Source organism: Hyphomicrobium sp. CS1BSMeth3, from assembly GCF_900117415.1.
In the GTDB taxonomy this organism is placed as follows: Bacteria; Pseudomonadota; Alphaproteobacteria; order Rhizobiales; family Hyphomicrobiaceae.
Map to the genome: position 1 here is coordinate 111,958 of NZ_FPEI01000004.1, position 57,671 is coordinate 169,628.

Genomic DNA, 57,671 nt, shown 5'->3' on the forward strand with positions numbered 1-57,671 from the left:
CGCCCTCGCGGATCGTGAAGGACACCCCGTCCACAGCATAGACGTGGCCGACCGTCTTCTGCAGCAGCCCCTTCTTGACGGCGAAGTGCTTCTTCAGATCCCGCACCTCGAGCGCAGGCGCCCGGTTGTGACGCGGGTTGCTGTCGCCGGCGCCGTTGGCCGTGCCCGGCACTACGCCGCTCTCCGCTCCGTCATGCATTGGCGCCTCCAAAAAGTTCTTCCGAGCGCCAGCAGGCAGCCCAGTGGCCGCTTCTCTTCTGCTCGTAGGGCGGATACTCCGCGCGGCAGCGATCGTCGGCGTGCGGGCAGCGCGGCGCGAAGGCGCAGCCCGGCGGCAGCGCGCTCAAGGCCGGCACGATGCCCGGGATCTCCTGCAGACGCTCCACGCTGTCCTTTTCCTCGCCGCGCATGAGGTCGAGCCGCGGGATCGAGGCCATGAGGCCGCGCGTATAGGGGTGCATGGGCCGCGCGAAGAGCTCGCCGACGTCCGCTTCCTCGACCTTGCGCCCGGCGTACATGACGATGACGCGCTGCGCGGTCTCCGCGACCACGCCGAGATCGTGCGTGATGAGCACCACCGCCGTCCCGAGCCGGTTCTGCAGCTCGACGATGAGATCGAGGATCTGCGCCTGGATGGTCACGTCGAGCGCCGTCGTCGGCTCGTCGGCAATCAGCACCTTCGGGTTGCAGGCGAGCGCGATCGCGATCATCGCGCGCTGGCGCATGCCGCCCGAGAGCTGGTGGGGGTACTCCTTCACGCGCTGCTCGGGCTCGGGGATCTTGACAAGCCTCAGCATCTCGACGGCGCGTGCGTAGGCCTCCCTCGTCGTCATGCCCTGGTGCAGCAGCAGCACTTCCGCGATCTGCCGCCCGATCGTCATGACCGGGTTGAGCGATGTCATCGGCTCCTGGAAGATCATCGAGACGTCGTTGCCGCGAATCCGGCGCATCTCCTCTTCGCTGAGCTTGATGAGGTCGACCCCATCGAGCTTGATCGAGCCGCTGATGATCCGTCCGGGCGGCACCGGAATGAGCCGCAACAGCGAGAGCGCCGTGATCGACTTTCCGCAGCCGGACTCGCCGACGATGGCGAGCGTCTCCCTCGGCTTCAGCGCGAAATCCACGCCGTCCACCGCCTTCACCACACCATGGCGCGTGAAGAAGTACGTGCGCAGGTCCGTGACTTCGAGAAGGTTCTCCGCCGCGGCCGCACGAGGCGGGGCGGTCTGCGGTGTTGAGGCTGTCGTCGTCATTGGACTCCCTGATTTCGTCGCCGCCTGTCGCGGTACCGGTTCCCTTGCCGCCCAGTCGTTCATGACGTCCGGTCCCCGGTCTGTGGTTGTGCCTTAGCTGCGCTCGCGCGGATCGAGAATGTCACGCACGGCGTCGCCGAGCAGGTTGGTTCCGAACACCGCGAGCGAGATCGCAATGCCCGGGAAGACGACGAGCCACGGCGCCGTCCTCACATATTCGGCGGCCGACTCCGACAGCATCCGCCCCCAGGAGGGGTGCGGCTCAGGAATGCCGAGACCGAGGAAGGAGAGCGAGGCCTCCGTCAGAATGGCCGAGCCGAGCTGCGCCGTCGCGAGCACGATCAGCGGCGCCACCGTATTCGGCAGCACGTGGCGTAGTGCGATCTTCCACTCGCTCATGCCGACGGCGCGGGCCGCCTCGACATAGGGCATTTCCCTCAACGCGAGCGTGTTCGAGCGTATGACGCGCGCCACGTTCGGGACGATGGGTATGGAGATCGCGACAATCGTGTTGGTGAGCGAGGGCCCGAGGGATGCCGCCATCAGCAGCGCCATGACCAGCAGCGGCAGCGCCTGAAGGATATCCATGAGGCGCTGTGTGAGGAGATCGAGCCAGCCGCCGTAATACCCGGACATGAGGCCGATGAGCACGCCGAAGAAGCAGCCGAGCACCGTCGAGCCGATGCCGACGGCAAGCGAGATGCGGGCGCCATAGACGATGCGGCTCCACATGTCGCGGCCCATGAAGTCGGCGCCGAGGATGTGGTCGGTCGTCGGCGGCGAGAGCGAGGATCGCGGATTGGTCGTGGTCGGGTCGTAGCTCGTGAGATAGCCGGCAAAGAGCGCTGTCAGCACGAATATGAGGACGATGACGGCCCCCGCCGCACCGAGCGGATAGCGGCGCGCGAGGTGGAGCGTCGTGCCCCAGAACCCGCTGACGCCGGCGCCGGCACGGGCGAGTTCGGCCTTGTGGTCGATGGTTGCCATGGTTTGCCTCAGCCCTCGTACTTGATGCGCGGATCGAGAACGACGTAGGCCATGTCGACAATGAAGTTCACGACGACCGTGACGACGGCGATCAGCATCACCAGGTTCTGGACGATCGGATAGTCGCGCCAGCGGATCGCCTCGACGAGGAAGCGGGCGACGCCCGGAATGTTGAACACGGTCTCGGTGACGATCAGGCCGCCGATCAGGAAGGCCGCTTCGATGCCGATGATGGTCACGACGGGCAACACCGCATTGCGCAGCGCGTGATCGTAGTTGACCGAGTTCGCCGAGGCGCCCTTGGCGCGCGCCGTGCGGATGTAGTCCTGGCGAAGCACTTCCAGCATGGACGAGCGCGTGAGGCGCATGATGAGCGCCGAGGCGCGGAAGCCCACCGCGGCCGCCGGGATACTGAGCAGGAAGAGCTCATGGAAGAACCCGCGCGGCGCGTCGGAATAAATGGGAATCCATCCCGCGTACTGCACGAAGGCCATGAGAATGAGCAGGCCGAGCCAGAACGAGGGCAGCGACAGGCCCGACAGGCTCACGACTCTCAGGAAATAATCGAGGCCCGTGTTCTGCCTGACGGCGCTGATGACGCCGAGCGGCACGCCGAAGAGAACGGAGAAGAAGAGCGCCAGCGCCGCGAGCTTCGCCGTGACCGGAATGCGCGGCAGGATCTCGTCGAGCGCCGGTTTCTCCGACACGTACGAGTAGCCGAGATCACCCTTCATCATGTTGGTGATCCACGTCACATACTGCTGCACGATCGGCTTGTCGAGACCGAGCTCCGCTTCGAGCCGCTTCTTGTCGGCGGGGTTCACCATGCCCGCGGAATCAAAAAGGATATCGACGATGTTCCCCGGCACCACGCGGAGCATGACGAATATCAGCACTGACATCCCGAACAACGTCAGGATCATCAGCAGAAATCGTCGGATCATATAGGCACCCACGCGGAGCCTCCTTCAAGCTCGTCTTGGACATCGTTGCGGTTCATCGAATGCGGCAATCAAGGCCGCCGCATCCGCTCTTGGCCCCGCCGAAGCGGGTAGACTCCGGCGCGGCAGAGAAGCGATGTCCTCTACCGCGCCGGGGCCTCAGGTCTCCGGCGTCACTTGTCGAGCCACACGTCCTCGAAGCGCCAGTTGTTGTAGATCGAGTTCTCGTGGCCGACGAAGCCCTTCACGTACGGCCACCAGCAGGTCGCGGCGCGATCGTGATAGATGACCGGGCGCGCGAGATCGTCGTTGAGGATCTGCTCGATCTTCCACACGACCTTCTTGCGCTCGGCGACGTCGACGATCTTCGACTGCGCCTCGATGAGCTTCTCCACCTCCGGGTTGCAGTAGCCGGTGTAGTTGCGCTCGGACTTGCAGGCGTAGTTCTCGACCATGTTGGCATCGGGGTCGTCCACGGCGACACCCGTCAGGTTCATGCCGACCTGGTAGTCCTTGCGGGCGACCTTAGCGTGCCAGAGCGGCGTGTCGACCACCTCGAGCTCGCCGTCCATGTAGATCTGCTTGAGCTGATCGATGAGGATCACGGCCGGATCGCGGTAGATGGCGATGTTGCGGGTCGAGATCTTCACCTTCAGCGGCTTCGCAGCGCTGTAGCCGAGGCTCTCCATGATCTTGCGGCCCTCGGCGCGGTTGGCAGCAACATCGCCGCCATAGCCCGCCATCTTGGCAAGCTCCTCGGGCGGCATGCCCCAGGCGCCTTCCGGCAGCGGCAGCATGGCGCCGCCGATGTCACCCTTGCCCTCGGTCAGGATGTCGACGAACGCCTTGCGGTCGATCGCCAGCGCCATGGCCTTCCGGATCTGCGGGTTGTCGAACGGCGCCGCTTCGCGGTTCACGATCAGGTTGCGGTGCACGTACTGAGGCTTGGTCTCGCAGATCGCTTTCGGCGCCTGCTTCTCCATGTCCTTCAGCAGCGGGATCGTGATGTCCTGCGAGAAGGTCATGTCGAACTCGCCGGCCTGGAAGGCCAGGATGCGGGTCGAGCGGTTGTCGATGATGCGCATTTCGATCATATCGACGTAGGGCTTGCCCTTCTTGAAGTAGTCCGGGTTCTTGGCAAGACGGATGATCTCGTTGCCGCGGAACTCGACGAACTTGAAGGGGCCCGTGCCGACCGGCTTCGTGCGCATGTCGGCAGCACTGACGTGGCACGGATAGATCGGCGTGTAGCCCGATGCGAGCAGCGTCAGGTACGCAGGCTGCGGCTCCTTGAGCACGATCGTCGCCTCGAGCGGACCATTGACGGTCACGTCCTCGACATTGCGGTGCCAGATCGCGCGCGGGTTCTTGCGCAGGCGCTGCTTGCCCTTGCCGAGCAACAGGTCGAACGTGCACTTGACGTCCGCCGACGTGAACGGCTTGCCGTCGTGCCACTTGACGCCGTCGTTCAGCTTGAACGTGAGCTTGGTCTTCGTCGCATCCCATTCCCAGCTCTTGGCGAGATCAGGAACGATGGTCTCCATCGTGTTCCGCTTGGCCTGCTGATCATAGACGACGAGGTTGTTGTAGATCGCCATGAACGGAAGCTGCGTCGAAACAGTCGCTTCCTCGTGCAGCGAAGCGCTTGCCGGCGTGTCGCGGTGATAAATGCGGAGCGTCCCGCCCGGCTTCTGGGCGAGGGCCGTAGCAACGTCACCGACGCCGACAGCAAGCCCTAGGGCCGCCGCCGCATACCAAATTGCTTTCATACGTCTCCTCCTTTGTTATTTCTGTCGGCGCCTCGCCGGACGCCAAACGCTTTACGTTTCCTCTGCGCCCCCGATTGTTGAGCCAATTCTTGCCTGTCGGGGCATCCTCTTGATCGTCAGGCTAGTCGTTCACCGACGCGTGATCAATCTTCGTCGTCATAAAGTTTGCTCGGCTCCTTAATCGCTCGAGCGCAGGAGGGCGCCGCCGTCAACCGGGAGGGCAACTCCCGTGATGAAGCTCGCCTCGTCCGAAGCGAGGAAAAGGGCCGCATTGGCCACATCCCAACCCGTTCCCATCGTCTTTCGCAGCGGCACACGGGCATTGCGCGACGCAACAACCTCGGCGCGCGGCTGGCCCCAGACGCGGGCGCGGGTATCCACCGCCATGGGCGTGTCCATGAGCCCCGGCAGGATGATGTTGGCGCGCACGCCGTACTCGGCATTGTGGCGCGCGATTTGCTCAGTGTAGGCGATCATGCCGGCCTTGGTCGTCTTGTAGGCGACGGTCGCGTAGCTCGCCGATAGAGCGGCTACGGACGAAATCGACAGGATCGAGCCCGAGCGCTGCTCGCGCATGATCGGCAGCGCGTGCTTGCAGGCCATGATGAAGCCGCGCAGGTTGATCGCATTGACCTTGTCGAAGGCTTCCTCGCTGATTTCCAGGGGCGGCTTGTCACCGCCGCCGAGCGAGACGCCGACATTGTAGTGCAGCGTGTCGAGGCGGCCCCAGCGCTTCACGGCCTCGTCGATGGCCGCCTTCATCTCGGCTTCCTTCGTCACGTCGGCCTTGAAGGCTGCCGCCGCGCCGCTGTGGTCCTTGTTGATGATCGCCGCCGTCTCTTCGGCCGACTCGAAGCGGTTGTCGACGCAGAGCACCTTGGCGCCTTCGCGCGCGAACACGATCGCCGTGGCGCGGCCGTTGCCCATGCCCTCGCCGGGGCTCTGGCCGGCGCCGATGATGACTGCAACCTTATCCTTCATCCGCATGGGGGCACTCCTTCAGGCCGGGGTCGCGGGAAACGGGTACTTGTTGAGGTACTTCTGATAGTCGGGCTCGACGTCGATCTCCAAGCTCGCGAGCACGCGCACGACGGCGTTGTAGAACGCGATGGTCATCACGAGATCGATCATGTGCTCGTTCGAGAGGTGCGTGCGCAGCGCATCGAACGTCGCGCGGCTGACGGCGCCATCATTCGTCGCCTCACGCGCAGCGAGCAGCACCAGCCGGTCGAGCGGCGCGAGCGATGTCGCCTTGCCGGCCGTATCGGCGATCAGTGCCTCGATGTCCGCGTCGGTCACGCCGAACTCGTAGCCGAGCTTGATGTGGTGCGACCACTCGTAGGGCGAGCGCGCGAGCCAGCCGACCTGGAGGATCGCGAGTTCGCGAAGGCGCGAATCGACCGTGCTCTTGTGGCGAATGAAGTAGCCGAGGCCCTGGAAGGCGCGCAGCGCATTCGGGCTGTTGACGAGCTGCTTGTAGAGCGTGATCTCGCGCTTCAGGAGATCCTGATGCTCGGGCGGAAGATCGGCTTTCTCGATGTAAGGAAGGCGGGCCATGGACAGTTTCCTCGGGTCGGCTTGTTATTCGCTCTCGCTCTCACGCTCGGGCGCCTGCAGCGTGGTGCCGCCATCGACGACGAGCGTGTGGCCAGTGATGTAGCGGGCATGATCCGACATCAGGAAGCGCACCGCGTTGCCGATGTCCCACCCCGTCCCCTCGATGGCGAGCGTCGAAGCGCGGCGGCGATTGTCGCGCGCCTGGTCGCTCATACCGCGTGCGTAGACCATCGGCGTGTAGACGGGCCCCGGGCAGATGCAGTTGACGCGGATGCCTTCCTTGCCGTGATCGACGGCCATGGCGCGCGTCAGGCCGATGATCGCGGCCTTGGTCGTCGTGTAGATCGTGAGGCCACGCGGGCGCAGCGCCGAGATCGAGGAGACGTTGACGATCGCGCCCCTGCCCGCGGTCTTGATCATGGCGGGAATGGCGTACTTCGAGGTGAGGAACATCGCCTCGACATTCACCTGCATCATGCGATGCCAGGTTTCCTGCGGCTCGGTGACGACCGTGCCGCGGCTCGAGATGCCAATGTTGTTGTCGAGGAAATCGAGCCGGCCGAAGCGGTCCACGGCCGCCTCGACCGTCGTCTTGCACTGCTTCTCGTCCGTGAGGTCGGCCGCATGTGCCGCTGCCGTACCGCCCTCGGCAGTGATCATGTCGACCGTGCGCTGTGCCAGCGCCAGCTCGCGATCGACGACGAGCACCTTCGTGCCCGAGGATGCCAGCAAAAGCGAAGCCGCGCGGCCGTTGCCGATGCCGTCGCCGGCGGCGCCGCCACCGGCGATGATCGCGACCTTGCCGGATAGACCCGGATCGTCATTGTAGCCCGCGGGCATGGTGTTCCTCCGTTGCTTGTCCATCCGGCTTCATTGAGCGAACCGGTTGTCACATCTCATGCGCCGTCCCGTACGTTACCGCCCCGTGAAGTTCGGCTTGCGGCGCTCGGCATAGGCCTTCACGCCTTCCTTGAAGTCTTCCGCAGCGCGCAGATTCTGCTGAAGGCTCAGCTCGTGGTCGGTCTGCTCCTTGACCTTGTCGGCGAGGCCGGCGCGGACTGTCGCGCGTGTCGCCTGCACGGCGAGCGGCGCGTTCTCGGCGATCTCGGCGGCGAACTCCTGCGCGCGCTTGCGCACGTCAGCGAGCGGCACGACCTCGTCGGCAAGACCAATGGCGAGCGCCTCCTCACCCGTGAGGCGGCGGCTCGTGTAGAACATCTTGGAGGCCTGCTGCACGCCGATCAGGCGCGGCAACGTGTAGGTCAGGCCAAAGCCGGGGTGGAAGCCGAGGCGGGTGAAGTTCGCCGAGAAGCGCGCCTCCGGCGCGGCAATGCGGAAGTCGCACGCGACGGCGAGCCCGAGACCGCCGCCGATGGCCGGCCCCTGCACGGCAGCCACGATCGGCTTTTTCGCGCGGAAAATGCGCACGGCCTCCTGATAGAGATGGCCAGAGCTGTTGAGCGTGCTCTCGCCGGGTCGGTTGCCCTGCTTGTCGAGGGCGCTACCATCGCCGAAGTTCGCACCCGCGCAGAAGGACTTGCCCTCGCTCGCCAGCACGATCGCACGGATGTCGATCTCGCTGTCGAAACCCTCGAGCGCCGTCGCGATCTGCTTGATCAGCGACATGTCGAAGAAGTTGTGCGGCGGGCGCTGGATGGCGATCGTCGCGACGTTCCCGCTGCGCTCGATGGTGATGTCGGTGAAGGTGCTCATAGGGCTCTCCGTCAGCAGGAAATCGTGTTGCGCGGGGGTTCAGCCGTGCCCGTGCTGGATGATGAGGGCATCCGCGATCGTCACACCCTGACCTTTAGGATGCACGAAGACGGGATTGAGGTCGATCTCGGCAATGGCCTCCGCATGATCGGCGGCAAAGCGCGACAGCTTCACCATCAGCTCGGCAAGGGCATCGACGTCCGCCGCGGGGGCACCGCGCTGCGCGTCGAGCAAGGCCCGGCCCTTGAGCTGGTCAATGAGCGCAAGTGCCGCCGGCTTCGAGAGCGGCACGGGGCCGAGCGCCACATCCTTCAGCACCTCGACATGGATGCCGCCGAGGCCGACCATGAGCATCGGCCCGAACAGCGGATCGGTGTTGATGCCGAGAATGACCTCGCGGCCCTTTTCGGCCATGGGCTGCACGAGCACGCCGTCGATCTTCGCATCCGGCGCATATTCCTGCGCGCGCTCGATGATCGTCGCGAAGGCCTCGCGCACGCGCGCCTCCGTGATGCCGAGCGCGACGCCGCCGGCCTCGGTCTTGTGCAGAATGTCGGGCGACTGGACTTTCATCGCCACGGGACCGCCGATGGCGGCCGCTGCTTCCGCTGCCTGCTCGACGGTCTTGGCGAGGTATTGGCCTGTCGTATGGCCAATACCGTAGGCCGCCAGCACGCGGCGCGCCTCGTATTCGGTGAGCGCACCGCGGCTCTTCGAGAGCATCTCGCTGGCGTGCTCGTGAACGGGTGCCGCGACGCGCGCGACCGCCGGGGCCGCGAGGAAGCGCTCGCGCCGCTCGCGATAGTCGGCCATGGCCGCCATGGTGCCGGTGGCATTGTGCATGTTCGTGAAGAGCGGATAGCCGGCCTCCGCCAGCGTCTCCAGCGTCAGCGACACGGGGAGCGTGTAGCTCCACATGAAGATCGGCTTCTTCGTCTCTTGGCGAAGCTTGATGAGCGCCTCGCGCTCGTGGGCGACATGCTCACCCGCGCGCCCGCTCATGACGACGATGATGCCATCCACCATGGGCGAAGGCGCGACGCGGCCCGCAAGGCCCGCATAGCCGGCGCTGCGAATGGCCTGGGCCGTGCCGTCGACGGGGTTCTGCGACGTGCCGTAGCTCGGGATGATCTTGTCGATCTCGCGGCGCGTCGCGGCATCGAGCTCGGGCACTTCGAGGCCGGCCGCCGCACAGGCGTCCGCAATCCATCCGCCGCCGCCACCCGAGGCCGTGCAGATGCCGACGCGGCGTCCGGCCGGCAGGTCGGGACCAGCAGCGAGGAAGCCCTGCGCCAGATCGACCATGTGCTCGAGATCGCGGCCCTCGACAATGCCGTAGTGGTGCGCCATGGCGCTGAAGCTCGCGTACGAGCCCGCGAGCGCCGCCGTGTGCGAGGCGGCTGCGCGCGCGCCTGCATCGGACTGGCCGATCTTGCTCAGGATAATGGGCTTGCCGGCGCGCAGGGCCTTCTCGGCAACCGTTGAGAACTTCGAACCCGTCTTGATGTCCTCGACGAGCATGAGCAGCACGTCGGTGCCGGGATCGTCGATCAGATGATCGGCGTAGTCGAGCACTTCGAGGCAGGCCTCGTTGCCCGTGGTGACGATGTGATTGAAGCCCAGCTCCTTCGGCCGGCCACGGTCATAGAAACCGAAGCCCATGCCGCCGCTCTGCGCGATCACCGACACGCGCCGGCCGCCGAGCGGCATCTTCGGCAACAGGGACAGATTTCCCGGCGCCACCGCCGGGCTGAAGGTCGGGCAGAGCGCCAGCGGCAGATTGGCGAAGCCCTCGGAGTTCGGGCCCATGATGGCCATGCCGTACTCGGCGGCAATGGCCTTGATCTCAGCCTGCTTCTTGGCGCCGGCCTCGCCCGGCTCCTCGGCAAAGCCAGAGCTCAGCACGATGATCGCGCCGACACCCGCCTCACCGCAGCGGCGCAGCTCGTCGACGACGAACTCGGCTGGAATGATGAGCACCGCGAGATCGACCGGCCCCGGCACGGCGCCGATGGTCGGGTACGCCTTCAGGCCCTGCACTTCACCATTGCTGCGGCTCACGGGATAGATCGAGCCGGCATAGGGGTGCGCGGTGAGGATTTCGAGGATGCGCCCGCGCAGGCCCTGCCCCTTGGGGGCAGCGCCAATAACAGCAACATTCCGCGGCGAGAGAAGCTTTGCGATATCGGCCATTGTTCGACTTACCTCAACGCAGGCCGAGACCGCGCGCGATGATGCCGCGCAGGACTTCCGTGGTGCCACCCTGAATGGTCAGCTTGGGCGCGATCGTCGTCGCGTAGGCAAGCTTCTTGTCGAAGGGGATCTGGTTGGTAGCCTCCGGCTCGCTGAACGCCGCCAGCTCGCGGGCGCGATGCGGCAAGCGCTGCTCCCAGATGGTGCCGACGTCCTTGACGATCGCGGCTTCGAGCACGGGCTCCTTGCCGGCGTGCAACATGCCCGCAACCGAGACGGACATGCGGCGCAGCGTGTGGAGCTGCGCGACCAGGCGGCCGAGCCCCTCGGCGCCGCGCACGTCGGGATCGGGACCGAGCACGCGCACGAGCTCCTCAAGCACATAGTACGTCTCAAGGAAGCGCTCAGGGCCGCTGCGCTCATAGGCAAGCTCGCTCGTCGCCTGCTTCCAGGCGCCATCGATCTCGCCAAGCACATGATCGTCCGGCACGAACGCGTCCTCGAACACGACCTCGTTGAAGTCGTGATGGCCGGTGATCTGGTAGACCGGGTTGCACGTAATGCCCTTTGTCTTCATGTCGACGAGGAACTGCGTGAGGCCGTGGCGACGGTTCTCCTTGGTCGGCGCGGACGTGCGGAAGAGGCCGATCATGTAGTCGGCCTGATGTGCGTTCGACGTCCAGATCTTCGTGCCGTTGATGAGCCAGCCGCCGTCCGTCTTAGTGGCCTTTGTCCGGGCGGCGAAGAGATCGGAACCCGAGTTCGGCTCGCTCATGCCGATGGCGAAGCAGCACTCGCCGCGGCAGATGGCCGGCAGCACCTTCATCTTGATGTGCTCGGGCGCATACTTCAGCAGGATCGGGCCGCTCTGGCGGTCGGCAACGAAGTGCAGGCGCGTCGGCGCATTGGCGACGCGCAGCTCCTCGGTGACGACGTAGCGCTCGAGGAACGTGCGCTCGTGGCCGCCGTACTTCTTCGGCCAGGTCATGCCGAGCCAGCCCTTGGCGCCGACCTTGCGGCTGAACTCGCGGCTGAAGCTGTCGCCCCCCGTGGCGCCGGTGGGCTTGATGCTGCCGCCCTCGGTCTCCTCGGCGATGAAAGCGCGAACCTCGTCACGCAGCTTCTCGCACTCGGGAGGGAGGCGGAGCTGATCGAACTGAATAGCGGCGGTCATGGGATTGCGTCCCTAAAAGCAGAGAGAATTGGGGCTCAGCGCGAAGCCCATCACCTTGAAGCCACGAGCGGCCAGAGCTCGTCCGCACCCTTGGCGGCAATCATGCGCCCGAGCCGCACGGCCCAGTCGCTCTCGTTGCCGAAGTCATCGCGCCAGGACCAAAGCCTCAGCGTGAATCGGTGCAGGATGTGCTCCTTGGTGAAGCCGATCGCACCATGGACCTGATGGCCGATCGAGGCACCTTCGGTCGCCGCTTCCGAGACGCGAACCTTGGCGCCGGCCGCTTCGAGGAAGAAGCGGTCGTCCAGGATGCCGTTGGCGAACGTGTCTGCCGCCGAGCCCGCAGCCGCAACAGCCGCAGCCGTCTCACCTGCGAGGCGCGCAAGGTTGTGCTGCACGGCCTGGAACTTCGAGATGGTCTTCTCGAAGGCGACGCGCTCGCCGGCATAGCGCGTGGTGATTGCGAGGACGGTTTCGAGGGCGCCGGCCATCTGGTTTGCGCGCACGGTCGCGCCGAGCAGCATGAAGCGCTGGCGATCGAGACCTGCGGGCGCCGCGGCGTGCGCGACGGCCTTGATCTTGTCGAAAGCGATCTCGACGCTCGAGTCACCTGCGAGATTGTGCCCGTCGCTCGGACGGACGTCCGAGAGCTTCACGAGTGCGACGACCGGACCAGACGGCCCATCAGCCAGCACGGCAATGTGCTCGGCGCTCTTGCCGAAGGGCACGTTGCGCGCCTTGCCCGTGAGCACGCCCGCGGCGTCGATCTTCAATTCATCGGACCAGCGCGAGGGCGCGACGGTCATGGCGCCTGTCGGCGAGGAGAGGCCCGCCTCGGAAAGCAGCCAGCCTGCGAGCAGCGTCTCGGCGAGCGGCACGGTCGCAGCAAAGCGGCCCGCCACCTTCACGACCTCGAAGCCGTCTGAGAGCGAGGCGCCGGCACCGCCGAGCGTGTCGGGCACCCACGCGAGCGTCAGCCCGCTTTCTTCGAGCGAAGACCAAAGCGGCGCCTGCCAGCTCTCGTCCTTGGCTTGGTTAACAGTCTGCGGATCTGCAAGATCCTCGAAAATACGTGCGGCCGTCTCCGCGACGATGGCGCTCGTCTCGCTCACTTTGGCTCCCCACGGGACAGCTTGGCGATCTCACCGTGCGCCTGTCCCCACGCCCGGTGACTTTGTCCGGACTTAGGGTTTGGCACCAAGAGGCCCGTGTTGGCAAGTGCGACGCGTAAAAATTGATCTGCCCGCTGCGCATAGCGGGCTGCGTCCGCTTGTCACCTCACCACTCGGGCGGCGTCCAGCTCACGTCCTCGTCGAGCGGATAGGAGGGTCGCGGAATGCGCTGCCACTGGCGGCGCTCCAGAACCGGTGATGTCAGCCCCTCCGTGTCGACCTCATAGACGTTCTGGGGCGGGAACCATGGGATGAAGCCCGAGCGGAAATGCCCGCGTGATTTGACCACCACCGTCGCCGCCTTGCCGATATCGAGACCGAACATCTCGAAAAACATCGGATCCGCCGTCTGCATCCGGTCGGAAATGACGATCGCCGTCACGCCGCCGATCCTAAGCGCCGCCGAAGGGCCGAGGTGCATGGTGCGCCCCTGCGCATAGCCGAGCCGCCCGACGATCGTGCCATGGTGGAGACCGACCACTTCCGCGTCGACCTCGAAAGGCGCGTCGCAGGGAAGGCCCGCATGGCTGTTGAAACACGCACGAATGCGCGCGCCGACGCCGGCCTCATGCGCCATTTTCGCGAGCGGTGGATCGAAGAAGCTGCCGATCAGCACATTCTCCGCACCGGCCCACACGAGTGCCGAAAGCAGCTCGGTCGTACGTCCCGTCCCGCCGCCGCCCGGGTTGTCGCCGGAGTCCGAATAGATGACCGGCGGCCGGTTGGACTTGAGCGCAAGCTGCACGGCGTCCGAGAGCGGTGTGAGCTTCTTCCTGAAGCGCGCGTGATTGTTCCAGCCGAGCTCGGCAATCTCGCGCGCGAGCATCTGCGCACGCGCAACGTCACGCCGTGCCGTCACGACAATGGCGACGCCGTTCTTCTCGCTGTCGGAGAACACGAAGCCGCCGAAGAGCGAGACATTGAGAATGTCGCCGGCAAGCTCGGCGCGGCGGCGCGTGCCATAGTCGATCATCTCGCCGTAAGGGCCGCTCGCGGTGAGCAGGTTCACGGAGGCCGGCGTCAGCGGCAGGCGGATGAAGGCGGACTTGGGATCGGCGAGGCCCGCAAGCATCAGACGGAGCGCGAGGGCTGCCTCCTCGCCGCGCTCCACGTAGTCCACGTGCGGGTTGGTGCGGTAGCCGACAATGAGATCGCACTGCTCGACCATGCGCTCGGAGATGTTCCCGTGCAGATCGAGCGTGACGACGACCCGCGCCTTGGGCCCTGCGATCTCGCGCGCGAGTGCGATCAGCTCGCCGTCGGGATCATCGCGGTCGGTTGCGATCATGGCGCCGTGGTTGGCGACATAAACGGCATCGAGCGGTCCTGCTTCGGCGAGCCCCTTGCGGCAGATCGCGAGGTACTTGTCCATGAGCGCGCCGTCGATCGGCCCGTGCGGATGGCAGCCCGCCAGCAGGATCGGTACGGGCTCCCATGGGCCGGTCGCGTCCATGGTTTTCACGAACGCTGCGGCCTCGCCCATGATCGAGGGATTAGCCTCGCGCGACCGCTCCAGGATCGCCGCGCCTTCGAGCTGGTAGAAGTCCTTGAAGTCCTGCTCGTAGGCGACGGGCGCCTGACGGTTGCTCTCGAGCCAGACACCGATGATGGCGACGCGGGGCGGGGCAATGTCGGTCATGATCGCGGGGCTCTCCTGTTTCTTGTTCTGCTGATCGCGCCGCTCGCCTTCAAAGCAAAGCTGCGATGGCATCCATGACGCGTGCGCGCTCGTCGGCGCCGAGGTGGAGCCCGGCCTTGGTTCGCCGCCAGAGGATGTCCTCGGCGCTCGCGGCCCACTCGTGCTCCTTGAGATAGACGACCTCACGCTCGGTGAGGCTCGGCCCGAGAAGAGCCCCCATATCGGCGAGACTGCGCGCATCGCCAATCACGGCCGGCACGCGGGCGCCATGACGGCGGGCAAGTCGCACGAGGTAGGGACGCTCGAAGCCCGGATACTGCTGCCCGAGGCGCACAACAAACTGCTGGAAGGCAGCGACCGGAGATGCGGCGAGGCGGCCGCTCTCGACAAGATCGCCGCCTGGGAGCGGCGCCCCGGCAGTCCAGGCCGGGCCCATGCCTGCAAGATGCGGGCGCAGGCGTTCGAGCGCCTCCTCGGCAAGGCGGCGGTACGTCGTCACCTTGCCGCCCATGACCGTCAGCAGCGGCGGCACGCCGGCGGATGCCGTGAGTTCGAGATGATAGTCGCGCGTGACGGCCGAGGGGTTGTCCGACTGGTCGTCGTAGAGTGGCCGGACGCCCGAATAAGCCCAGACGACCTCCTGGCGCTGAAGCGGCGTGCGGAAGAAGCGGCTCGCAAGGTCGAGCAGGTAGGCGATCTCGCTTTCGTCGATGGTGACTGACGCAGGATCGCCGTCATAGGCCACATCGGTCGTGCCGATGAGCGTGAAATGCTCCTCGTAGGGAAGCGCGAAAACGATCCGGCCGTCGGTATTCTGCATGAGGTAGGCATCGTCGGCGCCGGCAATACGCGGCACTATGACGTGGCTCCCCTTCACGAGGCGCAGGCGCGGAGCTGCGGCGCTGTCGATGAGGCCGCCGACCTTGTCCACCCAGGGGCCGGCAGCATTGACGAGCGCGCGCGCCCTGATCTCGCGTTCCTGTGCGCCATTGCGGATCATGATCCGCCAGAGCGCCCCTTCTGCCCGCACGGCCGTGACCTGATGGCGCGGCAGGATTTCCGCGCCGCGCTCCGCCGCCGCCTGCGCATTCAGAATGACAAGGCGGGCATCATCCACCCAGCAATCCCAGTAGGCGAAGCCGCGTGTGAGCTCGGGCTTGAGCGGGCGGCCACCAGGTTCGCGCGTGAGATCCAGCGCGGCGGATCCCGGCACGGCCTTACGCCGATAGAGGTGGTCGTAGAGAAAGAGGCCGGCCCGCAGCATCCAGGCCGGACGCTGGCCCGGCATGTGCGGGAGCACGAAGCGCAGCGGCCAGATGATGTGAGGTGCCTTGGCCAACAGCACCTCGCGCTCTCCGAGCGCTTCACGCACGAGGCGGAAAGCATAGTGCTCGAGGTAGCGCAGGCCGCCGTGGACGAGCTTGGAGCTTGCCGAGCTCGTCGCGCCGCCGAGGTCGCCCATGTCGGCGAGCAGGACCGTCAGTCCGCGACCGGCGGCATCTGCTGCGATTCCGCAACCGTTTATCCCGCCACCGATGATCGCGAGATCATATGCATCAGGAGGTCGCACGGGTCAGGGCCTGTCGCTCGGGCTCGTGCCGCCCTCCAGAAGCCCCGGTCGCGGTTCAACCGGGCCATCATGACGGGCGGCAGCTTCCATAGGGATGCCTGTAACCCAACCGCCCCCGCTAAGCTAGCCTCGACTGGGGGCTCAGGGTCCTGTTGGCTGCAATGCAACAGCCGTGCAGCACCGCGCCGCGAGATCAGGCGAAGTCTTCGACGATCGCGCTAGTTCAGCTTCATGACCTGGATGATTGCCGGGCCGAGAATGACGATGAACAGCACCGGCAGGAAGAAAACGATCATCGGAACGGTCAGCTTAGGGGGCAGCGCCGCGGCCTTGCGCTCGGCCTCCGACATGCGCATGTCGCGGTTCTCCTTGGCCATCACGCGCAGGGCCTGACCGACGGGCGTTCCGTAGCGCTCCGCCTGGATGAGCGCGGTGGCGACAGCCTTGATGCCGGCGATGCCCGTGCGCTTGCCGAGATTCTCGAAGGCAGCGCGCCGTTCCTGCAGATAGGAGAGCTCGGCCGTGGTCAGGCTGAACTCCTCCGCGAGCTCGAGCGACTGGCTGGAGACCTCCTTGGATACTTTGCCGAAGGCCGCCTCGATCGACATGCCCGCCTGCACGCAGATGAGCAGCATGTCGAGCGCGTCCGGAAATGCTTGCGAGATCGAGGCCTGCCGCTTCTGGACGAGGTTCTTGAGGAACACGTTCGGCAGGTAGAAGCCGCAGTAGCCCGCCGCGATCGCCATGCCGAATTTCGCAATCGGCGGATGCTGGAGGTTCAGGATGCCGAAGAGATAAATGAGTGCCACGATGGTGACGATGATCGGCATCACGAGGCGGAAGAACATGTAGGCCACAAGCGGCGCCTGGCCGCGCAGGCCCGCCATCTTCAGGAGGTCGCGCACCTCGTCGGTGTCAAATGCCTTGCGCAGATTGAGCCGGTTCACAATCTCCTGCATGAAGCCTTTCGGCGTCTGCCGCAGGCGACCAGCCTGACCTTCTCTCGAGAACTCCGCCATGCGGGCCGCGCGCATCTTGTCGCGCTCGGTTGCCATGGACTTCATGCGGAATGCCATGCGGTCGCGCGAAAGAAGCGGCATGGCGACCGTCAAGACCGTCGCGAAGGTTGCGGCAGCCGCGAGGAGCATCACCAGCAACTGCGGGCTCATGAAGGCTTCGATGAGATCGACCATGGTCCCCGGTCTCCTTTCGCTCGCCGCAGCACGCAGGCTGCACGGGCGGCTCAATACTTGAAGTTGATCATCTTCTTCATCACGAGGACACCGCAGGTCATCCAGATTGCCGCGCAAAGCAACAGGAACTGCCCCATCTTTGCCGTGAACAGGATCTTGATGTAGTTCGGCGTCGAGAAGTACACCATCAGCATCACGGCAAACGGCAGAGCCGCGAGCACGCCCGCCGAGGCCTTGGCTTCCGCCGACAGCGCCTTCACCTTTGCCTGCATGCGCTTTCTGTCGCGAAGCACGCCGGAAAGATTACCCAGAGCCTCGGAGAGGTTGCCGCCCGCCTGCTGCTGGATGGAAATGACGATCGCGAAGAAGTTCACTTCAGGGAGCGGCATCCGATCCATCATGCGCTCGAAGCATTCGGAGAGCGGCACGCCGACGCGCTGCTGCTCGACCAGCTCCTTGAACTCCTCCTTGATCGGCGACGGACTCTCGCGCGCAATGATGTTGAGGCACTCGTTCAGCGGCAAGCCCGACTTCACACCGCGCACGATGACATCGATCGAGTTGGCGAACTCGTCGAGGAACTTCGACTGACGCCGCTTGATCATGCGGTTGACGACCCAGCGCGGCAGTCCGAAGACGCCGACGAATGCGACGGCAAGTGAGATGAGCGGGGTCATGCCCGGCAGCGACACAAACGTGATCGTTCCAAAAGCCGCGCCCGCAACGATACTCGCAAGCCAGAAGACACGTGGCGTGACATCGAGGCCGGCGCGCTCGAGACGCTTGCGCATCGTCAGCTTCTCGCGCTGCTTCTGCTTCTGCTCGAGCTCTTTCAACGTGTCGGCGACCTGCCGACGACGGTTGCTGATCTGCTCCGCCTGGGCATTGCGGACCGCACGCTTGGTCTTGTTCTCCGTGACGCCCTGGATACGCTTTTCGGTCCTCGTAGAGCCCGACAGCAGCGGATAGGCGAGAATGTAGATGATGGCCGCTGCGGAAAGCGCAGCGAGCCCGACGAGCCCGAGCTGCATCACCTCAGGATCAAGCATCGGCCTCTCCCATCGTCCGGCCCATGGAGTCGAGAACTTCCGAGTTCGCCAATGCCCGCGAGAGCTTCTCGGTCTCGTTGTAGTACTCGGCCCGCTCCCAGAAGCGCGGGCGCGCAATGCCGGTCGAGCGATGGCGGCCGATGATCTTGCCGTTCGTGTCCTCGCCCGTGATTTCGAAGACGATCAGATTTTGCAGCGTGACCACATCACCTTCCATACCCACGACCTCGGTGATGTGCGTGATCTTGCGCGAGCCGTCGCGCAGACGCGACGCCTGGATGATGATGTCGATCGAGCCGACGATCATCTCGCGAATGGTCCTGGTCGGAAGCGAGTAACCGCCCATCATGATCATGGATTCGAGACGGCTGATGGCTTCACGGGGGCTGTTCGAGTGCAGCGTGCCCATGGAACCGTCATGGCCCGTATTCATGGCCTGCAGCAGATCGAAGGCCTCTGGTCCGCGGACCTCGCCGACGATGATCCGCTCAGGCCGCATACGCAGGCAGTTCTTGACGAGGTCGCGCATCGTGATCTCGCCTTCGCCTTCTAGGTTCGGCGGGCGCGTCTCGAGGCGGACCACGTGAGGCTGCTGGAGCTGGAGCTCCGCGGAGTCCTCGCAGGTGATGATGCGCTCGTCGGCATCGATCGAGCCGGTCATGCAGTTGAGCAGCGTCGTCTTGCCCGAGCCGGTACCGCCGGAGATGAGGATGTTGCAGCGGACGCGGCCGATGACTTCGAGGATCGCCTTCGCGTCGGGCGTGATCGATCCGAACTGGACGAGCTGCTCGAGCTTGAGGCGATCCTTCTTGAACTTACGAATGGTGAGCGCGGGGCCGTCGATCGCGAGCGGCGGCGCGATGACGTTCACGCGGCTGCCATCGGGGAGGCGCGCGTCGCATATCGGCGAGCTTTCGTCGACACGCCGGCCGACCTGGCTGACAATGCGCTGGCAGATGTTCATGAGCTGCGCATTGTCGGCAAAGCGCACGCCCGTCTTCTGCACCTTGCCGTTGACTTCGATGAAGGTCGTGCCAGCGCCATTGACCATGATGTCGGCGATGTCGTCGCGGGCGAGCAACGGCTCGAGCGGACCATAGCCGAGCACGTCGTTGCAGATGTCCTCGAGCAGCTCCTCCTGCTCGGCGATGGACATCACGACATTCTTGAGCTGGATGATCTCGCCGACGATGTCGCGGATCTCCTCGCGCGCCGCGGCGGCCTCGAGCTTGGCGAGCTGCGTGAGGTCGATCGTGTCGATCAGCGCGTTGAAGACCGACGTCTTGACGTCGTAGTACTCCTCCGAGTGGCGGCGTGCCTGCTCGATCGGATCAATGCGTGCAGGAGCCGGAGGCGCAACTGCAGTCGACCGCGGAGCAGCCGCCGCTGCCCGCTGCGGTTCCGCGGGGACAGGCGCACCGGCCGCCGGCTGGGGGACCGTTGGGCGCGGTGCACTCGGATCGTTTGAACGCCTGCCGAACATGCCAGCCACTCCTTAGCGCTTCAGTCTCAGCTTCTCGAGAATGCTGCCGAGCCCGCCGGAAGCCTTGTCGGATTTGTGCTCGCGGCGCCCGGTGAGAGCCATCGCGATCTCGTGGATCGCCGGTACGGCCTTTGACTTCGGTGCCATCTCCTCGATCATCTGACCGTTGTTGGCGGCCTGACCGAAGACCTCGCAGTCGAACTCGATGATCGCCGACGCCTTGGTGCCCATCGCCGACTCGAAATCCTTGATCGAGATCTCGGGACGCTTCGGCACACCAACCATGCTCAGCACCAGCATCGGCGGCTTGTCGTTGTGGCGCGCCTGCTTGACGAGATCGAACATGTTCTTGGCATTGCGCAGATTTGCGAGATCCGGCGCGGCCGTGATGATCACGCTGTCGGCGTTGAGGACCATGCGCTTGGTCCACTCCGTCCACATGTGCGGAACGTCGAGCCCGACGTAGGGCACGTTCTGGCGCACGACGTCGAGAACCAGATCGCAGGCATCCGCCGAGAGATCGTACTCGCGATCGAGGGCACCGGGTGCCGCAAAGATGCTCAAGTATTCGGAGCACTTCGTCAGCAGGCGATCGAGAAGAACCTCGTCGAGGCGCTCCGGCGTGGAGATCGCATCGGCAATGCCCTGCACGGGATCCTGATTGAAGTCGAGGCCCGCGGTACCGAACGGCAGATCGAGGTCGGCGATCACCACCGACTGCTTCATCATCTCCGAGATGGTCCACGACACGTTGTGGCAGATCGTGCTCGAACCAACACCACCCTTGGCGCCGACGAAGGCGTAGACGCTGCCGACTGGATCCGCCTGCGGGTCGTTGTAGAGGTTCGAGAGGCTTTCCATGAGCTGGAGCGGCGCGATCGGCGCGATCAGATACTCGCTGACCCCGCGGCGCAGCACCTCGCGATAGAGCGCGACGTCATTGGTGTGACCGATCACGATGACCTTCGTGCCGGAGTCGCACGATTCCGCGAGGCGATCGAGCTCGGCGAGGAACTCACGCTGCGCCAGCGTCGATTCGATGATGATCAGGTTCGGCGTCGGGCTTTCCTGATAGTGCGCGACGGCAGCCTGCACACCGCCCATATGCACGCTGACGTGCGTCTTCATGAGACGGCGATCCTCGGCGGCGACCTGCACCACGTCGGCCATCTCGGGACGCTCGCAGAACGCCTGGATCGAAATGCGCGGGATCGGGCGCGCGCGGTCCGAGATCCGCTCGTCGACGGCCTCCTCCACTTCCTCCAGTCTGGCAAGCTCGCGGCTCATAGTCTTGTCCTCGCTTACATTCGTTCGTTGTTGGTCGGCCCTCGGATCGAGCGGCCTCGCGTTCGTTATCTGGCTATGGGCCCCAACCGCTCGTCGCCCGACTTCGCGGCGCCCGCCGGCAGGCCTTTGACGTACCGGCCGTGCACCACTTCGCGACGGTCTGCGGGAGCCGGCGTCATGGTCCGCGGGCCGAGCAGATCAGCGGGATTGGCAACCTGCACCGCAAGATTGCGCTGCGAGGCGCAGCCGAAGTTCGCGTACGGCAGGTTCTTGCGATCATGCGCCAGGTTGTCCGGCCAGTGACCGCACTCGGGCGCCTCGGCGACGAAGCGGGCATACGAGATCTTGATGGGCGCGCTTGCTTCGCGGCCCGCGCGGTAGGGGCGCACCTGGATGTTCGCCTCGTCGATGCCCGCATCGCGCACGATCGCGCGGAGATCTGCGAGCGCGCGGACCGACGAGACTTCGTTGTCACTACCGCTCGGCACGCCAATCGCGAGACGGCCAGCCTCCGTACCCGAACTGCGATAGTTGCGGAAGAAGTGAATGGCCTGCGCGCGCTGCGCGGGCGTCAGTCCGCCGGCCCCGGCGGCAACGCGCAGCGTCAGGTTCGCCGGCTGATCCGTCACGACGATGGGGTGGCGCTGACGCGCATCGATCATCGCCCAGCTCGCCACGTGAACACCCGGTTCCTCTTCGCCCGGCCGGCAGCCGGAGAGCCCGGTGGCAATGGTTGCGAGCATCAGACCGGTCGCAACAGTACCCGCTGGAGCGAGCAGGCGCGCACGAAGGGACTTCTTGGCCGTCATGATACGTCTCCGTCGATCCTGCTCTGCTCAATCAATGATGAAACCAGCGCCATCCTTGAGCCCAACCTGCGTCGGCAGATCCTTGCCGTAGACGCGGTTGAGATGGCCGTAGAAGTTGAATTTGTGGTCGGAGGCCGGCGCAAGGCCGTCATCCGGGCGGGCAAGCTTCTGGCGTGCAACCGGCTTCACCATGTAGGGCGTGACGAGCACGACGAGCTCCGTCTCCCGCTTGATGAAGTCATTCGAGCGGAACAGCGTGCCGAGCACGGGTACATCCTTGAGGCCCGGGAAACCGTCGATGTTCTTGCGCGTGTCCTCCGAGAGAAGACCGGCGAGCGCCAGCGTGCCACCCGACGGCAGCTCGACCGTGGATTTCGCCTCGCGCTTCTTGAGGGCCGGGATCGAGATCGAGCTAAGCACCACGCCGCCGACGTCGGTCAGCTCCGAGACCTCGGTCTCGATCTTGAGGCTGATGCGGCCTTCGGACAGGACGACCGGCGTGAACGCGACACCGATGCCGAATTCCTTGTACGAGACCGACTGGCGACCGGTCGCGTCGACGACGGGGATCGGATACTCGCCGCCGGCCAGGAACTTGGCCGTCTCGCCGGATACGGCTGTCAGGTTCGGCTCGGCCAGCGTGCGGATGAGGCCATCGCGCTCGAGCATCCGAACGGCGTACGCGACCTGGGCCGTGCTCGAGCCGAACCCGCCTGCAAGCCCGGAGTTTCCGAACGAGCCGTTGGGGCCTGGATTGAAAACGCAGAGGCTGCCCGCTACAGCGCACCCTGCCGCGGTCGCACTGCTACCCGTGCCGATGCCGGGAATCGGCAGCCGTCCGAGGCCCGCAGCAGCCGTGAGCGGCAATGCGTTCTCCGTGAGTAGGCTCGTGGTGAAGTTGCCCGAGTTGATTGCTGCGCCGAGATTGATGCCGAACTGCTTCATGATCGAGCGCTGCACCTCGGCAACGACCACCTGAAGCATGACCTGCTCCTCGGCCTCGATCGTCAGCAGATTGATGACGAGCTTGTCATCGGCCACGGTCGTGCGGGCTCTGGCTGCCGCCGCGCCGTTGGCACGCGCATCGCCGTTAGCGCCTTCGACACCACCACCTGCGGGAAGGCTCTCCGCGGGCCCTCCGGCATTAGAGGAGTCATCAACCGCGGCTTGATATCTGGAGAAGCCCTGAGCTGCACCAGCAGCGCGCGCCTGCCCCATCAGCGCGCGTGCATATTCGCGAGCGATCGTCGTCGCTCGGGCAGACGCCGCTGGAGAAGGAACGCTGCCGGTGAGCACGATCGACTGGCCGACACGCTTGGTCCTGATCTGCGCGCCCGGCAGGAGGTTTGCCAGAACCTCGTTGAGCTGATTGAGCGAGCGCTCGTCGCCGTTCGTCGAGGAAAGAAGGCTGCGTCCCGCACCGACTTCGACATCGAGCGTGAGGACGTGATCACCCTTCTCGTTGAAGAAGAAAATATTGACCTCACCGATGCCCTTGGCGAGGAGGAACACGCGATTGGAGGATTGGACAACCGCATCCACCCTGTTGGGATCCGACACGAGGACCTCCCGAAGTCCGAACGGAAACTGGACCATCAGAGATTTGCCGCGAGAAACCTCGACCTTCTCCACGCGAGGAAAGGGCCCGCGCGGCGACACCTCGAACACGGCGTTCTCGAGCACGGCGCGCGTCGCCGACGTCGGAAGAGATCTCGTCTGCGCGCCAGCGTTATCGACAGCGAGCGCGGCAATCGCCAGGGCAAGGCCGAAACCGGCCAATTTCATCATCATCCGCATGGGGTTCAAAGCCTTCTGGCGACCGACCAAAACAAGGGGTGCACGCAGACGCAACTTCTGAGACACACACGCAGACTGACACGGGCAACTCGCACGCAGTATTCGGTTTGGCGGCGCTCCGGACGGCGCGCCGAAATCATTGCATGCCGACAGACACGCGCGACTTCTGGCCGTAGCGAAGAATGCGCACGGTCTCACTCTGCTTGCGCTCGCCGTCCTCCGCACCCGAGCCGTCACGCCTGAAATCGGCGATCGAGCGCAATGCCAGCGTGATGTCGCCCATGGACTTGGCGAGCGCGAGCTTCTCCGCCTGCATGGGCGAAAGCTCGAGCGTCGCGGTATTGCCTTCGACGCCCTTCTGGCCTTCCTTGGTCTCGAGCCGCTGGCCAATGGCAAGCACGCGAACATTGCTGAAGAGCAGTTCGCTCGAATGCTCCTCGCCACCCCGGCCCCTGAGGCGGCGGATCAGATACACGTCGACATGATCGTTCGGCAGGATCAGACGGCCGACGGCGGTATCCTCGGTGATCTTGGTCGAGATTGCGCGACGGCCTTCGGGCAGTATCGAGGCGAGGACGCCACCTTCACCCGGCTTGATCAGCTTGGTGCGCGTGATCGGCTCGTTCGCAAGGATGGGCGCCCGCGCAATGTGGCCGACCAGCTCCTTCATCGACGCCGCGCCGCGGCACATCACTGCGCCCTGCGGCACCGCTTCCTGCGGCCAGCCCTGGCAGCGGAAGCTCGATTCGGATGCGATTGCGCCGAGCCCCATGTCCGTGCGGGCGACGAGCACCTCGGCAACATTGGTGCGCACCTCGCGCTGGACGACCTGCGGTTTCGCCGTCAGCTTCTGCATTCCGATGAAGGCACCCACACCGCAGATGCCCGCGATTGCGATCCCGATAAGCTGTCCCTTCTTCATCGCCCGACAGGCCCTCTCAAACGAGCAATCCCGCTATCCCACGTTTGGGAATCTCGCCGACAATCCTCAATGCGGCGTTAATGGTGGGATTGATCAGGCACGAGACCATTGCCCGTCCCCATAGAGGCCGGTCGGCGCGGCAAACTTGACACAGATGCTTTGGCCCCTCTCCCGCCCGGTGAACGCGGCAATTAACGTGGGCCTACTCTCGCAATGGTAGCGATTCTGGAGCGAATTTTCTACCGGAGCGTGTAAAATCTTCTGTAATTCGCCATTGGCGGCACGCTGCAGGCATGGCGGAACGGCGTCAGATCCCGGCAGCAAACCAGAGCGTCGAGGGAAAAACGTGCAGGCCCGCAGCGGCCAGCGCTACGCCATAGGGGATGCCGGTCTTGGCATGGTGCAAGCGCATGGCCCAAGCCTGGCGCGTAAGCCAGAGCGGCGGCATCAGGCGACGGTAGAAGAGAATCGCCAGCGAGAGGGCACCGCCAGCCATGGCGGCCAGCAGCAGATACGGCAACAGATGATCGAAGCCGAGCCAGAGCGCGGTTGCGGCAAGCAGCTTGGCATCGCCACCGCCGAGCCAGCCGAGGGCGAACATGCCGATGCCGATCATAAGCATCAGAAGCCCCGCGCCAACGTGGCTCGCAAGAGCCCACCAGCCGATGCCCATCATGGCCGCCGCGACTGCGAAGGCTGCAACGAGCACAATCGAGATCCGGTTGGGGATGGTCATCGTGAGCATGTCCATGGCGCCGGCAAAGGCCATGGCGGCAGGGAAGATCAAGATGACGGCGTACTCGATCACGGCTCGATACTCCAACACACGCAGTCCGGGCTACTACAGGCAGCACGGCACTCGATGCCGAGTATGCGCAAGCTGGATGAAAGCTTGGTTAAGTCCTGGGCGGAGGCCGGGGCTTCGATTGTCGCGGCGCTAGGAAGAGGCCGACCGTATACAATTTTCGATACAAGTTCTTTACCGCATCCACGAGGATTGACGCCGAATGCGGGCCTTCTCGGCATCCATCCAAGAAATCCTTAAGAATGTCGCCTCTACAGTCCGCCCTCGCAGCGAAGGCATGGCAGGCCACGACATCCGCTGCTCGAGCAAAGGGAGATGGGGTCGTGTCAGGTCTTTTGAAGCGGTTTCAGAAGGACGCGTCGGGCGCTACCGCCATCGAATACGCGCTCATCGCCGGTCTCATAAGCATCGTGATCGTCGCCAGCGCCACGGCCATCGGCGGGTCCCTTTCCGACATCTTCACGAAGGTCAACGCCGGCTTCCCGACCTCGTAGGGCGGCTGCAATCCCAGTTCCTATTGTGATTGCGCACCGCGGTGGGAACGGGCTTCCCGCGCGGCGCGCTCTTGCACGTCATAACGGCTAGCTGCCGGACACGGTGGCACCTTCATCGGGCGGCGCATTTGGCTGAGCCGGCGGTCTCACAAAGACCAGCTTCTGATAGGCGAGCCCGATCCCGATCAGCACAGCGCCGAGCGTGATGAACGAGAGCGCGCGCCAGAGCCCCGTGAGCCCGGCGAGATCGAACAGGAAGACCTTGATCACCGCGAGCAGCACCAGGATCGCCGAAGCGAGCCGTGCCACTCCCGCGCCGCGCCAGATGCCATACGCAAGGTAGACAATACCGAGCAGGAGCCAGCCGGCCGAGTAGGCCCAGTGCTCGGCGCCGCCGGTCGAGCGGAAAAGGCCGATGCGTGGGCCCTGGAAGGCGTGGCGGATTTCGAGCGTGACATAGAAGAAGACGAGGACGCCCGCGAGGACATAGAGCATCGTCACGTACCAGTTCGGCCGCACGCCACGCGCATTGCGTGCAAGGAACGCCGCCGCGATGCCCGGCACGAAGTAGGCGAGCAGGAGCGAGCTGAAAATGACCGGCCCCATCACTGCATTCGCATTACCCGTCGAAATGAGCGGGTTCTCAAAGAGCAGCAGGCCGAAAGCGCCGAACAGGATCGCGATCACGCCAAAGGCAATCGAGGCCCAGCGGAAGACGACATTGCTGCGGGCGAGATCGAGGCGCATCAATACGTAGGCCAGCAGGATTGCCATCAAGACCTGAAGACCCTGCTCGATATGGCTCGACAGCGGGGACAGAGGATCGCCGGCATTCAGCGCGTGGCGGATCTGGAAGAAAAGCAGCAGCGCCGTGAAGACGACAGCCAGTGCATCCGCGAGCCGCTGCGCGAGGTCAGTGGCGCGCAGCTCCAACAAACGGCCGGCGATAGCGAAGGCCACTGCCGGCACGCCATAGCCGATGAGGAGCCAGTTGAGGATCGGAATGCGCCCGACGTCGGTGCCCATGATTGCCGGGTCCCACATGATGCGGCCGAGCACGATGAGACCGATGGCGGCCACGGCAGGCCGCAGTAAGGGAATGTCGCGCAGTGTCGCGACGTACGACGTCCCGAGCGCCATGAGCGCGAAGGCGACGGTCATATAGCCACGCGAGAGGAAGGCGACGAGCGCGAAGCTCAACGCGGCGATGGCTGCAGCCGCAAAGGCTCCGGTTGCGAGGCGGATGCCGGGAAGCGGCACGATCAGCTCGCGCGCGAGAAAGCGCTCAGCGACCCAGACGAAACCGCCAGCCAGAATGACGCCGAACAGCGCAAAGGGGATCGAGCTGTCGAACTGCGTCACGCGGAGATAGGCGAGCACCAGGGCGAGCAGCAGCGGCACGGTGGCGCCGAGCGCATAGAACCCGGTGACCGGCGCGCTGAGCGTCGGGCCCCGCCACATCCGGTACCCGGCGACCGCTGCCGTACCCGCGCCGAGCAGAGCGAGTGTCGTCAGATAAGCCGAGACATTCTCGGGAAGACGCAGAACCTGGGCGGCGAACGGCGCGAGCAGGCTCGCATCGGGCACGTCCTTGAGGCCCGGCCAGAAGGCGGCAACGGCAATTACGGGCAGGCCTGCGAATGCGGCGCCGGCGGCGGCAGGCGGACTGAGCCACGCCGTCACGGCCAGCAGGCCGGCGGCAGCGGCCGCGAACGGCACCCAGCCGACGGCCTCGAAGCGGCTGTCAGCGAGCATGGCGACGGCAAGCACGGCCATAGCCAGCAGCGCAGCAGCAGCCACCTGATCGACCTGCGCTTCCTCGTCCTTGACGCCGACATGCGGCTCGAGCGCCATGAACACAGCGGCGAGCGCAAGTTGCAGGAGCACATGCGCATAGCCGGCGCGTGCCCACTCGTAGCTGCCGGCGGCGGCCTGGTCGATGTACGGGAGTCCCCAGAGGAAGGCACCGCCAACCGCAAAGGCGGCGAGCCACAGCCAGTGCCGGAGGCGCGCCAGGCCGTGCGCCGAAGCCGCGACGACCGCGAGATAGAGCACGACCGGCCACGGGCTCGGCTTGTCGGATGTGACCAGTAGGGGCCCGGCGTAGGCGCCCGCGAGCCCGAGCCCGGCGAGCATGGGCCCGTGGAGGGCGGCGGCGAACATGGTCGCGACGCCGATCGCGCCAAGCAGCACGAAGGCCAATGCCGGGCCGATGAAGCCGTAGAGCGCATGGGCGGCATAGACCGTGCCGAAGGCGGTCACGGTGCCGGCGGCCGTCAGAATGCTCGGAATGTGCGCCGCCTCGAGCCCAGGGACGACGATACCGCGCGAACTCCGCCGCAGCCACTCGCCAGCGCCGACTAGGACGAGGGCCAGGAGGGCACCGAGGAAGACCCGTGCGCCAGGGCCGAAAATGCCCTGCTCGATGGAGTAGCGCACCATGAGGATGCCACCCAGCGCGAGCGCAAGCCCGCCGACCCAGACGGCCCAGCGCGTGCCGAGGCGCTCCTCGAGCGAGCGGGGGGGTTTGGCGGACGCAGCGTCGGCCGGCGGGGCGGAAGGTTCGGCATCGGCGGCCTCAGGCACCTCGGGAGCGCCCTCGGCAATCGGCGGCACCGAGGTCTCGACCGGCGGCGGCAGGGCAATCGGGGTGGGCGCCTCGGGTGCCGTGACCTCCCCTGCCTGCGGCCCTGTGCCGGCTCTCAACGCCGCGATCTGCGCCTCGCTGGCCGTAAGCCGCTCCTCGAGCTTCTTAAGGCGCTTCCCGAACTGGACGTAGATCCAGATCAGTCCGGCAAGCAGGATGATGGCGAAGTCCATGGCCTTGCGGCTCCAGTGGCGCGAGCGGGCACGAGTTGCAGAGGGAAAGAAAGGCGAATCAAGTCGGTTAGAAGCGGAGTCTCAGACGGGATATTAAACCAATCATTGCCGTTTTCGGGGCCGCTCGGCATTGACGCGCTGGAGTGGCTATACTGCGGCAGAACCCCAGCGGAAGCCGCGCCGAGAATGACATCACAGCCGAACATCTTCGATCGGGCGCTGCTGGCCCGCCGGCGGGCGCGGGCGGCATCCACGGCGGGGGAGCACGATTTTCTGCTACGCCACGTGAGCGAGGATATCGTCGATCGCCTATCGCTCATTCAGCGGCAATTTCCCGTGGGCCTGAACCTCGGCGCACACACGGGCGCGCTAAGCCGGCGCCTGCGCGAGCTCGGAAAGACCGGCCTCCTGATCGACGCTGATCCGAGCGCAGCCATGCTCGCCCAATGCGACGGCCCTCGTCTTGCCGCGGACGAGGAGCTTCTCCCCTTTGGCCCGGCGACGCTCGATCTCGTCGTGAGCGGCCTCGCCCTTCAGTTCGTCAATGACCTGCCGGGCGTTCTCGTCCAGATACGCCAGGCGCTGAAAGGGGACGGCCTGTTTATCGCCGCGCTCCTCGGCGCAGGCTCGCTCGCAGAGCTGCGCGAGGCATTTCTGATCGCAGAAACAGAGATTTATGGCGGTGCGACCCCGCGCGTTGCGCCTTTTGCGGATGTCCGCACGCTCGGCGGTCTCCTCCAGCGGGCCGGATTTGCGCTTCCGGTGGCCGATGTCGACAGCCTCCGCGTGACCTATGCCCATCCGCTGGCGCTCATGGCCGAGCTCAAGGCCATGGGGGCGAGCAATGTCCTTGTCGAGCGCTCACGCCGCCCCATGACGCGGCGCCTGCTGGCCCGCGCTGCCGAAGTCTATGCCGAGAAGTTCGGCACGCCCGACGGACGTATCCCCGCTACATTCGAGATCGTGACACTGACCGCCTGGGCCCCCGATCCCTCGCAGCCGAAGCCCCTTCGCCCCGGATCGGCCAAGACCCGGCTCGCTGACGCCCTCGGTGTTCCCGAGGGCGCCGCGCCTCCCAAGAAAAAAGAGAGTCCTTGAGTATCAAGGGTGCCACACCTTAGCCTGTACATCGCCCCAATCGCGCCGTGCGGCCACCCCGAATCGAGGTCCCTTTAGGAAACCGTTAGGAGCGAATCGGCTCAGTTGCGTCGACGCCCGCAAGGCGTCCTAGTTCACGGGGAGAGAGCCTTATGTTGATGACCACGCTCGAGGGTATCGAGTTCGCGAGCGCCTATCCCGATCTCCTCGGAAAGCGCGTTCTGATCACCGGGATCGACAATGCGCAGGGCGTGGACATCGCGCGCGCGTTCGCCGAGCAGCGCACGCGCCTCATCCTCCATGTGAACGAGATGACGCCCGAGATGGAAGTGCTCGGCGAGATCGTTTCCCAGGGCGCCCTCGACGTGCGCCTTTTCGATGGACCGATCGGCCCGACGGATGATGCCGTGAAGCTTGCGCGCCAGACCGTGCAGGCCTTTGGCGGCGTCGATATCGTCATCAACCTCGCGACCGTGCCGGCGCCGAAGGGTGGCGCTGCGGCGCGCGAGAGCGATGTCGAGGAAGCCGTGAGCGAGACGCTCTCGGCGGCCTGTCTCATGACCAAGATCGCGACGAACCGTATGCGCCTCACGATGACCGAGGGCCACGTGCTCACGATCGTAAGGCTGCCGAAGAAGCCGACCTCGGCGCATCGGGTCGTCGGCGCCCTTGCGCGCTCGGCGCTCGCCAATCTCACGCGCAACGAGGCGCGCGAGTGGGCCCCGCACGGCATTCAGATCAATGCGATCGCTCCCGCGGCCGTGAGCACGATGGCACCCTTCGGCGCGCTCACGGGCGAGCCGGACATGGCAAGCCTCGCGCTGCATCTCTCGAGTGGGGAGGGCCGAGACCTCACGGGTCTCATGTTCGAGTGCTACGGCGAATAAGGCCGCTCAGCTCGCGACGACACGCTCCGGAAATGCGCGCGCGATCGCCTCGCGCGTCGCCGGGATCACGCCGCGCTCGGTGATGAGCCGACTGACGAGGCGTGCAGGCGTGACATCGAATGCGTAGTTGGCAACGTATGTGCCTTCGGGGACGAGACGCACGCGCGCTACGTCGCCCTGCTCGGTCGCGCCGCTGATCCAGGCAACCTCGTCGCCGCCACGCTCCTCGATCGGGATCTGCTTGAGGCCGTCCGAGATCGAGAAATCGATCGTGGATGAGGGAAGCGCGACGTAGAAGGGCACGCCGTTGTCGTGTGCAGCGAGCGCTTTCAAATACGTGCCGATCTTGTTGCCGACATCGCCCGTCGCCGTCGTGCGGTCGCTGCCGACGATGACCATGTCGACGAGACCACGCTGCATGAGATGGCCGCCGGCATTGTCGACGATGACGGTGTGCGGCACGCCATGGTGGCCGAGCTCCCAGGCCGTGAGCGCGGCACCCTGATTGCGCGGACGCGTTTCGTCGACCCAGACGTGAACGGGAATGCCGGCGTCGTGCGCCATGTAGATCGGCGCAGTGGCCGTGCCCCAATCGACCGTCGCGAGCCAGCCGGCATTGCAGTGCGTGAGAATGTGCACGGGCATGCCTGCCCTCAATCGCGCGACATCGCGAATGAGATCGAAGCCGAATTTGCCGATGGCCTCGTTGGTCGCGACATCCTCATCGGCAATGCGCGCAGCTTCGGCATAAGCGGTCTCGGCTCGTGCGTGCGCCGGACGTGAGGCGAGCACGCCGCGCACGCGATCGAGCGCCCAGCGCAGGTTCACTGCGGTCGGTCGTGTGAGGGCGAGAACGGCGTAGGCTTCCTTCAAGTGCGCATCCGAGGCATCGGCGCGCATGGCGAGGGCGAGGCCGTAGGCGGCGGTTGCGCCGATAAGCGGCGCACCGCGCACCTGCATGTCGCGGATGGCGCGGGCGGCATCCTCGAGCGTCGTGAGGCGCACCACGGTGAACGCGTGCGGAAGCCGCGTCTGGTCGATGATCTCGACCGACCAGCCATCATCGCCGAGCCAGATGGTCCGCCAGCGCTTGCCGTCGACGTTCATGAGCGTCCTTCCCGATCCGAGCGCGCTGTGCACAATAATAGCCTACTCGGCAACTTCAGGGAGGCAATCCCATGGCCAGCAAACCCGTCTGCCTCGTCGTTGGGGCTGGAGATGCGCTTGGCGGCGCCATTGCCAGGCGCTTTGCCCGCGAGGGTTATCTCACTTGCGTCGCGCGACGTACGGCCGACAAGCTCGCTGATCTCACCGCAGCCATCGAGAAGGCCGGCGGCACAGCGGCCGCCTATGGCTGCGACGCGCGGCGCGAGGAGCAGGTGGTGGCGCTCTTCGAGCAGATCGAGAAGGGGCACGGGCCTATCGAGGTGCTCGTTCACAACATCGGCGGCAACGTGCGGGAATCGATCCTCGACGCGACCGCGCAGAAGTTCTTCAAGACCTGGGAAATGGCCTGCATGGCGGGCTTCCTCACCGGGCGCGAGGCGGCGCGCCGCATGGTGCCGCGGGAACGCGGTACGATCCTCTTCACGGGGGCCACCGCCTCCCTGCGGGGCGGCGCGGGCTTTGCAGGCTTCTCGGCGGGCAAGGCGGGCCTCAGGATGGTCGCGCAGAGCATGGCGCGCGAGCTTGGGCCCAAGGGCATTCACGTCGGGCATGTGGTGATCGACGGCGCGATCGACACGGCCTTCATCCGCGAGAACTTCCCTCAGCGCTATGCGCTGAAGGAGCGCGACGGCATTCTCAATCCCGAGCACATCGCAGACATCTACTGGATGCTGCACACCCAGCCGCGCGATACTTGGTCCTTCGAGATTGACGTGAGGCCCTGGATCGAGAGCTGGTGAGCTCGATCAGTCCTTCTTGTCCTTGGCCGCCGCATTGCGGAGCGCTTCGAGCTCGGCCTTGAGAGCCGGCTCGATGAGGCGCGGCATGTTGGCGTTCAGCCAATCGCGGAGCAGCGGCCGCAGAAGCTCGACGACCGTCTCGTCCATCGACTTGACGCCGGCAGGAGCGGTCGCGGCCGGCTTCGGCGCGGGAATGGCCTGAGCCGGTACGGGGGCTGCGCTCTTCGCGGCAGGCGCCGGTGTCGCGGCTGGCTTGGGTGCCGGAGCCGGCGCTGCAGCAGCAGGTTTGGGTGCCGGTGCCGGAGCGGGTGTCGTTGCCGGTGCCGCGGCGGCCGGCTTCGGAGCAGGCGCAGGGGCCGGCGTTGGCGTGGGCGCAGGTGCCTCCACCTTCTTGGCAGCAGGTGGCGGATTGGCGGGCGCCGGCTTTGTCTCCACCTTGGCGTCGGAGGCAGCCTTCGCGGTGGCATCTACCTTCGCAGTGTCGTCGGCGCGATCCGCGGCAGGTCCGGGCGCGGCGTCCGGCGCCTTGGCAGCAGGCGCGACGCTCGGATGGGCACTCGGCGGAATGACGCCGGCAATCAAACGGCGCAGCGCATCGGCGCCGGGAACTTCCGGCAGCGCTTCCAAAGCCGCAGGCACACGCGGCGGCTCGCCGAGCAGCGGCCCGGGCAGTGGGGGCCCGAGGACGGTCCGCTCTGCCGTCGCGGGCCGCTGCGGGCCAGCTTCTAGCTGCGGACCTCCGCTCTCGGTCTTGCCCGGTACGACGCTACCGAGATCGCCCAGCTTGGGCGTCGGTGGTCCGATCGTGGCGGCCTCTGCGGCAGGCTTTGCCGGCGCGGAAGATCCATCCAGTTTTGCCGCGGGGCTCGGCGATGCGGCCGGCGCGGCATCCTTCGCCGGAGCCGGAGACGGAAGGACGGGCTCCGCCACTGATTCTTTGGCGGCATCGGGGGCGTTCTGCCGCGGAAAGAGCCACTCGGGCGCACCGTTGACCGGTGAAGTGGAGGCCGGCGTTGCCTTGGCCGCTGGCGGCGGCTTCAGCGCGGGGCCGGCAGCCGCCGCGGCGTGCGGCGTTTCGGCGAGCAGCTCATCTAGGCTGACCGGCTCCGTGGCCGGTGCAGGGTTCGCGGCAGCGGTCTCGGCCGGATGCGGCGGCAGCTTGAGCTCCGGCTCGCGGGGACCAGATACGCCGTTCAGTGGCGCCCGCGCGTTGCTCGGCGGCGCAGCGACAGCGGGCTCCTGAGCCATGATCTTACGGATGGAAGCGAGAATATCGCTCATGCTCCGATCGTCACGCTTCTCAGGATTGGACATCTGCAAACCCTCCACTGCCCGCAGGTATGGCTGCCGACGCCGTACAAAACTTGCGAGTCCCCACCGCGATTCGTCGTCCTAAGCGGGAATAGTGGCATCAATGGTGCAAGTCACCCCTCACGGAGCCTCCGCCCACAGCCGAAAGCCTTCCGCCGCCCACCCTTTCCCAAGACTGTCGCATCTGATACATGCTGTCCGTCCAACAAGCCAAACCAGTGCGTAGAGAGGTTTTCCGCACCCCGCCCCCCGCGGGGCGCGGCAGCAAAGCCCATACCAGACGCAGGAGATGAGCATGGCAGGACGCAGCTCCATCATCGACGCCAATGTCGGACTGACCTTCGACGACGTGCTCCTGTTACCGGGGCGCTCCGAGGTCCTGCCCGGCGAGACGGACGTTGCTTCCCGCGTCACCAAGGAGATCTCGGTCCGCATCCCGATCCTCTCCTCGGCCATGGACACCGTTACGGAATCCCGCCTCGCCATCGCCGTCGCTCAGGCCGGCGGCATCGGCGTCATCCACCGCAATCTCACCCCCGCCGAGCAGGCCAACCAGGTCGCCGCCGTCAAGAAGTTCGAGTCCGGCATGGTGGTGAACCCCGTGACCATCGAGCCCACGGCCACGCTGGCAGCCGCCCTCGAGCTCATGGCCCGCCACAAGATCTCCGGCATCCCGGTCGTCGAGGCGCCGCGCAATGGCCGCCGCGAAGGCAAACTGGTCGGCATCCTGACGCACCGCGACGTGCGCTTCGCGACCAACCTCCAGGCGCCCGTCCATGAGCTAATGACGAAAGAGAAGCTCATCACCGTGCGCGAGAACGTGGATCGTGAGGAAGCCAAGCGCCTTCTCCACGCCCACCGCATCGAGAAGCTGATCGTGGTCGACGATGCCTACCAGTGCATCGGCCTCATCACCGTCAAGGATATCGAGAAGGCGCAGCGCCACCCCTATGCCTGCAAGGACGCGCAGGGACGGCTGCGCGCCGCGGCCGCGACCACGGTCGGCGAGGACGGCCACGAGCGCACCGAGCGCCTGATCGCGGCGGGCTGCGATCTCGTCGTGGTCGATACGGCGCACGGGCACTCCGCGCGCGTGCTCGAGGCCGTCTCACGCATCAAGCGGCTCTCGAACAGCACGCAGGTCGTCGCGGGCAACGTGGCGACGGGCGATGGCGCTCGGGCACTCATCGATGCGGGCGCGGATGCGGTCAAGGTCGGCATCGGCCCTGGCTCCATCTGCACGACGCGCATTGTCGCCGGCGTCGGCGTCCCGCAGCTCACCGCGATCATGGATGCGGTCGACGTCGCCATGAAGCACGATATTCCCATCGTGGCCGACGGCGGCATCCGCTTTTCGGGCGATCTCGTGAAGGCGCTCGCGGCTGGCGCCAGCGTCGCCATGATCGGCTCGCTGCTCGCGGGCACCGACGAGGCCCCGGGCGAAACCTTCCTGTACCAGGGCCGCACTTATAAGGCCTATCGCGGCATGGGCTCCGTCGGCGCCATGGCGCGTGGCAGCGCCGACCGCTACTTCCAGCAGGAAGTGAAGGACGAGCTGAAGCTCGTACCCGAAGGCATCGAGGGCCAGGTGCCGTACAAGGGTCCGGCCGGCCATGTGTTGCATCAGCTCGTCGGCGGGCTGCGTGCGGGCATGGGCTATGTCGGCGCGAAGGATCTCAACGAGCTGCGCGAGAAGGCGAAGTTCATTCGCATCTCGCCGGCCGGCATTCGCGAGAGCCACACGCATGGCGTGGGCATGACGCGCGAGGCGCCGAACTACTCAGGGAACATTTAGTGTGAAACCGGGTGCCCGGCTCGCCGCTGCCGTCACCGTCCTCACCGAGATCACCGTGCGGCACCGCCCGGCGGCGCTCGCCCTCGCCGATTGGGGTAAGGCGAGCCGTTTCGCGGGTTCCGGCGATCGCGCGGCGGTCGGCAACCTCGTCTATGACGTGCTGAGGCGACGCGGCTCCATTGCCGCGCGCATGGGCGCGAGCACGCCGCGCGCGCTGGTGCTCGGTGCAGCCAATCGAGCGCTTGGCCTCGATGCGGACGCGATCTCCGCGGCAGCAGACGGCTCGAAGCACGCGCTCTCGCCGCTGACGGATGGCGAACGCGCGGCGCTCGAAAACACCCAACCGCTGGGCGCCGATGAGCTGCTGGCCGATGTGCCTACCTGGATCGTGCCGCTGCTGCAGTCTGTACTCGGCGACAAGCTCGCCGCCGAGGTTGCCGCATTGTCCGAGCGCGCGCCCGTCGACATCCGCGTCAACACGCTGAAGGCCACACGCAAGCAGGTGCTCGCCGAGCTCGAAAGGCTCGGTCCAAGTGAAACCCGCTTCTCGCCGCTCGGCATTCGCTTCGCAGCGCCCGAAGGCGCCGGACGCACGCCGAACGTCGAGGCCGAGCCGGCGCACGGCAAAGGCTGGTTCGAGGTCCAGGATCAGGGCTCGCAGATTGCGGCACTGCTCGTCGATGCGCGCCCCGGACACGAGGTGCTCGATCTTTGCGCGGGCGCGGGCGGCAAGACGCTGGCGCTCGCGGCTGCCATGAAGGGCGAGGGGCACATCATTGCCCACGACAGCGACAAGACGCGTCTGCGCCCGATCTTCGAACGGCTCGCACGATCGGGCGCGAAGAATGTCGAAGTGCTCGCCGCAAGTGATGCCGACACCCTCGCGGACATGGCCGGGCGCTTCGATCGCGTCGTGATCGATGCGCCGTGCACGGGCAGCGGCACGTGGCGCCGGCGCCCCGATGCGAAATGGCGCCTCAAGCCGCGCAATCTCGAGCAGCGCCAGAAGGAGCAGCAGGAAGTCCTCGCTGCGGCCGCACCTTTGGTCAAACCAGGCGGGCGGCTCGTCTACATCACGTGCTCACTGCTGCCGGCCGAAAATACGGCGCAGATTACGGCCTTCCTCGATGCGAACCCTGGCTATTCGCTCGTTCCCTACGGCGACGTCTGGCGCGATGTTTTGCGAGGGACGCCGCCCCTCTCCGCGGATGGCAGCGCCGATACGCTTCTTCTCACGCCCGCCCAACACGGCACGGACGGCTTCTTCATCGCGTTCCTTGCAAGGAACGCGTAGGGCCGACGCCGCAGACGACTTCAGAGATCGAGGCGCATGATGACGCGCTTGGAAGACGGTCGATGGACAGCGCGAAAATCGCAGCTTTCGAACAGGCGTTCCGTGCCGACCTGACGATCGGTACTGCTGGGCTTGTCGCCAGAGGCCGGAAAACCCTCGATGGCGCTTGCGTTCGAGCGCCTCGCCAGATCCACGGCCGCCGCAAGCATTGACTTTACAATTCCCTGCTTTCGGCAATCGGGGCGTACGAAGAAGCACGGCACCAGCCACACGTCGTCGCTTTCCGACGGATCGATGCTCTTCATGGTTGGCGTGCGAACGGCACGCACATAGCGCGATCGCGGACCGACCGCAGTCCACCCCACGGCCTCGCCATCGAGGTACGCCACGACGCCGAGGGGCTGTTTCGAGATCGCGGCGAGCTCCTTGAATTTTGCCGCGTTCGCCGCGGAGCCGGCCGCGTGGAACTCCTTGACCCTGATGATGAACCACATGCACCAGCAGCCATGAGCCAACCGATCGCAGGAAACGAGCTGCTCGAGCGCGGGCAGATCGCTCAGCGCGAGCGGGCGTACCTCAAGCATAATCTGCGGCGTCCTCTTTCCCTGTGCTCGGTTCACCATAGGGCATGAGAGCCGCGCCCGTTGCAATGCAGCCTGCATCGCCCGAGCGCCCGTTGACTCCGCGGACCGGGGGCGGGCAAGACTTATGCCCAAGCCAAAGCAAGGCACCGCTGCCGGGAGAGATGCCCTATGACCGTATTCCGCTCGTTCCTGTTCGCGCCCGGCAATCATCCGCGCCGCGTCGAGAAGGCCCTGAGCCTCGACGCCGATGCCGTCATTCTGGATCTCGAGGACGCCTGCCCGATCGCCGAGAAGATCGCGACGCGCGAAGTGGTGGTCGCCGCCTGCCAGCAGCCGCGCTCCGGCCTCGCCTATATCCGCGTGAATGCGACGACGACCGAATGGGGCTACGGCGATCTCGTCGCCGTTGTCCGCAAGGGCGTCGACGGGCTCATCCTGCCCAAGGTCGAGACGGTCGATGAGCTGCGCGCGGCCGAGTGGGTGATCGGCAATATCGAGAAAGAGCGCGGGCTCGCAGCGGGCGCGATCGATCTCATCCCGATCATCGAGACGGCCAAAGGCCTCACGAACCTGCGCGCCATTGCAACGGCCGGCACGCGCATCAAGCGCATTGCCTTCGGCGCCGGCGACTTCACGCTCGACGTCGCCATGGCCTGGACGCGCAGCGAAGCCGAGTTGCTGCCCTATCGCAGCGAGTGCGTGCTGGCTTCGCGCGCGGGCAATCTGGAAGCGCCGCTCGACACGGTCTGGGCCGAGCTCAAGGATGGCGAAGGCTTCCGCGCCTCGGCCGTGCACGCGAAGAATGTCGGTTTCCAAGGCAAGATGTGCATCCACCCGGATCAGGTGCCGGTCGTGAACGAGGTGTTCGCGCCGACGGCTGCCGAGGTCGAATGGTCGCGCAAAGCTGTCGCTGCTTTTGCCGAAGCGGAGAAGGCGGGCTCGGCCTCCATCCAGCTCGAAGGCAAGTTCATCGATTATCCGATCGTCTACCGCGCCCAGCGCGTGGTCGCACTTGCCGAGAAGATCGCCGCGCGCCGCCGCTGAGCGCATGAATCAACGAAAACGAGAAGGAAACGCACACATGACCGGCGAGAGCGCCCCTTCCCCGCATCCGACCGTGAAAGCCTTGCAGGGCGTGCGCGTGCTCGATGTGTCGAGCTTTCTTGCCGGCCCCTACTGCACGACGCAGCTTGCCGAGTTCGGTGCCGAGGTCATCAAGATCGAGCTGCCGAAGGTCGGCGACGCACTCCGCAAATTCGGCACGATGACGCCGTCGGGGGATTCGCTCCCCTGGCTGCAGGAGACACGCAACAAGAAGTGCATCACGCTCGATCTCAGAAAGCCCGAGGGCGCGGATCTCCTTAAGCGGCTCGTGCGCCAGGCCGACGTGCTCGTCGAGAACTTCCAGCCCGGCACGCTCGAGAAGTGGGGCCTCGGCTGGGAGACGCTGAAGGTCGAGAACCACAAGCTCATCATGGTGCGCATCTCGGGCTTCGGGCAGACAGGCCCCTACAGCCCGCGCCCCGGCTTCGGGCGCATCGGCAATGCGTTCGGCGGCCTCTCCTATCTCGCGGGCTTTCCCGATCGCCCGCCGACGACGCCTGGCTCCGCCACCATCCCCGACTATCTGTCCGGCCTCTATGGCTCGCTCGGCGTGATGTACGCGCTGCGCGCGCGCGACATGACGGGACGCGGGCAGTACATCGACATCGGCCTCTACGAGTCCGTCTTCCGCATTCTCGACGAGCTGGTCGCGGCCTACGACTACAAGGGCTATGTGCGCGAGCGCATGGGGCCGGGCACCGTCAATGTCTGCCCGCACAGTCACTACCCGACGAAGGACGACAAGTGGATCGCGATCGCCTGCACGTCCGACAAGATCTTCGCGCGCCTCGCCGAGGCCATGGGCGCGCCGGAGGTTGCCGGCGACGGCAAGTGGGGCAAGATCGTCGACCGCGATCGCGACCGCAAAGAGATCGACACCTGGGTCGGGGACTGGACACAGAAGTTCACGCTCGCGGACTGCATTGCCGAGTGCGACAAATTCGAGGTGCCGTGCGGCCCCGTGTACTCCGTCGCCGACATCTTCAATGACCCGCACTATGCCGCGCGCGGGAACATCCTGCGCATGGCCGATCCGCGCGTCGGCGAAATCGCCATGCCGAATGTGGTGCCGCGCCTCTCCGATACGCCCGGCAAGGTCGAGTGGCTCGGTCCGACGCTCGGCGAGCACAATGACGACGTCTATAAAGGCCTGCTCGGCCTGAGCGACGGCGAGATCGGCCGCCTCAAGGACAAAGGCGTGATGTGACGTGGCAGGAGAACCGGCAGCCGTGCCTTATATCTTCGCACCCGCGCTGCGGGAGCTAATGGCCGCACGCATGGCGGGCTTCGAGCGCCACGCGATCAACGATGCCGCACTTCGGCACGCCGCAGTCGCCATCATCGTGGCAGCGGGCGAGGATCCCGCCGAGGCATCCGTGCTGCTCACGCGCCGACCACAGCATCTGAACCGCCACGCCGGGCAGTACGCACTTCCCGGCGGGCGCATGGATGCCGGAGAGACACCCGAAGGCGCGGCGCTCCGCGAGACGGAAGAAGAGCTCGGCCTCCATCTCGCGTCCTCGGCCATTCTCGGTCTGCTCGACGACTACGCGACGCGCTCGGGCTTCTGCATCACGCCGGTCGTGATCTGGGGCGGGCCTGCTTATCCGCTCGCGCCCGATCCCAATGAGGTTGCGCGCGTCTTCCGCGTGCCTCTGCGCGAGCTCGACGCCCCCGAGGTGCCTGACTTCGAGCGGCCCTTCGACGGCTCAGAGCCGATCTTCGGCGTGCCGCTGGCCACGCTCGGCCACAGCCTGCACGCGCCGACGGCCGCAATGCTCTATCAGTTCCGCGAGGTCGCGCTACGCGGAGCGGCGACGCGCGTCGCGCACCTCGAGCAGCCGCGCTTCGCCTGGAGCTGAGGACCGCCCCTCACTCGCTCTTCTTGGCGATCTTCGCGAGGCGCGCCTGGCTGCGCAGCTTGGCTTCGCGGCGCGTGATGTAGGCGGCCGAGATGAAGATCACGGTCGCCCCGACCCATGTCCAGATGTCCGTGACCTCGCCGAACATCCACCAGCCGATCAGCACCGCAAACGGCAGGCGCGAGAAGTCGAAGGTCATGACCAGCGACGCCTCGGTCGAGGCGAAGCCGCGCATGAGGCAGTAGTGCCCGAGCACGGCGGTGAAGCCGATCGTCAGAATGACCGGAAGATATTCCCATCCGGGCGTCTGCCAGACGAACAACGCCGGGATCAGCGTCGGCGGCAGCATCAGGATCGTGGTCAGGAAGACGATCTTGCCGGAATCGTCCTCGCCCGAGAGCTGCTTAAGGAGCACGGTGACGAGGCCCGAGCTCATGGCGTTGAAGACCGCGCAGGCCTGCCCGAGGCCAAAGCCGTCAGCCCCCGGCCGCAGGATGATCATCGCGCCGATGAAGCCGACGATCAGTGCCGTCCAACGGCGAATGCGCACTTTCTCGCCGAGAAAGACGATGGCGCCGAGCGTCCCGAACAAGGGCGCGAGAAATCCGATCGCCGTCACTTCCGCCACGGGGATGAGGGCGAGCGCATAGAACCACGCCGTCATCGAGAAAATCGAGATGCCGACGCGCACGCCGTAGAGATGAATGGCATTGGAGCGCAGGAGCGCGCGCCCACGCCACATCAGCATCGGCATGAGAAAGAGCGTCGCCGAGACATTACGCAGAAAGACCACCTGGAGCGGATGCATGCCCATGAGCGCCGCCTTGCGCGAGCAGGCAGCGAGAACGGCGAACAGCGCCATGGCGGCCGTGATCCAGAGCACCGCGTGGATCGGATCGTCCCGAACGAGCGGGCGCGGGTCGCGCGGTCTTGCTGGGGGTGGCGGGCCCGCAGAGGGCTTTTGGCTTTGGTTTTCCGGCACCCGTGTCCTCTGCGGCTATCGCAGGCCGTGTCGAATCGTCGACGCGGCGGCCTTTCTCAGTGCACGCCCAGAATGACGGAGACAAGACCGCCGATGTGCCGTGCAGCAATGCGAGGCACACTGCCTCTTTAGGCATTCGCCGAGCCGCCGCGACGAGATAGCCCAAAGCACTTGCATTAACGCCCCTTTTGATGGGAACTTGCGGGCCAAGGTCCGGACTTACGGGACCTCCGTCATCAGCTCAGCCATCAGGAGGGTTCGCCCCATGCGGCGCTTAGTTTCCGGTCTTGCAGCCACAGCTCTCGCCGTCTCCGCCTTTTGGGGACCGCCAGCCCAGGCTGGCAAGGCCAATGACACGCTCGTCTGGGCCACGGACCGCGAGAATCCGATCACCGACTCGAGCTATCTCAACACCCGCGAGCTCGTGATCATCGGAACGCTGATCTTCGATCGCCTCGTCCACCTCGACGACAACTACAAGCCCGTGCCGCTCCTCGCCGAGTCCTGGAAGTGGGAGAACGACACGACGCTCGACCTCGTCATCCGCAAGGGGGTGAAGTTCCACTCGGGCAAGGAGCTCGATGCCGAGGACGTCGCCTACACGCTCAACTTCATCGTCGATCCGGCCAACGGCTCGTTCAACCGCTCCTATCTGAGCTGGATCAAAAAGGCGGAGGTGCTCGACAAGCACAAGGTCCGCCTGACGATGGACAAGCCGTTCCCGACCGCACTCACATTCCTCGCGGGCTCGGGCAACATTCTGCCCAAGGGCCACTACGAGAAGGCACCCGCGCGGGCCGACGGCAAGAAGGACTTCGGCGCGGTCCCTTCGGACGGCACCGGCCCCTACAAGATCGCCGAGCTGAAGCCCGGCCAGTCGCTCCTGATGGTGAGGAACGAGGACTACTGGGCCGGCAGCCCCAAGGGCAAACCGCCGATCGGCAAGATCCTCTTCCGCACGATCAAGGACTCGAACACGCGCCTCGCCGAGCTGATGACCGGCGCGATCGACTGGGTCTGGGATGTGCCGAAGGACGAGGCCGAGCGCCTGCAGCGCGCCCCGAACCTGACGATCGAGAATGCCAAGACGCTGCGCATCTCGTACCTGACCATGGACGCGACCGGCCGCTCGCCCGACAAGCGCTTCATGGACAAGCGCGTGCGCCAGGCCCTCAATCACGCGATCAATCGCAAGTCGCTCGTCGACAATCTCGTCGGCGCGCCCTCGCAGGTGATCTACTCGCCCTGCCATCCGGACCAGTTCGGCTGCTCGGAGGACGTGACGAAGTACGACTACAATCCTGACAAGGCGAAGAAGCTGCTCGCCGAGGCCGGTCATCCGAACGGCTTCGAGTTCGACCTGCACGCCTATCGCGAGCGGCACATCACCGAGGCCGTCATCGGCGATCTCGTGCGCGTCGGCCTCAAGCCGCGTCTCGTCTATCTCCAGTACGGCCCGCTCGTTCAGGCCATCCACAAGGGTCAGGCTGCGGTCATCAACCTGACCTGGGGCTCGAGCTCCATCCCCGATGTCTCCGCCAGCACGGGCCACTTCTTCACGGGCTCGCCCGATGACCTCGCGCAGGACAAGGAAGTGATCGCGACCATTCAGGCAGCCAATGGCACGATCGATCCGGACAAGCGCGCGGAGCTCTGGCACAAGGCGCTGAAGCGGATCTCGGACGAGGCCTACTGGGTGCCGATGTTCACCTACGCCAAGTTCTACGCGTACTCGAAGAACCTCGACTTCAAGGCGACGTCCGACGAGATCCCGCAGTTCTACAAGGCCAAGTGGAAGTAAGGCCCGCACCGGGCTCGCGGCCAGCGCGTGCGCCGGCCGCCCTGCTGCAGTGTCAGCTATGACATCCCGGGCGCCGCCGATCAGATATCGGCCGCGCCCGGGAAACTTTAGGACCTTCGAGAGCAAACGCGCCCATGGCCATCTACGCGCTCAAACGGCTCGGTGTGGCACTCCTCGTCGCACTGACCGTGTCGCTGATAACCTTTTCGATGGTCTACATCTCGGGCGACCCCGCGATCACCATCGCGGGCGAGGGCGCGCGCATCGAGGACATCGAGAACATCCGCAAGTACTACGGCTTCGATCGCCCGATCTTCATCCAGTACCTCGACTGGCTGTGGCAAGCGATCCACGGCGACCTCGGCCGATCCTACAGCCTGCGGGTGCCGGTGGCCGATGTGATCTTCGAGCGCCTGCCGACCACCATGCTGCTCGGCGCCTGCGCGATCACGTTCGGGCTCGCGCTTGCAATTCCGCTCGGCGTGCTCGCCGCCGTCAAGCCGAACAGCATTTTCGACCGCGCGGCGCTGACCATCGCCGTCATCGGACAGGCCATGCCGACCTTCTGGTTCGGCCTCACGCTCATCCTCGTGTTCGGCGTCATGCTGCGCTGGCTGCCGATCACCGGGCAGGATAGCTGGTGGAACTTCGTCATGCCGGCGATCGCGCTCGGCTACAACGTGGCGCCGGCCGTGATGCGGCTCACGCGCGCGGGGATGCTGGAGGTGCTCGCCTCCGACTACATCCGCACGGCGCGGGCAAAGGGCCTGCGCCCGATGAAAGTGCTCTTCAAGCACGCGCTCCGCAATGCGGTGATCCCCGTCGTGGCGCTCGCGGCCGTGCAGTTCGGCTTCATGCTCGGAGGGTCGATCGTGATCGAGACGATCTTCCAGATCAACGGGCTCGGCTATCTCGCGTGGGAGTCGATCCAGCGCAAGGACCTGCCGATGATGCAGGCAATCGTGCTGATCCTCTCGATCATCTATGTCGTGATCACGTTCCTTGCGGACATGCTCAATGCCTTCCTCGATCCGCGCATCAGGGTGACCTGACATGGCCGAGTCAACCATCGCACGCTCGACACTCGCCCGCGCCGGCGTCCAGACCGCCGAGGAGATCCTCGCGCCGTCACCGGGCGCCATGATGCGGCGGCGCATCTTTGGTCACTACGGCTTGATGTTCGGCGCCTTCGTGCTGCTCGTCATCATCGGCATGGCGCTCTTTGCGAACGTCATCTCGCCGCACGATGCCTATGACCAGCAGCTTGGCCGCAAGCTGATCCCGCCCATCTGGCACGACAGCCCCAAGGCCACCTGGAGCCATCCGCTCGGGACCGACCACCTCGGTCGCGATTACCTCTCGCGCCTCTATCATGGCGCACAGGTCTCGCTGCTGATCGGCTTCTCCGCGATGATCATCTCCGGCCTCATAGGCACGGTTCTCGGCGTACTGGCCGGCTACTTCGGCGGCCGCGTCGACATGGTGGTGAACTTCCTCATCACGACGCGCCTCTCGATGCCCGTGATCCTGGTCGCGCTCGCGGTCGTCAGCATCATCGGATCATCGCTGACCGTGGTCATATGGGTGCTCGGACTGCTGATCTGGGACCGCTTTGCCGTGGTCATGCGATCGGCGACGCAACAAGTGCGTTCGCTCGAGTTCGTCACGGCGGCTGAGGCGCTCGGCTGCTCGCACACGCGCATCCTGCTGACCGAGATCGCGCCCAATGTGATGAACCATCTGATCGTCGTCGCGACGCTCGAGATGGCGCACGCGATCCTGCTCGAGGCGGCGCTCTCGTTCCTCGGCCTCGGTGTGCAGCCGCCGACACCGTCGTGGGGTCTCATGATCTCCGAGGCCAAGGGCCTCATGTACTTCGACCCCTGGCTGATCGCGATCCCCGGCGTGGCGCTTTTCATGCTCGTGCTGTCGATCAATCTCGTCGGCGACGGCCTCAGAGACGTCACGGCGCCAGAAAATCGCAGCTAGAACCGCAGCTAAGTCGCTATCAAGACCTGAGAAGAATCTGGGAGGCCAATGAGCGACCGCATCCTGACCGTCGAGGGGCTCGAAGTTTCCCTGCCGGTGCCCTCCGGAACGTTGAATGCCGTGCACGGCGTGAGTTTTCACGTCGACCGCGGCGAGACCGTCTGCATCGTCGGCGAGTCCGGCTGCGGCAAGTCGCTGACGGCCCTCTCGATCATGGACCTGCTGCCGAAGCGTGCGCGGCGCGCGGCGCGCGAGCTCACGCTCCTTGGCGAGCCCATTGTCGGCGTATCCGAGACGACCATGGCCGATCTGCGCGGCAACCGCATGGCCATGATCTTCCAGGAGCCGATGACGTCGCTCAATCCGGCCTACACGATCGGCAACCAGCTCGAGGAGGCCCTGCTGCGCCACCGCAAGGTGCCGCGGGCCAAAGCGCGCGAACGCGCCATCCACCTCCTCGAACGCGTCGGCATCACTGCGGCGGAGCAGCGCCTGCGCCAATATCCGCACCAGCTCTCGGGCGGCCTGCGCCAGCGCGTCATGATCGCCATGGCGCTGATGACCGGACCGGATCTCATCATCGCCGACGAGCCGACGACAGCACTCGACGTCACGATCCAGGCGCAGATCCTTCATCTGCTCGCCGAGCTGCAGCGCGAGTTCCATATGGGGCTCGTGCTCATCACGCACGATCTCGGCGTCGTCGCCCGCATCGCGACCCGCGTCGTCGTCATGTACGCGGGCCAGGTCGTCGAGACGGGCACGGCTGCGGAAGTGTTCGGCGCGCCGCGTCATCCCTACACGCGCGGCCTGCTCGATTGCATTCCCATTCCCGGCAAGACCAAGCGCGGTGAGCGTCTCGGCACGATCCCTGGCATGGTGCCATCCCTCGTCGGCCAGATACAGGGCTGCCACTTCGCCGGTCGCTGCAACTACGTGATCGATGAATGCCGCGCTGCGCCCATTCCGCTCGAAGCAACGCCCGACGGCGGGCACGAAGTCCGCTGCATCCGCGCCGACGAGCTGATGCGCGGCGGCTTTCAGCCTGCGGAGAGCGTGGCATGAGCACGACAGCAGCCGTTCGCCCTGAGATCAAAGCCAGCGCCGACACCGCAGCCCCGCCCATGCTCGAGGCCATCGACGTCACGCGCATGTTCATGGTCTCGCAAGGCTTCATGCGCGCGAAGAAGCCGCTGCACGCCGTCAACGGCGTCAATCTCTCGATCCGCCAGGGCGAGGTGGTCGGCCTCGTCGGGGAGTCGGGCTGCGGCAAGACCACGCTCGCGCGCATGCTGCTCGGTTTGATGCCGCCTTCGTCGGGATCGCTGAAGATCGACGGCCAGCCACTTACCGGCATGAGGCGCCGCGACGTCGCGCGTCTCGTGCAGCCGGTTTTCCAGGATCCCTACTCGTCACTCAATCCGCGCAAGTCCGTGGGCTCGATCATCGGTCTGCCGCTTCGCGTGCAGGGCGGCGTGAGCGGCGAGGAAGAGAAGAAGCGCGTCTACGAGATGATGGAGCTCGTCGGCCTCGCGCGGCGGCTCTTCGACAACTATCCGAGCCAGCTCTCGGGCGGCCAGCGCCAGCGCGTCGCCATTGCGCGCGCGCTCATCAACCGCCCGCGCATGGTCATCTGCGACGAGCCGACCTCGGCGCTCGACGTCTCGGTGCAATCCCAGATCCTGAACCTGCTGCAGGACCTGCGCCGCGATCTCGGCCTCACCTATCTGCTGATCAGCCACAATCTCGCGGTCGTCGAGCACATGGCCGATCGCGTGGCGGTCATGTATCTCGGCCGCATTGTCGAGCAGACGGATACGGACACGCTCTTCCGCAATCCGCGCCATCCCTATACCGAAGCGCTGCTGAAATCGGTGCTCACGCCCGAGCCGGGCCTCGGCGTACCCGATACGCAGCTCGGCGCGGCCTATCCGAACCCGCTGAACATGCCCTCGGGCTGCCGCTTCCATCCGCGCTGCGCGCGCCGCTTCGGCCCGTGCGACACGATCGTGCCACGCCCGCTCGTCAGCGCCGCAGGCATGGTCGAGTGCCACCTCTATGATGATGACGTGAAGAAGGAAGCTGCTGCATGAGTGGGAGCCGCACCGGCGCCATCGCCCGCGCCGAGCAATATGTCGATAGCGGCACGTTCGAGCGCGAGCTCGCCGACCGCGTTGCCGTGCGCACGGAGAGCCAGAAGTTCCCCGATCCCAAGGCGATCGCGGAGTGCCACCGCTATCTCAACGAGCACATGAAGCCGGCCTTCGAGGCCATGGGCTTCACCATCAAGACGTATGAGAACCCGTTCAACGGCCAGGGGCCCGTGCTGCTGGCGACGCGCATCGAGGATCCTGCCCTGCCGACCGTGCTCGGCTATGGCCATGGCGATGTCGTGCACGGCATGGACGAGCGCTGGACCAAGGGCAAGGGCCCGTGGATCACGGCGCGCGACGGCGATCGCCTCTACGGACGCGGCACCGCCGACAACAAGGGCCAGCACACGCTGAACATGGCGGCGCTCTCTGCCGTCATGGCCGAGCGCGGCGGCAAGCTCGGCTTCAATGCCAAGTTCATGATCGAGACGGGTGAGGAAGCGGGCTCCAAGGGTCTCAAGGAGCTCGTGCGCGCGAACAAGGCGGACTTCGCGGCCGATGTGCTGATCGCATCGGACGGCCCGCGCGTACGCCAGGACCGCCCGACCATCTCGCTCGGCTGTCGCGGTGCGCTGAACTTCGACCTCGTCGTGGACCTGCGCGAAGGCGGGCACCATTCGGGCAACTGGGGCGGGCTCATTGCCAATCCCGGCTTCATTCTCGCGCACGCGCTGGCGTCCATCGTCGGACCGAAGGGCGAGCTGCTCGTCGAGGCGCTGAAGGCACCGCCGATGTCGCGGGCCGTCAAGGACGTGCTTGCCGATGTCGAGATCGACGGCGGCGACAAAGGCCCCAAGGTCGACGCGTGGTGGGGCGAGCCGGAGCTGCGCCCCGCCGAGCGCGTGTATGCCGCGAACACGTTCAACATCCTGGCCTTCACGACCGGCACGCCTGAGAAGCCGGTGAATGCCATTCCGCCGAAGGCCGTCGCCAACTGTCAGCTCCGCTTCGTCGCCGGCACGAATATCGAGCAGATCATTCCCGCCGTGCAGGCGCATCTCGCCGCGAAGGGGCACACGCTCGTCAAGGTCGTGCCGCCGCCGGCTGCCAACGATGGCGGGTTTGCTGCGACACGCACGGAACCCGATCATCCCTGGGCCGCATTCACGACCAGCTCGGCGCAGCGCTCGACGAACGTGAAGCCCGCGATCATCCCGTCGACCGGCGGCTCGATCTGCAACGACATCTTCACGGATGATCTCGGAATGCCGACGATCTGGATCCCGCACTCCTATGCCGCGTGCTCGCAGCACTGGCCCGACGAGCACATCCTGATGCCGCTCTCGCGGAGTGCCATCCAGCTCATGGCGGGTCTCTATTGGGACATTGGCGAGGGCAAGGGCGTGCCCAAGAGCAGCTAAGCCGACCATCATGATCCGCGCTGCGCTCGCCGCTGTTGTCCTTGCCGGACATCTCGTGGCCTTGCCTCTTGGCGAGCTGCGGGCACAAACCTCCTGCCCGGCGCCTGCAATCGCGCTCTCTCCCGCCGAGCTGTGGGATGCGAAGCGCGGCGCGCATCCGCTCGTCGGCGCCATCTTGAAGGGCACCGAACTGCTGGCCACGAGCGCGGGCGCAGAGTGTGCCGCTGCGCCCATGGAGCAGCTGCGCCGGGCTCTGAAGACGCACCTCGAAGATGGCGGAATCGTCCTGCTCGGCGAAGTGCACGACAATGGCGCGCAGCACGCGCTCCGCGCCGCACTGCTGCGGGCCCTGGTCACCGATCTCGCCGAAGGCAAGAAGCAGCGTCCGCCCGCGCTCGTCTTCGAGCATCTCCGCGCTGATCAGACGGCAGCTCTCGAGGCTCGGCGGGAACCAACGCCTGCCGGCGCGCGCGATTTGCTCGAGCGCCTCGATTGGAAGAACAGCGGCTGGCCCGCCGCGGAGCTCTTCCTTCCGATCTTCGAAGTTGCAGTTACCCACGCCCTGCCGATCCTGCCGGGTCATCCGACGCGGGCCGAAGTGCGGGACGTTGCGCGGCGTGGGCTCGATGCCCTTCCCGCCGATACGGTCTCCCGCCTCGGCCTCGACGTGCCGCTGCCCGAAGCCCTTCAGAATGCTCTGCTCGACGAGCTCGAAGCCTCTCACTGTGGGCTCATGCCGCGCACGGCCTTCACGAACATGGCGCTCGCACAGCGCTATCGCGATGCGCACATGGCGGCGGCCCTGGCAGAGGCCGCCAAAACGCACGGCTCGGTGATCCTGTTTGCCGGCAATGGCCATGTACGTTCGGATCGCGCCGTGCCGTGGGATCTCGCGCGCATCGCGCCCGAGCGCAAAGTGCTAACTGTCATGCTGATGGAAGTCAGGGACGGCAGCACTGATGCCGCGAGCTACCTGGAGCGTGATCCTCAGGGGAAGCCTGCCGCGGACTTCACCGTCCTGACGCCGCGCACCGAACGCCCCGATCCCTGCGAGGCCATGCGCGCGCGCTTCAAGAAGCCAGGATAAAGCGGCGCGACCGCCGTCGGCTCACGCGAGCCAGCGCTTGCGCCGCTTGTAGTGCTTCACATCGCGGAAAGAGGCGCGCTCGCCGCCGGCCACGCCGAGATAGAACTCGGCGACGTCCGCGTTCTCGCGCAGCGCCTTCGCCTCGCCGTCGAGGACGACACGGCCCGTCTCCAGGATGTAGCCGTAGTTCGCGTACTTGAGCGCCATGTTCGTGTTCTGCTCGGCGAGCAGCACCGACACGCCCTGCTCCTGGTTGATGCGCTTGGTGATCTCGAAGATCTGCTCGACGAGCTGTGGCGCAAGACCCATGGAAGGCTCATCGAGGAGCATCATGCGCGGCCGGCTCATGAGCGCGCGGCCGATGGCCGTCATCTGCTGCTCGCCACCGGAAATGTAGCCGGCGAGGCTCTGGCGCCGCTCCTTGAGGCGCGGGAAATAGCTGTAGATCATCTCGAGGTCCTGGCGGACGGCGGCGCCGCCATCGCGCCGTGTGTAGGCCCCGGTCAGCAGATTTTCCTCGACGGTGAGGTGGCCGAAGCAGTGGCGCCCCTCCATGACATGGACGAGGCCGCGCCGGACCATGGCATTGGGCGTCAGGCCGTCGACGCGCTCGCCTTGAAACTCGATCGCACCCTTGGTGACCTCGCCGCGCTCAGACTGCAGGAGGTTCGAGATGGCCTTGAGCGTCGTGGATTTTCCGGCGCCGTTGGCACCGAGCAGCGCAACGATGCCGCCCGTCGGCACTTCGAGCGACACGCCCTTGAGCACGAGAATGACGTGGTCGTAGATGACCTCGATGTTCTTGATGCTCAGAATGGCGGGCGCCGCGGCCGTGGCAGCGGACGGAGCGGCAGGGGCGGCAGATACAGTCACGCGGGCGTGCTCCGGTTGGCTCGGCTCGTGGTGTGAATGAGGCGGCGAACCGCCTCATTCTTTGATGTTCGATGCGCTCGGCGCTTACTTCTCCTTGGAGCAGTCGCGCGGCGTGATCTTCTTCTCCGCGGCGTACTTCGCGGAGTACTCAGCCACCATCGGATCGAGGATCTTGCGATCGGCTGTGTAGAAGTCGGAGATAATCTTCCACTCCTTGCCATCCCACTGATGGACGCGGCCCTGGTCGGCACCCTGGTGATCCTCGCAGGAGAACTTGATGGGCGCCAGCATGCCCTCGAAGCCGAGCTCCTTGATGCGCGCGGCCGTGAGGTTGAGGTTTTCGAAGCCCCAGCGCACTTCCTCGCCCGTCAGAGGCTTCTTGCCGAACTTGGCCTGCGCGGTGCGGATGGCCTCGGTGCCGATCAGCGAGTCGATCAGGCCACGGTTGTAGAGCACCTGACCGAAGGTATCCTTGCCGACGCCCTGACCCTTGGCATAGACGTTCTTCTCGATGTCGGCATGGACGGCGAACTGGCCCGCACCATGCTGAAGCATCAGCGCCTTGTAGCCCTTGGCCTGATCACCAGCCGGAATAACATCCGGTTCCGCGCCCGACCACCACACGCCGATGATCTTGTCACGCGGGTAGGCGACGGCGGCGGCTTCCTTGATCGAGGTGGAGTTCATCACGCCCCAGCCCCAGAGCAGCACGTAGTCAGGACGATCCTGGCGGATGGCCAGCCACTGCGACTTCTGCTCGACGCCCGGATGCGTGACCGGGATGGCCTTGAAGTTGAAACCGTTGAGCTTGGCACGCACCTCGAGCGCCGCGATCGGCTCCTTGCCGTAGGGACTGTCGTGATAGACGAGGCTGATCTTCTTGCCCTTGAGCTTGTCGAAGCCACCGAGCTCCTTGGCAATGTGCTGGATCGCGATGTCGGCCGCCGTCCAATAGCTGCCGACGGCAATGAAATTCCAGGCAAAGACAGCGCCATTGCGACTCTCCGAGCGGCCATAGCCGGTCGTCAGCAGCGGGATCTTGTCGCCCGGCGCCTTCTCGGTCAGCGCGAAGGTGATACCCGTCGAGAGCGGTGAGAAGTACGCGGCGCCCGTCGGGCCCTTGCCCTTCAGGCGCTCGTAGCATTCCACGCCCTTGTCGGTCGCATAGCCCGTCTCGCACTCTTCCATGACGAGCTTGATGCCATTGATGCCGCCGTCGCGCTCGTTGAGCATGGTGATGTAGTCGGCAGCGCCGTTGGCGAACGGGATGCCGTTCGGCGCATAGGCACCCGTCCGGTAGACGAGGCGCGGGATGAACTGCTCGTTCTGCGCCATGGCCGGGCCGGCGGAGAGCATGATGCCGGCCCCTGAGAGCACGGCGCTGGCCGCTGTCGCAAATGCCAAAGTCTTTCGCAGCATTACTTCCTCCTCCACACGCCGGCAGATGCCGGCTTTTCGCGGGTGCTTCTTGTTCTTCGCCCGGCTCGCCGCACCACTTCGCGAACCAGCATCAGCTCCGACGTATGGCCTCAGTAGGGGAAGGGCCACAGCCTGAGTTTCTCCTTCGCAATCGACCACAGCCGCGCAAAGCCGTGCGGCTCGACGATCAGAAGGTAGCAGATGAGCGCACCCGTCACGATGAACACGAGGAGCGAGACGGTCTCGACGCTGATCGGCACGCCGAGCGCATGGGGCACCTGATCGAGCAGGATGGGCAGGATCAAAATGAAGGCCGCGCCGAGGAACGATCCAAGGATCGAGCCGAGGCCTCCGATGATGACCATGAACAGGAGCTGCAGCGAGCGATCGATGCTGAAGGCGAGCGGCTCCCAGGAGCCAAGATAGACGAACGCCCAGAGTGCACCGGCGACACCGACGATGAACGAGGAGACGGCGAACGCCGAAAGCTTTGCGTAAAGCGGCCGGATGCCCATGAGCTCGGCGGCGATGTCCATGTCGCGGATGGCCATCCACTGGCGGCCGATATTGCCGCGCACGAGGTTCTTGGCAATCAGCGCGAACAGCGTGACGAAGATCAGGCAGAGCAGGTAGCGCTCGATCGGCGAATGCACGAGATAGCCGAAGAAGCTCAGCTCCGGCGCGTTCACCGAGCCCGAGGGCGCGTAGTTCGTGAACCATTTGACGCGCAGGAAGACCCAGTCGAAGAAGAATTGCGCGGCGAGCGTCGCAACCGCGAGATAGAGGCCTTTGATCCTGAGACTCGGCATGCCGAACAGGATGCCGACGATCGCCGACATGAGCCCGCCGAGCAGGATCGATGGCAGGACCGGGAGCGGCGCAATCTTGATTTCGGTGCCGATGAACTCGAGCGGAATGTGGACGCCCGTCCCGAACTTGTAGGCACTGTAAGCGCCGATGGCCATGAAGGCGCCGCTGCCGAGCGAGATCTGCCCGCAGTAGCCGACGAGAATGTTCACGCCGATCGCGGCGAGGGCGAGGATCAGGAACGGGATCAGGATGGCGCGCAGCATGTAGTCGCTGCCGAGCGGCCAGAGCTGGAAGTGTGCGAGCAGCGGAATGCCGATGAAGGCGAACAGCAGCAGAATGATCAGGGCAATGCGGTCCTGGCGGATCGGGAAGATCGCCATGTCCGCGGCGTAGGAGGTCTTGAACTGGCCGGCCTCGCGATAGAGCACGCCCTACCTCCTCAGATGCGTTCGATGATGCGCTCGCCGAAGAGGCCCTGCGGCCTCACGAGCAGCACGGCCAGCGCCAGCACGTAGGCGAACCAGTATTCAATGCCGCCGCCGATCTGCTGGCCGAGATAGACCTCTGCGATCTTCTCGCCTGCGCCGACGATGAGGCCGCCGACAATGGCGCCCGGCACCGAGGTGAAGCCGCCGATGATGAGAACGGGGAGCGCCTTCAGCGCCAGGAAGACGATCGAGAACTGCACGCCGAGCTTCGTGCCCCAGACTGTCGCTGCCGTGAGCGCGACGAGGCCGGCAACGAGCCAGACGACGAACCAGATCCAGGTGATCGGAATGCCGACGGACTCGGCGGCAGCATGATCGTCTGCAACCGCTCGCAGCGCGCGGCCTGTCTTGGTGCGCTGGAAGAAGATGGCGAGGACGGCAACGAGCGCGCCGGCGATCAGCCCGCCCCAGACATCGAGCTTGTTCACGAGGAGCCCGCCCTCGAAGAGGCCGTCGAGGATGAACCAGGCATCGGTCGGGAAGAGCGAAAGCGGATAGACATCCGAGCCGAAGATCATCTGCCCGGCGCCTTCAAGCACGAACGTTATGCCGATCGTGGCCATGAAGAGCGAGAGGTCGCTCTGATTGACGAGCGGGCCGAGCACGAGCTTCTGGATGAGCGCCGCAGTGATCGCCATCACGACGGCGGCAAAGAGCAAGGCGAGAACGATCGCCGCCCAGGTCGGGATGCCGCGTGCCACCATGAAGTCGAGCGAGCGCACGAGCGCGAGGCCCGCGAGCAGCACCATCGCGCCCTGCGCGAAGTTGAACACGCCCGAGGCCTTGAAGATCAGAACGAACCCGAGCGCCACGAGCGAGTAGAGCACGCCCGCGAGAAGACCGCCGATGAGCACTTCCAGGAATTGACCGAGGACGACCACGCGCGCTCCTTAATGGCTGATGCCGAGATAGGCGTCGATGACGCGCTGGTCGCGCTGCACCTCGTCAGGCGTGCCGTCGGCGATCTTGCGCCCGTACTCGAGAACGACGACGCGGTCGGAAATATCCATGACGACGCCCATGTCGTGCTCGATGAGCGCGACCGTCGTGCCGAGCTGGTCATTGACCGTCAGGATGTAACGCGACATGTCCTTCTTCTCTTCGAGGTTCATGCCGGCCATGGGCTCGTCGAGCAGCAGGAGATCGGGCTCCATGGCGAGCGCGCGGCCAAGCTCGACGCGCTTCTGGAGGCCATAAGGGAGCTTGCCGACGGGCGCCTTGCGAATGTGCTGGATCTCGAGGAAGTCGATGATCTTCTCGACGGCTTCGCGGTGCTTGATCTCTTCCGAGAGGGCCGGCCCCCAGTGAAGGGCCTGCCAGAGCAGGCCGCGCCTCATCTTGAGCGCGCGCCCGGCCATGATGTTGTCGAGCGTGCTCATTCCCTTGAAGAGCGCGAGGTTCTGGAAGGTGCGCGAGATGCCCTGCGAGGCGGCGATGTAGGGCCGCATGATGCTGCGCTTCCGGCCCTTGAACGTGATCGCCCCCTGATTGGGGTGATAGAAGCCGTTGATGACGTTCAGCATGGACGTCTTGCCGGCGCCGTTCGGCCCGATGATTGCGCGGATCTCACCCTTGCGGATATCGAAGCTGACGTCGCTGATCGCTTTGACCCCGCCGAAAGCGAGCGAGACGTTCTCAACGGACAGCAGCACATCGCCGATCACGCGGTCAGCGACCGCATGTCCGGCGCCGGCCGCGCCCGATCGCTCCTGAACATCCGCCTTCATTCCGCGGCCTCCCTGACCGCCGCCTTGACGGGCGGATACGTCTTCATGTCGACGATCTTCACGTCACCCTCGATAACGCCTTTGCGGCCGTCCTCGAACGTGACCTCGGTTCTGATCTGGCAGCGCGGGGTGCCGTCGTAGAGGGCCGTGATCAGCGGCGCATACCGATCGGCAATGAAGCTGCGGCGCACTTTCTGGGTGCGCGTGAGCTCGCCGTCGTCGGCATCGAGCTCCTTGTGCAGGATGAGGAAGCGGTGGATCTGGGAGCCGGCCACCATCTCCTCGGTCGCGAGCGACTTGTTGAGCTCGTCGATGCGCCGCTCGATCATCGCGTACACATCGGGATGGGCCGCGAGCTCCTGGTAGCTCGCATAGATGACGTTGTTGCGCTCGGCCCAGTTGCCGACCGAGGTGAGATCGATGTTGATCAGCACGGTCACGAAATCGCGGCCATGGCCGATCGCGACGGCCTCCTTGATCTCGGGATAGAACTTGAGCCGGTTCTCGATGTACTTCGGCGCGAACAGCGTCCCGTTGGTCAGGCGGCCGACGTCCTTGGCGCGATCGATGATGCGCAGGTGGCCGCGCTGATCGATGAAGCCGGCATCGCCCGTATGCACCCAGCCGTCAGCGGTCTTGGTCTCGGCCGTCGCCTCGTCGTTCTTGTAGTAGCGGAGGAAGACGCCAGGGCTCTTGAAGAGCACCTCGCCGTTCTCGGCGATCTTGATTTGAACATCTGGACCGGGCTTGCCGACGGTCTCGGGATAGACCTCGCCGTTCGGCTGCAGCGTGATGAAGACGCTCGCCTCCGTCTGCCCGTAGAGCTGCTTCAGATTTATGCCGAGCGAGCGGAAGAAGCTGAAGAGCTCGGGGCCGATGGCCTCGCCGGCCGTATAGGCGACGCGCAGGTTCGAGAAGCCCATGCGATTGCGCAGCGGCCCATACACGAGAACGTCGCCGATCCGATAGCGCAGGCGATCGCCGAACGACACGGGACGACCATCGAGAATGGGCTCGCCGGCCCGGCGCGCGACCTTGAGGAAGTAGTCGAAGGCCGCCTTCTTGAGGCGGCCTGCATCCTCCATGCGCACCATGATCTGCGTGAGCATGTTCTCGAACACGCGCGGCGGGGCGAAGAAGTAGGTGGGGCCGATCTCGCGGCGATCCTCGGTGATCGTGTCCGGGCTTTCGGGGCACGAGACGCAGAGCGCGCCTGCAAAGGCCTGGCCATAGGAGAAGATGTGATCGCCGACCCAGGCCATGGGCAGATAGGCGATCATGGTGTCGTCGGGCGTGAAATGATCGAAGAGATTGGCGTTGCGCCCCGAGACGACGACGTTCTCCTGCGTGAGCATGACGCCTTTGGGCCGGCCGGTCGTGCCCGAGGTGTAGAGCACGACGCTGATGTCGCTGCCCTTGCCGGCGGCTATCCCGTCGAGCCACGCCTTGCGGACGGCAGGATCGGACTTCAGCGCCTTGCGCCCCGCCTCCTGCACGCTCTCGATGGAGACGAGATCATTGGGATCGTATTTCTGGAGGCCGCGCGGGTCGTTGTAGACGATCTTGCGGATCGTACCGACGTCGGCGGCGATGGAGAGCACCTTGTCCGCCTGCTCCTGATCCTCGACGATGGCGTACTTCACCTCGGCGTGCGTGAGGACGTAAGCCATCTCCTCGGCAACGGAATCCTGATAGACGGGAACGGGGATCGCGCCGAGGCTTTGCGCCGCGCAGAAGGCCCAGTAGAGGTGGGGCCGGTTGTCGCCGATGATCGCGACAGTCTCGCCGGCTTTCAGGCCGAGCAGCTCAAGGCCGACCGCAAAGGCCTCGATCTCGTCCTTCGTCTGGGCCCAGGTCCACGTCTGCCAGATGCCGAAGGCCTTCTCGCGGAAGGCCGGGCGCGAGCCATAGCGCTGCGCATTGTGCAGAAGCAGTTTCGGAACGGTGTCGAGCACAGACGCAGACGCGTCAGCAGGCGCAATTGTGGCGTTCACCGTAATCGCCTCCTCCCTTCCATCGCACGGCCGCTTTATCGCGACTTCTAGCGGATCGGAACCGCTTCCTTAGTTCAAGCCCGATCCTCGCGCAAGCGCGCCAAGTTCAAGACTTTCCAAGGTTCACGGCCGTTGTTCAGGACTCTGATCCTTCCCACAGGGAGGTCAAATGAAAAAATTGCCGGAGAGTAGAAGCGGGGTCGAATTGGCCGATCGTCAGTCGCCGGCAGTAACCACGACCACCGTCGTATTGTCCTGATGGGGGACCCCGGCATCTCTGACCGCCGCGATCAGCGCCTCGGCGGTCGCCTCCGGACCATCCTTGCGATAGGCGGCGATGACGCGGGCGATCTCGACATCGGCAATCGAATGAATGCCATCGCTCGCCAGCACGACGACGTCTCCGCCCTGCAGGGCCCACGGCGTCTGCGAAACATCCACGAGCTCCAGATCCTCGCCGACCACGGCCGAGCGCAGCATATGGCGACGAGGGTCGTCCTCGGCCTCCTCGGGCGTCA

At 65.5% G+C, this 57,671-nt stretch carries 50 protein-coding genes (2 of these 50 only partly in view); 16 read left to right on the forward strand and 34 right to left on the reverse strand.

The genetic code is table 11. The features are described 5' to 3' along the window. The 22 genes from CS1BSM3_RS04745 to CS1BSM3_RS04850 form a co-directional block, all read right to left on the reverse strand. Positions 1 to 199 carry the 5' portion of an ABC transporter ATP-binding protein gene (locus CS1BSM3_RS04745; RefSeq protein WP_083528273.1) on the reverse strand. The gene continues 839 nt to the left of window position 1, outside the view, so only the first 199 of its 1,038 coding nucleotides appear in the window; the start codon lies at positions 197 to 199; the stop codon falls past the left edge of the window. Continuing rightward, positions 192 to 1,253: an ABC transporter ATP-binding protein gene (locus tag CS1BSM3_RS04750; RefSeq protein ID WP_072385846.1), complete on the reverse strand. Its 1,062-nt coding sequence runs from the start codon at positions 1,251 to 1,253 to the stop codon at positions 192 to 194. Before CS1BSM3_RS04750 ends, CS1BSM3_RS04745 begins: the two co-directional genes overlap by 8 nt. 93 nt (positions 1,254 to 1,346) lie before the next feature. Next, the gene (locus CS1BSM3_RS04755) at positions 1,347 to 2,240 is read right to left on the reverse strand and encodes an ABC transporter permease (protein ID WP_072385848.1); all 894 of its coding nucleotides are present in this window, start codon (positions 2,238 to 2,240) and stop codon (positions 1,347 to 1,349) included. A gap of 8 nt (positions 2,241 to 2,248) precedes the next feature. Then, positions 2,249 to 3,196, reverse strand: a complete 948-nt coding sequence (locus CS1BSM3_RS04760; protein WP_072385850.1) for an ABC transporter permease — start codon at positions 3,194 to 3,196, stop codon at positions 2,249 to 2,251. A gap of 158 nt (positions 3,197 to 3,354) precedes the next feature. Next, positions 3,355 to 4,950 carry an ABC transporter substrate-binding protein gene (locus CS1BSM3_RS04765; protein WP_072385851.1) on the reverse strand — a complete coding sequence of 532 codons (1,596 nt, stop codon included), beginning with the start codon at positions 4,948 to 4,950 and terminating at the stop codon, positions 3,355 to 3,357. A 177-nt stretch (positions 4,951 to 5,127) separates the two neighbouring features. Then, on the reverse strand, positions 5,128 to 5,937 hold the full coding sequence (locus CS1BSM3_RS04770) for an SDR family NAD(P)-dependent oxidoreductase (protein WP_072385853.1): 810 nt from the start codon (positions 5,935 to 5,937) through the stop codon (positions 5,128 to 5,130). Between the two features lie 12 nt (positions 5,938 to 5,949). Beyond that, entirely contained in the window at positions 5,950 to 6,507 is a 558-nt protein-coding gene (locus CS1BSM3_RS04775) for a carboxymuconolactone decarboxylase family protein (RefSeq protein WP_072385854.1), read from the reverse strand. Positions 6,508 to 6,531: 24 nt separating this feature from the next. Beyond that, the gene (locus CS1BSM3_RS04780) at positions 6,532 to 7,347 is read right to left on the reverse strand and encodes an SDR family NAD(P)-dependent oxidoreductase (RefSeq protein ID WP_072385856.1); all 816 of its coding nucleotides are present in this window, start codon (positions 7,345 to 7,347) and stop codon (positions 6,532 to 6,534) included. 75 nt (positions 7,348 to 7,422) lie between these two features. After that, complete coding sequence (locus CS1BSM3_RS04785; RefSeq protein ID WP_072385858.1) at positions 7,423 to 8,220, reverse strand: enoyl-CoA hydratase/isomerase family protein; 798 nt, start codon at positions 8,218 to 8,220, stop codon at positions 7,423 to 7,425. A 39-nt stretch (positions 8,221 to 8,259) separates the two neighbouring features. Beyond that, complete coding sequence (locus tag CS1BSM3_RS04790; protein WP_072385859.1) at positions 8,260 to 10,413, reverse strand: acetate--CoA ligase family protein; 2,154 nt, start codon at positions 10,411 to 10,413, stop codon at positions 8,260 to 8,262. A 13-nt stretch (positions 10,414 to 10,426) separates the two neighbouring features. Further along, positions 10,427 to 11,587, reverse strand: a complete 1,161-nt coding sequence (locus CS1BSM3_RS04795; RefSeq protein WP_072385860.1) for an acyl-CoA dehydrogenase family protein — start codon at positions 11,585 to 11,587, stop codon at positions 10,427 to 10,429. A gap of 50 nt (positions 11,588 to 11,637) precedes the next feature. After that, positions 11,638 to 12,699 carry an acyl-CoA dehydrogenase family protein gene (locus CS1BSM3_RS04800; protein ID WP_072385862.1) on the reverse strand — a complete coding sequence of 354 codons (1,062 nt, stop codon included), beginning with the start codon at positions 12,697 to 12,699 and terminating at the stop codon, positions 11,638 to 11,640. Positions 12,700 to 12,865: 166 nt separating this feature from the next. After that, complete coding sequence (locus CS1BSM3_RS04805) at positions 12,866 to 14,398, reverse strand: M81 family metallopeptidase (protein ID WP_072386685.1); 1,533 nt, start codon at positions 14,396 to 14,398, stop codon at positions 12,866 to 12,868. A 49-nt stretch (positions 14,399 to 14,447) separates the two neighbouring features. Next, positions 14,448 to 15,968 (reverse strand): glycerol-3-phosphate dehydrogenase, encoded by a 1,521-nt coding sequence (glpD, locus tag CS1BSM3_RS04810; RefSeq protein ID WP_072385864.1) that lies wholly within the window; start codon positions 15,966 to 15,968, stop codon positions 14,448 to 14,450. Positions 15,969 to 16,186: 218 nt separating this feature from the next. Next, on the reverse strand, positions 16,187 to 17,161 hold the full coding sequence (locus CS1BSM3_RS04815; protein ID WP_072385866.1) for a type II secretion system F family protein: 975 nt from the start codon (positions 17,159 to 17,161) through the stop codon (positions 16,187 to 16,189). 50 nt (positions 17,162 to 17,211) lie between these two features. Then, positions 17,212 to 18,210, reverse strand: coding sequence for a type II secretion system F family protein (locus CS1BSM3_RS04820; protein WP_072385868.1), 999 nt, complete (start codon positions 18,208 to 18,210; stop codon positions 17,212 to 17,214). Further along, positions 18,203 to 19,693 carry a CpaF family protein gene (locus CS1BSM3_RS04825; protein WP_072385870.1) on the reverse strand — a complete coding sequence of 497 codons (1,491 nt, stop codon included), beginning with the start codon at positions 19,691 to 19,693 and terminating at the stop codon, positions 18,203 to 18,205. Before CS1BSM3_RS04825 ends, CS1BSM3_RS04820 begins: the two co-directional genes overlap by 8 nt. Positions 19,694 to 19,705: 12 nt before the next feature. Continuing rightward, entirely contained in the window at positions 19,706 to 20,980 is a 1,275-nt protein-coding gene (locus CS1BSM3_RS04830) for an AAA family ATPase (protein WP_072385871.1), read from the reverse strand. A 65-nt stretch (positions 20,981 to 21,045) separates the two neighbouring features. Further along, positions 21,046 to 21,789 (reverse strand): CpaD family pilus assembly protein, encoded by a 744-nt coding sequence (locus CS1BSM3_RS04835; RefSeq protein ID WP_072385873.1) that lies wholly within the window; start codon positions 21,787 to 21,789, stop codon positions 21,046 to 21,048. 27 nt (positions 21,790 to 21,816) lie between these two features. Continuing rightward, positions 21,817 to 23,580: a type II and III secretion system protein family protein gene (locus CS1BSM3_RS04840; RefSeq protein WP_072385874.1), complete on the reverse strand. Its 1,764-nt coding sequence runs from the start codon at positions 23,578 to 23,580 to the stop codon at positions 21,817 to 21,819. A 142-nt stretch (positions 23,581 to 23,722) separates the two neighbouring features. Next, complete coding sequence (cpaB, locus tag CS1BSM3_RS04845) at positions 23,723 to 24,508, reverse strand: Flp pilus assembly protein CpaB (RefSeq protein ID WP_072385875.1); 786 nt, start codon at positions 24,506 to 24,508, stop codon at positions 23,723 to 23,725. Between the two features lie 307 nt (positions 24,509 to 24,815). Further along, positions 24,816 to 25,316 carry an A24 family peptidase gene (locus CS1BSM3_RS04850; RefSeq protein WP_244540423.1) on the reverse strand — a complete coding sequence of 167 codons (501 nt, stop codon included), beginning with the start codon at positions 25,314 to 25,316 and terminating at the stop codon, positions 24,816 to 24,818. A 320-nt stretch (positions 25,317 to 25,636) separates the two neighbouring features. On the opposite strand from CS1BSM3_RS04850, the gene CS1BSM3_RS04855 reads away from it, so the two are divergent. Beyond that, positions 25,637 to 25,807, forward strand: a complete 171-nt coding sequence (locus CS1BSM3_RS04855; RefSeq protein ID WP_072385877.1) for a Flp family type IVb pilin — start codon at positions 25,637 to 25,639, stop codon at positions 25,805 to 25,807. 87 nt (positions 25,808 to 25,894) lie between these two features. On the opposite strand, the gene CS1BSM3_RS04860 is transcribed toward CS1BSM3_RS04855, so the two are convergent. Continuing rightward, entirely contained in the window at positions 25,895 to 28,627 is a 2,733-nt protein-coding gene (locus CS1BSM3_RS04860; protein ID WP_072385879.1) for a DUF2339 domain-containing protein, read from the reverse strand. Between the two features lie 186 nt (positions 28,628 to 28,813). On the opposite strand from CS1BSM3_RS04860, the gene CS1BSM3_RS04865 reads away from it, so the two are divergent. After that, positions 28,814 to 29,725, forward strand: a complete 912-nt coding sequence (locus CS1BSM3_RS04865) for a methyltransferase domain-containing protein (RefSeq protein ID WP_072385880.1) — start codon at positions 28,814 to 28,816, stop codon at positions 29,723 to 29,725. Between the two features lie 152 nt (positions 29,726 to 29,877). Next, positions 29,878 to 30,612, forward strand: coding sequence for an SDR family NAD(P)-dependent oxidoreductase (locus tag CS1BSM3_RS04870; RefSeq protein ID WP_072385882.1), 735 nt, complete (start codon positions 29,878 to 29,880; stop codon positions 30,610 to 30,612). A gap of 6 nt (positions 30,613 to 30,618) precedes the next feature. Here CS1BSM3_RS04870 and mtnA read toward each other — a convergent pair whose 3' ends face one another. After that, positions 30,619 to 31,719, reverse strand: a complete 1,101-nt coding sequence (mtnA, locus tag CS1BSM3_RS04875) for an S-methyl-5-thioribose-1-phosphate isomerase (protein ID WP_072385884.1) — start codon at positions 31,717 to 31,719, stop codon at positions 30,619 to 30,621. Positions 31,720 to 31,790: 71 nt separating this feature from the next. Between mtnA and CS1BSM3_RS04880 the strand changes: the two genes are divergently transcribed. Then, positions 31,791 to 32,519, forward strand: coding sequence for an SDR family oxidoreductase (locus tag CS1BSM3_RS04880; RefSeq protein ID WP_072385886.1), 729 nt, complete (start codon positions 31,791 to 31,793; stop codon positions 32,517 to 32,519). A gap of 6 nt (positions 32,520 to 32,525) precedes the next feature. On the opposite strand, the gene CS1BSM3_RS04885 is transcribed toward CS1BSM3_RS04880, so the two are convergent. Then, on the reverse strand, positions 32,526 to 33,833 hold the full coding sequence (locus tag CS1BSM3_RS04885) for a DUF2497 domain-containing protein (RefSeq protein ID WP_072385888.1): 1,308 nt from the start codon (positions 33,831 to 33,833) through the stop codon (positions 32,526 to 32,528). A gap of 286 nt (positions 33,834 to 34,119) precedes the next feature. On the opposite strand from CS1BSM3_RS04885, the gene guaB reads away from it, so the two are divergent. Next, a complete protein-coding gene (guaB, locus tag CS1BSM3_RS04890) occupies positions 34,120 to 35,625 on the forward strand; it encodes an IMP dehydrogenase (protein ID WP_072385889.1) in 1,506 nt (501 codons plus the stop codon). A 1-nt stretch (position 35,626) separates the two neighbouring features. Continuing rightward, on the forward strand, positions 35,627 to 36,919 hold the full coding sequence (locus tag CS1BSM3_RS04895; protein WP_072385891.1) for an RsmB/NOP family class I SAM-dependent RNA methyltransferase: 1,293 nt from the start codon (positions 35,627 to 35,629) through the stop codon (positions 36,917 to 36,919). A 20-nt stretch (positions 36,920 to 36,939) separates the two neighbouring features. Here CS1BSM3_RS04895 and CS1BSM3_RS04900 read toward each other — a convergent pair whose 3' ends face one another. Next, a complete protein-coding gene (locus tag CS1BSM3_RS04900) occupies positions 36,940 to 37,503 on the reverse strand; it encodes a GNAT family N-acetyltransferase (protein WP_072385893.1) in 564 nt (187 codons plus the stop codon). Positions 37,504 to 37,671: 168 nt separating this feature from the next. Between CS1BSM3_RS04900 and CS1BSM3_RS04905 the strand changes: the two genes are divergently transcribed. The 3 genes from CS1BSM3_RS04905 to CS1BSM3_RS04915 are packed head-to-tail and all read left to right on the forward strand — an operon-like array spanning position 37,672 to position 40,469. Next, positions 37,672 to 38,547, forward strand: coding sequence for an HpcH/HpaI aldolase/citrate lyase family protein (locus CS1BSM3_RS04905; RefSeq protein ID WP_072385895.1), 876 nt, complete (start codon positions 37,672 to 37,674; stop codon positions 38,545 to 38,547). 37 nt (positions 38,548 to 38,584) lie between these two features. Beyond that, on the forward strand, positions 38,585 to 39,814 hold the full coding sequence (locus tag CS1BSM3_RS04910; RefSeq protein ID WP_072385896.1) for a CaiB/BaiF CoA transferase family protein: 1,230 nt from the start codon (positions 38,585 to 38,587) through the stop codon (positions 39,812 to 39,814). Between the two features lie 22 nt (positions 39,815 to 39,836). Further along, positions 39,837 to 40,469: an NUDIX hydrolase gene (locus CS1BSM3_RS04915; RefSeq protein WP_072385897.1), complete on the forward strand. Its 633-nt coding sequence runs from the start codon at positions 39,837 to 39,839 to the stop codon at positions 40,467 to 40,469. Between the two features lie 10 nt (positions 40,470 to 40,479). On the opposite strand, the gene CS1BSM3_RS04920 is transcribed toward CS1BSM3_RS04915, so the two are convergent. Further along, positions 40,480 to 41,352 (reverse strand): DMT family transporter, encoded by an 873-nt coding sequence (locus CS1BSM3_RS04920; protein ID WP_072385898.1) that lies wholly within the window; start codon positions 41,350 to 41,352, stop codon positions 40,480 to 40,482. A gap of 364 nt (positions 41,353 to 41,716) precedes the next feature. Between CS1BSM3_RS04920 and CS1BSM3_RS04925 the strand changes: the two genes are divergently transcribed. From CS1BSM3_RS04925 to CS1BSM3_RS04955, 7 genes are all read left to right on the forward strand, one after another. Beyond that, complete coding sequence (locus CS1BSM3_RS04925; protein ID WP_072385900.1) at positions 41,717 to 43,252, forward strand: ABC transporter substrate-binding protein; 1,536 nt, start codon at positions 41,717 to 41,719, stop codon at positions 43,250 to 43,252. Between the two features lie 134 nt (positions 43,253 to 43,386). Next, positions 43,387 to 44,304 (forward strand): ABC transporter permease, encoded by a 918-nt coding sequence (locus CS1BSM3_RS04930; RefSeq protein WP_072385902.1) that lies wholly within the window; start codon positions 43,387 to 43,389, stop codon positions 44,302 to 44,304. A gap of 88 nt (positions 44,305 to 44,392) precedes the next feature. Then, positions 44,393 to 45,241: an ABC transporter permease gene (locus CS1BSM3_RS04935; protein ID WP_244540462.1), complete on the forward strand. Its 849-nt coding sequence runs from the start codon at positions 44,393 to 44,395 to the stop codon at positions 45,239 to 45,241. Between the two features lie 48 nt (positions 45,242 to 45,289). After that, positions 45,290 to 46,306: an ABC transporter ATP-binding protein gene (locus CS1BSM3_RS04940; protein ID WP_072385905.1), complete on the forward strand. Its 1,017-nt coding sequence runs from the start codon at positions 45,290 to 45,292 to the stop codon at positions 46,304 to 46,306. Then, positions 46,303 to 47,334 (forward strand): ABC transporter ATP-binding protein, encoded by a 1,032-nt coding sequence (locus CS1BSM3_RS04945; RefSeq protein ID WP_083528280.1) that lies wholly within the window; start codon positions 46,303 to 46,305, stop codon positions 47,332 to 47,334. Before CS1BSM3_RS04940 ends, CS1BSM3_RS04945 begins: the two co-directional genes overlap by 4 nt. Further along, the gene (locus tag CS1BSM3_RS04950; RefSeq protein WP_072385907.1) at positions 47,331 to 48,755 is read left to right on the forward strand and encodes a M20 family metallopeptidase; all 1,425 of its coding nucleotides are present in this window, start codon (positions 47,331 to 47,333) and stop codon (positions 48,753 to 48,755) included. Before CS1BSM3_RS04945 ends, CS1BSM3_RS04950 begins: the two co-directional genes overlap by 4 nt. A gap of 10 nt (positions 48,756 to 48,765) precedes the next feature. Further along, positions 48,766 to 49,842, forward strand: a complete 1,077-nt coding sequence (locus CS1BSM3_RS04955; RefSeq protein ID WP_072385909.1) for a ChaN family lipoprotein — start codon at positions 48,766 to 48,768, stop codon at positions 49,840 to 49,842. Between the two features lie 21 nt (positions 49,843 to 49,863). On the opposite strand, the gene CS1BSM3_RS04960 is transcribed toward CS1BSM3_RS04955, so the two are convergent. From CS1BSM3_RS04960 to CS1BSM3_RS04990, 7 genes are all read right to left on the reverse strand, one after another. After that, the gene (locus CS1BSM3_RS04960) at positions 49,864 to 50,715 is read right to left on the reverse strand and encodes an ABC transporter ATP-binding protein (RefSeq protein ID WP_072385911.1); all 852 of its coding nucleotides are present in this window, start codon (positions 50,713 to 50,715) and stop codon (positions 49,864 to 49,866) included. A gap of 84 nt (positions 50,716 to 50,799) precedes the next feature. Then, positions 50,800 to 52,134, reverse strand: a complete 1,335-nt coding sequence (locus CS1BSM3_RS04965; RefSeq protein WP_072385913.1) for an ABC transporter substrate-binding protein — start codon at positions 52,132 to 52,134, stop codon at positions 50,800 to 50,802. Positions 52,135 to 52,244: 110 nt separating this feature from the next. Next, positions 52,245 to 53,372: a branched-chain amino acid ABC transporter permease gene (locus tag CS1BSM3_RS04970; protein WP_072385914.1), complete on the reverse strand. Its 1,128-nt coding sequence runs from the start codon at positions 53,370 to 53,372 to the stop codon at positions 52,245 to 52,247. Positions 53,373 to 53,383: 11 nt separating this feature from the next. Then, positions 53,384 to 54,313 (reverse strand): branched-chain amino acid ABC transporter permease, encoded by a 930-nt coding sequence (locus CS1BSM3_RS04975; protein WP_072385916.1) that lies wholly within the window; start codon positions 54,311 to 54,313, stop codon positions 53,384 to 53,386. A gap of 9 nt (positions 54,314 to 54,322) precedes the next feature. Continuing rightward, positions 54,323 to 55,159, reverse strand: coding sequence for an ABC transporter ATP-binding protein (locus CS1BSM3_RS04980; protein ID WP_083528283.1), 837 nt, complete (start codon positions 55,157 to 55,159; stop codon positions 54,323 to 54,325). Further along, positions 55,156 to 57,153 (reverse strand): AMP-dependent synthetase/ligase, encoded by a 1,998-nt coding sequence (locus CS1BSM3_RS04985; RefSeq protein WP_244540425.1) that lies wholly within the window; start codon positions 57,151 to 57,153, stop codon positions 55,156 to 55,158. Before CS1BSM3_RS04985 ends, CS1BSM3_RS04980 begins: the two co-directional genes overlap by 4 nt. A gap of 216 nt (positions 57,154 to 57,369) precedes the next feature. Then, positions 57,370 to 57,671 carry the end of a PP2C family protein-serine/threonine phosphatase gene (locus tag CS1BSM3_RS04990; protein WP_244540426.1) on the reverse strand. The gene runs 469 nt beyond the window's last position, so 302 of the gene's 771 nt are visible here — the last part of the coding sequence; its start codon lies off the right edge, out of view; its stop codon occupies positions 57,370 to 57,372.

Excerpts from the sequence above, each read along its gene's own strand:
- CS1BSM3_RS04750 (WP_072385846.1), bottom strand. The coding sequence starts at position 1,253 with ATGACGACGACAGCCTCAACACCGCAGACCGCCCCGCCTCGTGCGGCC.
- CS1BSM3_RS04755 (WP_072385848.1), bottom strand. The coding sequence starts at position 2,240 with ATGGCAACCATCGACCACAAGGCCGAACTCGCCCGTGCCGGCGCCGGC.
- CS1BSM3_RS04765 (WP_072385851.1), bottom strand. The coding sequence starts at position 4,950 with ATGAAAGCAATTTGGTATGCGGCGGCGGCCCTAGGGCTTGCTGTCGGC.
- CS1BSM3_RS04770 (WP_072385853.1), bottom strand. The coding sequence starts at position 5,937 with ATGCGGATGAAGGATAAGGTTGCAGTCATCATCGGCGCCGGCCAGAGC.
- CS1BSM3_RS04775 (WP_072385854.1), bottom strand. The coding sequence starts at position 6,507 with ATGGCCCGCCTTCCTTACATCGAGAAAGCCGATCTTCCGCCCGAGCAT.
- CS1BSM3_RS04780 (WP_072385856.1), bottom strand. The coding sequence starts at position 7,347 with ATGCCCGCGGGCTACAATGACGATCCGGGTCTATCCGGCAAGGTCGCG.
- CS1BSM3_RS04785 (WP_072385858.1), bottom strand. The coding sequence starts at position 8,220 with ATGAGCACCTTCACCGACATCACCATCGAGCGCAGCGGGAACGTCGCG.
- CS1BSM3_RS04790 (WP_072385859.1), bottom strand. The coding sequence starts at position 10,413 with ATGGCCGATATCGCAAAGCTTCTCTCGCCGCGGAATGTTGCTGTTATT.
- CS1BSM3_RS04795 (WP_072385860.1), bottom strand. The coding sequence starts at position 11,587 with ATGACCGCCGCTATTCAGTTCGATCAGCTCCGCCTCCCTCCCGAGTGC.
- CS1BSM3_RS04805 (WP_072386685.1), bottom strand. The coding sequence starts at position 14,398 with ATGACCGACATTGCCCCGCCCCGCGTCGCCATCATCGGTGTCTGGCTC.
- CS1BSM3_RS04815 (WP_072385866.1), bottom strand. The coding sequence starts at position 17,161 with ATGGTCGATCTCATCGAAGCCTTCATGAGCCCGCAGTTGCTGGTGATG.
- CS1BSM3_RS04820 (WP_072385868.1), bottom strand. The coding sequence starts at position 18,210 with ATGCTTGATCCTGAGGTGATGCAGCTCGGGCTCGTCGGGCTCGCTGCG.
- CS1BSM3_RS04825 (WP_072385870.1), bottom strand. The coding sequence starts at position 19,693 with ATGTTCGGCAGGCGTTCAAACGATCCGAGTGCACCGCGCCCAACGGTC.
- CS1BSM3_RS04830 (WP_072385871.1), bottom strand. The coding sequence starts at position 20,980 with ATGAGCCGCGAGCTTGCCAGACTGGAGGAAGTGGAGGAGGCCGTCGAC.
- CS1BSM3_RS04835 (WP_072385873.1), bottom strand. The coding sequence starts at position 21,789 with ATGACGGCCAAGAAGTCCCTTCGTGCGCGCCTGCTCGCTCCAGCGGGT.
- CS1BSM3_RS04840 (WP_072385874.1), bottom strand. The coding sequence starts at position 23,580 with ATGATGATGAAATTGGCCGGTTTCGGCCTTGCCCTGGCGATTGCCGCG.
- cpaB (WP_072385875.1), bottom strand. The coding sequence starts at position 24,508 with ATGAAGAAGGGACAGCTTATCGGGATCGCAATCGCGGGCATCTGCGGT.
- CS1BSM3_RS04860 (WP_072385879.1), bottom strand. The coding sequence starts at position 28,627 with ATGGACTTCGCCATCATCCTGCTTGCCGGACTGATCTGGATCTACGTC.
- CS1BSM3_RS04865 (WP_072385880.1), top strand. The coding sequence starts at position 28,814 with ATGACATCACAGCCGAACATCTTCGATCGGGCGCTGCTGGCCCGCCGG.
- CS1BSM3_RS04870 (WP_072385882.1), top strand. The coding sequence starts at position 29,878 with ATGTTGATGACCACGCTCGAGGGTATCGAGTTCGCGAGCGCCTATCCC.
- mtnA (WP_072385884.1), bottom strand. The coding sequence starts at position 31,719 with ATGAACGTCGACGGCAAGCGCTGGCGGACCATCTGGCTCGGCGATGAT.
- CS1BSM3_RS04880 (WP_072385886.1), top strand. The coding sequence starts at position 31,791 with ATGGCCAGCAAACCCGTCTGCCTCGTCGTTGGGGCTGGAGATGCGCTT.
- CS1BSM3_RS04885 (WP_072385888.1), bottom strand. The coding sequence starts at position 33,833 with ATGTCCAATCCTGAGAAGCGTGACGATCGGAGCATGAGCGATATTCTC.
- guaB (WP_072385889.1), top strand. The coding sequence starts at position 34,120 with ATGAGCATGGCAGGACGCAGCTCCATCATCGACGCCAATGTCGGACTG.
- CS1BSM3_RS04900 (WP_072385893.1), bottom strand. The coding sequence starts at position 37,503 with ATGCTTGAGGTACGCCCGCTCGCGCTGAGCGATCTGCCCGCGCTCGAG.
- CS1BSM3_RS04905 (WP_072385895.1), top strand. The coding sequence starts at position 37,672 with ATGACCGTATTCCGCTCGTTCCTGTTCGCGCCCGGCAATCATCCGCGC.
- CS1BSM3_RS04910 (WP_072385896.1), top strand. The coding sequence starts at position 38,585 with ATGACCGGCGAGAGCGCCCCTTCCCCGCATCCGACCGTGAAAGCCTTG.
- CS1BSM3_RS04925 (WP_072385900.1), top strand. The coding sequence starts at position 41,717 with ATGCGGCGCTTAGTTTCCGGTCTTGCAGCCACAGCTCTCGCCGTCTCC.
- CS1BSM3_RS04930 (WP_072385902.1), top strand. The coding sequence starts at position 43,387 with ATGGCCATCTACGCGCTCAAACGGCTCGGTGTGGCACTCCTCGTCGCA.
- CS1BSM3_RS04935 (WP_244540462.1), top strand. The coding sequence starts at position 44,393 with ATGATGCGGCGGCGCATCTTTGGTCACTACGGCTTGATGTTCGGCGCC.
- CS1BSM3_RS04940 (WP_072385905.1), top strand. The coding sequence starts at position 45,290 with ATGAGCGACCGCATCCTGACCGTCGAGGGGCTCGAAGTTTCCCTGCCG.
- CS1BSM3_RS04945 (WP_083528280.1), top strand. The coding sequence starts at position 46,303 with ATGAGCACGACAGCAGCCGTTCGCCCTGAGATCAAAGCCAGCGCCGAC.
- CS1BSM3_RS04950 (WP_072385907.1), top strand. The coding sequence starts at position 47,331 with ATGAGTGGGAGCCGCACCGGCGCCATCGCCCGCGCCGAGCAATATGTC.
- CS1BSM3_RS04955 (WP_072385909.1), top strand. The coding sequence starts at position 48,766 with ATGATCCGCGCTGCGCTCGCCGCTGTTGTCCTTGCCGGACATCTCGTG.
- CS1BSM3_RS04965 (WP_072385913.1), bottom strand. The coding sequence starts at position 52,134 with ATGCTGCGAAAGACTTTGGCATTTGCGACAGCGGCCAGCGCCGTGCTC.
- CS1BSM3_RS04980 (WP_083528283.1), bottom strand. The coding sequence starts at position 55,159 with ATGAAGGCGGATGTTCAGGAGCGATCGGGCGCGGCCGGCGCCGGACAT.